The sequence below is a fragment of the bacterium genome (assembly GCA_035559435.1).
Taxonomy (GTDB): Bacteria; Zixibacteria; MSB-5A5; order WJJR01; family WJJR01; genus JACQFV01.
The window spans coordinates 57,672-115,342 of the sequence record DATMBC010000017.1 but is presented as its reverse complement, the minus strand read 5'-3'; the positions used below and the strand labels follow the sequence as shown (position 1 = coordinate 115,342).

The window sequence follows — 57,671 nt, the reverse complement described above, 5'->3', positions numbered from 1 at the left end:
GGACTGAACGTGCAAGTTGGCTTGCGCGTCGCCGCCACTTATTAGCAGGGCTGTACCTACGAAGAGGGCACCAACGAGAGAGCCGCAAGGCATGGACCACCTCCGGACGCGCAATCCATCAAGGCAGGCAAGGTTGAGTCGGCGAAAAATTTCCTGGTAACACGGGCCGTGTCTCCCAGACAGAGCATACAGCGATGTTCATTGGCAAATATGGCGGCCAGTGAGCGTCCTGTCAAGGTGTCAACAGTAGCAGGTGATCCAGTCAAAACCTTATCACGTGGGAGGTAGTGACATGAGTCTGTCGCGGTGCTTCTATGTGGCCCTCGTGGTCTTGCTGTGCTCCGGACCAGCATTAGCCCAATCATCGACTCCGTCCCCATCGAACGCCAGTGCGCTCGAAAGCGAGATCGCATCGCTCGAAAAACAACGACGTACGGGCATTTACATGGCGGCAGGAGGCACGGCGCTGAGCTTCCTGTCCCTGGCGTTGGTTCCTTCCAGTGACATAGACTACAATACTGGAAAAGTGTCGGAAGACAGCTGGGTCCCCTTCTACTTGGTGTTGGGAACCGGGTCCGTATTGTCGATCGTCGGAGTATATAAGTGGTTTAACGCATCCCAGGATCTCGGCCCGCTGAAGGCCAAGAAATACGGTTTGGAGTTCACCCCGACCTTTGACCTCCCGCACCGCAGTGCAGGTATGATGCTGTCGATGCGATTTTAATTCATTGCGGTTCGCCCACGCACTTCACACCCGACCCAAATCAAGGAGAACTCGCCCGGAAGCTCCGGGTGAGTTCTCTCTTGGGCAGGGGATCTTGGCATGAGCGGCTAATTCCCGCCATCCGAGTTTCGTCTAAGTCAGTGTTCAAGTTGCTTGATCACATCTCCCCCTCCGACGTGCGGCCGAACACCCGGTACAGCACCGGCAACACCAAAAGCGTCAGCGCGGTCGATGTCAGGATGCCGCCGATCACCACCGTGGCCAGCGGACGCTGTACCTCGGCGCCGACCTCATGCGAGAGCGCCATCGGGATGAAACCGAAGGCCGCCACCAGCGCCGTCATCAGCACAGGGCGCAGGCGCGTGACCGCGCTCTCGCGGATCGCCGGTTCGAGATCCATGCCCTCCGCGCGCATTCGCTTGATGGTCGAAACCAGCACCAGCCCGTTGAGCACCGCGACCCCGGAGAGCGCGATGAATCCCACCCCGGCCGAAATGGAGAAGGGCATCCCGCGCACCGCGAGGGTGACAATCCCGCCCAGTACCGCCAGCGGCACGCCGGTGAAGATGAGGATGGCATCGCGCACCGAGCGATAAGTCCAGTAGAGAAGCCCAAAGATCAAAAGCAGCGCGATCGGCACCACGATCGCCAGGCGTGTGCGCGCCCGTTCGAGGTTTTCAAACTGTCCGCCAAAGCGGACAAAATACCCCGGCGGGAAGGCGATCTCCGCGCCGATGCGCCGACGCAATTCGTCGACAAACGAGCCGACATCGCGGCCGCGCACATTGCATTGCACCACCGCGCGCCGCTTGCCCCATTCGCGGGTGATGGTCGAAGGCCCGGTTGAGACCTTCGGGATGGTTACCTGGTCCATGGTGACCAGGGCGCCGGACGGCGACACGATCGGAATGCGTTCGATGTCCTCGGGCGCGGTCCGCCAGGCGGGCGCCATCTTGACGGCCAGATCGAACCGCCGCTGGCCCTCGTAGACTTCGCCGACTTCGATCCCCCCGAAACTCTCCGTGTAGTTGAGCACATCGCGCGCCGAAAGCCCATAGCGCGAAATCCGATGCCGGTCGACCGCCACGTCAAACTGCGGCTGTCCGGTCAACTGCTCGACGGTCACATCGGCGCTCCCCTTGATCGTTTCGGCCAGCGCCGCGATCTCATCGGCTTTCTGTTCGAGAATGTCGAGATCGTCGCCGAAGATCTTGATCCCAACATCGGCGCGGATGCCGGCGATCAGCTCGTTGACGCGCATCTCGATCGGCTGGGTGAAGACCCGGTTCATGCCGGGCAGATCGGCCAGTTCCTGATCCATCAACGCGACCAGTTCGGCCTGATTGCCGGCGCGCGTCCACTGGTCGCGCGGCGTGAGCGTTATGAACACATCGGTCAGTTCCAGCCCCATCGGGTCGGTGGCCAGTTCGGCGGTGCCGGTGCGCGACCAGATGTGCGCGATCTCATCGGGAAACTTTGCCAGCAGGGCGCGCTCAATGCGGGTGCTGTAATCGATCGACTGCTCCAGCGAGACCCCCGCCAGACGCACCAGATTGATCGCGATGGTTCCCTCGGACAGACGCGGGATGAACTCCGATCCCAACCGTGTGAACAATCCGATGCCCACAAGCAACATCACGAGCGCCGTGACCAGCACCGCCCGTCCGTGCCGCAACGCCCAGTCGAGCGCCGGACGGTAGACCCGCTGCAACCACAGCACCAGCCGCGGCTCGCGTTCCTTCGCGCCCGGTTTCATGAAGATCGCGATCATCGCCGGGATCACCGAAAACGACATGATGAGCGATCCGATCAGCACCAGCACCACGGTGAGCGCCATCGGACGAAACATCTTGCCTTCGATGCCCTCGAGTGTCAGGATGGGCAGGTAGACCAGCATCACGATCAATTCGCCGAAGAGCGTGGGCTTGCGCACCTCGAGGATGGCGTCACGGACCACCTGCAGGCGCGAGCGGCCCGCTTCCATCACCGCCAACCGGCGCGCGGCGTTTTCCACCTGGATCACCGCGTTGTCGACCGCCAGCCCGAAGTCGATCGCCCCCAGACTCATCAGACTGCCGGCGATCCCCAGCCGCGTCATCATGTCGAAGGCAAACAGCATCGACAGCGGGATCGCCGAGGCGACAATCAGCCCGGCGCGCAGGTGTCCGAGGAAGACAAACAGCACGGCAATGACCAGGATGGCGCCGAAAAACAGGTTGTGCTGCACCGTGCCCAGAATCTGCCCAACCAGGTCGGTGCGCTGATAGACCACCCGCGCCTCGATGCCCGGCGGCAGCGATTTCCTGGCCTCCTCCAACTGCCGCGCCAGCCGTTCGGTGACATCGCGCGAGTTCTCGCCGGTGAGCATGAAGCCCAACCCGAGGATCGCCTCGCCGCGGCCGTCGTAGGTGGTCGCGCCGCGACGGATTTCGTGCCCGATCACGACATCGGCGATGTCGTGGATGTGCACCGGCGTGCCATCGCGTTCGGCGATCACCAGTTCCTCGATCTGGCGGCGGTCGTTCACGACCCCGACGCCGCGCACCAGCGTCTGCTCGCCGCCGCGAATCATCTCGCCGCCGGGGACGTTGCCGATGTTGGCGCGCAGGCGCTCGACCACGTCAGTCAAGGCGAGGCCGTACTGGACCAGACGGTTCGGATCGAACAGCACCTGGTACTGCTTTTCGAATCCCCCCCAACTGTTGACCTCGGCCACCCCGGGGACCGCCTGCAATTGCGGCTTAATGATCCAATCCTGGATCGTGCGCGCCTCGGTGGGGTCTTCGAGATCGCCCACGAGGATGTAATGGAACACTTCGCCCAGTCCGGTCGAGATCGGTCCCAACTTGGGAGCCGGGACGCCGTCGGGGAGTTCGACCCCGACCAATCGTTCGGTGGTCTGCTGACGGGCGAGGTAGATGTCGATCTCATCGCGAAAGACCAGATTGACCTGCGAAAGGCCATACTTGGAGATCGAACGGACCTCGGTCAGTCCGGCCAGGCCGGACAACTCCCGCTCGATCGGATAGGTGATCTGCCGTTCCACTTCCTCCGGCGCCCAGCCGGGGGCGGACACGTTGACCTGAACCATTACCGGCGACGTGTCGGGGAAAGCGTCGAACGGCAGCCGCGTCAGCGCGACCAGTCCGGCGATCACCAGCAACCCGGCCAAACAGATCATGAGCCAGCGCTGCTGGATCGTGAAGTCGATCAGTTTTGTCAGCACGCGGCGTCCTCAGGATTTGGCATCCAGGCCGCAGCAACCGGCGCCGATGCTGGATTTTTTCAACTCGGTCTTCAGCAGGAAACTTCCGTGCACCACCACCCACTCGTCGGGTTGCAGCCCGTCGAGGACGCGATAGTGCTCCGTGTCGCCCTTGGCCAGCGTGACCTTGCGCGGGCGGTAGCGGTCGGGTGCCTCGCGCACAAACACGACATGGCAGCATCCTTCCCACTGCACCGCATCCTTCGGCACCAGCACCGCGGGACGATCGCCGGCTTCGATAAAGTCCAGGTGTCCAAATTGGTGGGCGCGCAGCCAGCGGGCCTCTCCCACCGGTTTGGCGCGCACGACGCCAGTGCGCGAATGTGGATCGAGGAACTGCGAGACCCAGATCACGCGCGCCTCGGTTCGTTCGAGACTGCCGCCATCGGACGTGAACACCGTCGGCTGTCCGGTCCGGAGGCGCGGCAGATCGGTGTCGCGCACCCGCGCCTCGATCCAGAGATCCGAGGGGTCGGCGACGGTCGCCAGCTGCGTGCCTTCCTCCAGCGCGATCCCCAGAGGCGCGAGGCGCTCGACCAAGGTCCCGGATGCCGGCGCCCGCAGGGCAAAACGAGCGGTCAACTTGCCCTCGCGCACTTCGGCCAGGTCATCGTCGTTGAGGCCGAGAGAGCGCAGTTCGTGCTCGGCGCCTTCGCGGCGCGCCGCGGCCGACCGCGTCTCCGCCTGCGCCTGCTCATAGGTGGCTGCGTCGATCAGATTCCGCTGGAACATCGCCTCCTGACGCGCCTGGGCTTTCTCAAGACGCTCGGCATCGGCGCAGGCCTCGAGATACTCGCCCTTCAAACGCGCCGCCTCGGGGGACTCGCAGAGCGCGAGCATCTGGCCCTCGCGCACCGGATCGCCCGGTTCGGCGAGCCAGTGGATGACCGAAGCGCGTACCGGCAGAGTAAGGATGGCCGCCTGCTCCTGGTCGAAGACCACTTCGGCCGGCGCCTCAATGGCGGCGATCTCCGCCGAGGCGCGCACCGGCTCGATGGTCAGCCCCGCGCGGGTAAAGGTCTCCTGCGAGGCGAATTGAATGATGGCCTGATCGGTGGCGCACAACGGCTGGTTGGCCGGGAAAAAGATCGACACGCCCAATTCCGGCGGCGGCTGGCTGGCGCGCAACGCCGCCTCCTGCGGAAACTCGATCCCCGGATTGCACAACCGGCAGTGCGACTCGGGGAGATCATGCTCGACGCACCAATCGCCGCGTTCCTTGAAGGCGGCGACCAGCGACGGATGGCAGCGAGTGCAGGCCGACTCCGGTACCCGATGCTCCGCGCACCAATCCAGGGTCGCGGCTTCGGACCCATGCAACTCATGGCCGGGGTGTTCGGGGTGGTCGGATGGGGTGGTCGCCGGTTCGGGCGCCGACGTCGAAGTCGGCGGTTGCTCATGACGGTTCAGGTCGAAGGCGGTGCCGATCAGCGCCCCGGCGACCAACGCCGCCAACACAGGAATGTATCGTTTCATCTTGCCTCAATGCCTCCATGATGCCGCCACGGCGGGCGACACGTACGCCCGCACGGACACCGTGCCAAACAGAAGGGTGTGGAATGACGTCGCGGCCCGTTGCCGCGACCGGAGGATCAGGCAGACTTCGGGGGACGGTACAAATCGACGGCCACGTCGAAGGGCAGGGTAAGCGACGGTTCCACCGTCAGCTCGGCGGTCTGGGTGAAGACCGGCGCCAGCTGCGTGCGCGTCGGCAGAATGCAGGACAGGCCGCAGGCGCAATGGCAGGTCATACCCTCACCGCAGATCGGATCGCCGCACTCGTGATCATCCTCGCAGCAGTTCGCTCCCGCCGTGACCAGACAGGTCGCATAACTGGTCCCAATCAGACCAATGAGAAGGAGGCCGATGGCGGCCAGAATCAATGTGTGGCGGAAAAAGCGCATAGTTTCAATCTCTATAATACCTCAGATCGGCGCCGGTGTGCCGAACTAAATTGCCGCCTTTGACCGTGCCAGTTCAACCGATTGCCGGAATTGAATTTACCCGCAATTTGCCGTGGGAACATCGGCAATTGCCTCAAGGGCCATATCGTGTCGCTTCATCCGCCACGTCTGCCACGCGACTCCCCCGCCTGCCGCATCGACCCCGGACCGATCGCTCCCCGCGATCGGTCCGGGCACTTTTGACCTTGCGGACGGAGCGACGCGCCGGAATCGCGTTGACAACCCGCCCCATTCACGGGAAATTTAACAAGGTAGGCGCCCCGCTTGACCTTTGACGTTCCGGCGCGGACTTGGTCCGCGAAGGCGTGCTTCATGTTGGCCATCTGTCCGCGTCCGAGCCCGACTCCCGAGGTTTCATTGTGACATCCGCCCAATCGCGGCATGCCGGCCAGCCGGTCGAGTGGTTGCAGCTGTTGGTGGAGCGCACCAACCAGGTGTATCAGGTGCTGGCGCTGGATCCGCCGCGGGTTCTCTATATGAGTCCGGCCTTCGAGCGCGTCTGGCGGATGCCCGTCGAGGCCGCGCTCGGGGATCCCGAAATCCTGATCGACACAATTCTGCCGGATGACCGCGACCGCGTGCGCACCTACTACAATCAGATCCTGGCCGGCACGTTGGATCACTATGACATCAGCTATCGCATCAAGGATGGCATGGGCGCGGTGCGCTGGATCCGCGACACCGGAACGGTCGTCGATTCGCCGGCGGGCGACGGCCGCCTGGTCATCGGCATCGCCGAAGACTGCACCGAACTCCATCGCTCGGAGCACACGCTGCGCCAGCGGATCGAATGGTTCGAGCTGCTTTCCACCCAATCGCCTGTCGTCTTCTGGACCACGGATCACAAACTGCGTTTCACGTCCTCGCTTGGTCTGGGATTGGAGCATCTGGGCCTGAAGCCCAACGAGGCGGTCGGGATGTCGCTGTTTGAGTATTTTCAGACTCAGGACCATGAGTTTCTGCCCATCCGGCAGCACTTCGAGGCGCTCCGCGGATGCGAGGTTGAGTACGAGCTATCCTGGATGGAGCGCCACTTCCGCACGCGCCTTCGTCCGCTGCGGGGGTCGTCGGGGTCGATCATCGGCGTGGTCGGCGCCGCCTTCGACATCACTTCAACCAAGCAGGCCGAGGCGGCCATTCGCGAAAGCGAGAGAACCTTTCGCACACTGATCGAGTTCAACCCGGACTTCATATTCATTCTCGTCGACGGCAAAACCGCCTATGTCAATGACTCTTTCCTCAAGGCCACGGGCTACGCGATGGAGGAGGTTCTCGGGCGTCCGGCCCTGGAGCTGATTACCGACGAGGACCGAAAGCGGGCGGCCTCCCGGATCCGTGAAGTCCTCGGCGGCGACACACCGCGGCTGAGCGAGTATGTCCTGCGCCGTCGCGACGGCAGCACCATGCCGGTCGAGGTGCTCGGGCAAGTGATCACCTACCAGGGTCGCCAGGCCATCTTCGGGCTCATGCGCGACATCACCCGCCACAAGCAGATTGAGGACGAGTACCGCCGTCACGGCGAGGAACTGGAACGATTGGTGCAGGAGCGCACCTCGCGCATCCGCGAACTGGAACATCAGCGTGCAGAGCAGGAAAAGCTGGCGGCCACCGGACGGATGGCGGCGCGCATCGCCCACGAGATCAACAACCCGCTGGCCGGGATCAAGAGCGCCTTCCGGCTCATCCGCGACGCGGTGCCCGCGACCCACCCGCATCACGAATATGTCGACCTCATCAACCGCGAAATCGACCGCATCGCCCGGGTCGTTCAGTTGATGTTCCGGCTCCACCGTCCCGGGCGCTCCCAGCATCAACGGGTGGTCGTGGCGGACTGCATCCGCGATGTCGTCTCGCTTTTGCGGCTGACCGCCGAAAAGAGGGGTGTCAGCATCGAAACGGGTCCTCTCGACGGGTCTGCGGTCGACTTGCCGGCGGGATACCTGGAGCAAATCCTCTTTAATCTGATTCAGAACGCGGTGGAGGCCTCGCACACCGGCCAGGTCGTCCACATCGACCTCCAGGCCGATCCCTCCGGCCTCGCCATCCGTGTGAGCGACCGCGGTGCGGGCATCGCCCCCGAACTGCACGATCAGATCTTCGAGCCGTTCTTTACCACCAGGACGCACGGTGACGGCGCCGGATTGGGTCTCGGACTCTCGGTCACGCGCAGTCTGGTGGAGTCGGTGGGTGGAAAAGTGGACCACACAGGCCGGCCCGGCGGCGGAACGGTTTTCACCGTCATCCTGCCGGTCGCATCCTCGTGAGCAAGGAGACGATATGGAAGACGCCCCCCGTTTGCTGCTGGCGGATGATGAGAAGACCTTTCTGAACGCCACCGCGGAGCTGTTGCGGCAGGAGGGGTACTATTGCGACACCGCCCTCGACGGCGCCACCGCCGCCGCGCTGCTGCGCAGCAACCACTACGACGTGCTGATCGCCGACATCAAGATGCCCGGCAATCCCAACCTCGAGCTCATCCGCCAGGTGGCGCGGTCCATCGACGGTCTCCCGGTGATCATCGTCACCGCGCACCCGTCCTTTGAGACCGCCGTCGACGCGCTCGAACTGCCCGTGTGGGGTTATCTGGAAAAGCCGCTGGATTTCGATCTGCTGTTGCAGCGCATCCGCGTGGCGCTGCAATTCCGCCACCAGTTCAGCGTCGTGCACAGCCAACGCCGCCGTGTGGAGGAATGGCTCGATTCGGTCGATCTGGTCGAGTCGCTCATGGTGCGCGCGACCACGCCCGACACGCAGGCCTCGGTCGAGACCTTCCTGGCGCTGACCATACGCAACATCTACGGGGCGCTGGATGACATGCAGCGTCTGGTCTTCAACCAGCGCCACCGTGTCCAGGGCGACGCCTGCCATCTGATGGATTGTCCGCGCCCGAAGGTTCTGTTGGAGGCGCTGCAGGAGACGATCGCCGTCCTCGAGAAAACCAAAAGCGCGTTCAAGTCGAAGGAACTGGGGGCCCTGCGCGAAAAGCTGGAAAAACTCGTGGCCGAGGCGCAGACCCCGGCCACGTTTCGTCCGAACCCGCCGCCGGACACTCCGGCGGTTTGAGGCGCGCCTACGACGCGGGCTGACGGCGCGCAAAGACCGTCTTCTTCAGAATATCTTCCATCAGGCACCACTTCGTGAACGCCGACTGCAACAGATTGGCGCCCACAAACGCGGTGAACAGAAACCAGTAGGGACTGACGAACCAGCCCAGGGCCACGCTGGCCAGAACGAACGTCCCGGCGATGGCGCGGATAGTGCGTTCGAGTGACATGTCTTCCTCCTCTGTCCTTTGCTTATACGTTACCGAAACGCTCTTGTTCGCGCTCAAACCGCCTGCACCGGGGCGGCGTGTCTGTGCTTGTGACCGACATAGTACAGGACCGGCACCGCGATGCGGCTGATCAGCAGCGAGGCCACCTCGCCGGCCATCAGCGCGATCGCCAGTCCCTGGAAGATCGGATCGAAGAGAATCACCCCGGCGCCGACGATCACCGCGCCGGCGGTCAAAAGCATCGGCCGGAACCGCACCGCGCCGGCGTCGATCACCGCCTCATCCAGCGGCATGCCCTCATGAACGCGAAGTTCGATGAAATCGACAAGGATGATTGAGTTGCGAATCACGATCCCCGCCCCGGCCATGAACCCGATCATCGAGGTGGCGGTGAAAAACGCCCCCATCAAGCCGTGCGCCGGCATGATGCCGATGAGGGAGAAGGGAATCGCGGCCATGACGACGAGCGGCGTCAGCAGCGACTGGAACCAGCCCACCATCAGGATGTAGATCAAAATCAGCACGGCGGCAAAGGCCATGCCCAGATCGCGGAAGACTTCGATGGTGATGTGCCACTCGCCATCCCACTTCAGCGACGGTTCCATGGTCGAAAAGGGCTGCGACGCGTTGTAGACCTGCAATCCGGAGGCGCGCCCGCCGAAGGCCGTCATGTCCAATTGCGCCAGCTGCTTATTCATATCCATGATCGCATAGACCGGACTTTCGCGCTCGCCGGCAACGTCGCCAATTACGTAGGTGACCGGCATCAGGTTCTTGCGATAACGCGTCTTGTCGACGATTCGTTCCTCGACCCGCACCAACTCCGACATCGGCACCAAAGCCCCCGTGCGCGGCGAACGCAGTGCGAGACCGAGGAGGTCCTGCGGACCGGTCTTGTGCGCCCGCGGCAGTTCGACAACCACCTGGATGTCCTCGCGCTCGCGCGGCTCGTGGCCGATGTCGACCGGCACACCGTCGACCGCGACACGCAGCGTATGCGCGATCATGTCGGCGGAGATGCCGTGCATTGCCGCCTTCTCGTGATCGACGACAAACGTCAGCTTGCGCTGATCCTCCTCCTGATAGGTGTCGATGTCGACGACACCCGGCGTGCTGGCGAAGACGCGCCGGACTTCGCGCGCCAGTTGCGTGCGGCTGGAATCGGTGGGGCCGTAGATTTCCGCCACCAGCGTCTGTAGCACCGGCGGCCCCGGCGGCACTTCGGCCACCGCCACGCGGGCATTGAATCGCCGGGCGATCTCGGCCACCTTCGGCCGCACCCGTTTGGCGATTTCGTGGCTCTGCGCCGAGCGCTCTCCCTTCGGCAGCAGATTGACCTGGATGTCGGCGACATTGGCGCCGCGCCGCAGGAAGTAGTGCCGGACCAGGCCGTTGAAGTTGAAGGGCGCCGACGTGCCGGCGTAGACCTGGTAGTTGGTCACTTCCGGCTCGTGGGACAGCGACAGCGCGATCTCGCGCGAGGCGCGCACCGTCTGCTCCAGCGAACTGCCCTCCGGCATGTTGATCACGATCTGGAATTCGTTCTTGTTGTCAAACGGGAGCATCTTGACCTGCACCCAGCCAATCGCGACCAGCCCCATGGCGCCCAGGAGCGCCAGCGACACCACCAGCATGAAAATCCGCCGCGCCGTGGGGTTGTGAATCAATTCGCCCATGTAGCGCCGGTACAGTCGGGTGGTCCACTCCTCGGTCTCGCCGTGGCCGGACTTCTCATCCTTGTCCCGTTTCCAGTGCAGCACGCGCACCGCCGCCCACGGGGTGACCGCAAACGCCACCACCAGCGAGAAGAGCATGGCCGCGGTCGCGCCGATCGGGATCGGCCGCATGTAGGGCCCCATCAGCCCGCCCACAAACGCCATCGGGAACACCGCGGCGATGACCGCCCACGTGGCGAGAATCGTCGGATTCCCCACCTCCGACACCGCCTCGATGGCGACCTGCCCCCAGGGACGTCCCTGATTCTGCGGCAGGCGCAGGTGGCGGGTGATGTTTTCCACCACCACGATCGCGTCGTCGACCAGAATGCCGATGGAGAATATCAGCGCGAACAGCGTGATCCGGTTGAGGGTAAACCCGGTCATGTAGAAGACCAACAGCGTGAGCGCCAGCGTCGACGGAATCGCCAGCGCCACAATGATCGACTCGCGCCAGCCGAGACTGAGCAGAATCAGGATCGAGACGCTCACCACGGCGATCATCATGTGCAGCAACAGCTCGTTCGATTTTTCCTCGGCCGTCTCGCCGTAGTGGCGGGTCACGGTCATCTGCACGTCGGCGGGGAGGAACTGCCCTTTGAGGTGGTCGATCTTCTCGAGCACGTGGTTGGCGACCACGATCGCGTTGGTGCCCGGGCGCTTGGCGATCGACAGCGTCACCGCCGCCTCGTCCTGATGCCTGTCGCTGGCGGCGGCGCCGGAACCAAAGAAGACCACCTGGTTGAGTTCCTCCGGTCCGTCGAGCACCGTGGCAACGTCGCGCAGATAGACCGGCGCGCCGTCATAGACACCCAGCACCACCTGTTCGATGTCGCGGGCCGACTGCAGGAAGCCGTCGGTCTCGACCACCAGCTCGCGGTTGTCGCGCGTGATCGCCCCCGACCGCATCTGGCGGTTGGCCTGCTGCAGGATCGGAATGACCGACAGCGGATCGAGGCCGCGCGCCGCCAGCGCGTGCGGATCCAACTGGACCCGGTATTGACGGCGCAGACCGCCGATCAGCACGGTCTCCGAGACATCCTTCACTTGTTTGACATGCTCTTCCAGTTCGGCGACCAACTGCCGCAGTTCGAAGTGGTCCTTCAGCGGGCTGTGGAAGGTCAGCGCCAGAATCGGCACATCATCGATCGAGCGGGGTTTCAGAATCGGGAACGACACCCCCGAAGGGATCCGGTCGAAGTTGGACTGCAGCTTCTGGTTGAGTTTGACCAGACTGCGCTCGACATCCTCGCCGACCAGGAAACGCACGATTACCAGCGCCTGCTCGGGACGGGTGATTGAGTAGACATACTCGACGCCTGGGATCTCCCAGATCAGCTTCTCCATCGGCGCGGTGACGCGGTTTTCGACTTCCTGGGCGCTGAAGCCCGGCACCGCGACCATCACATCGACCATCGGCACCTTGATCTGCGGCTCCTCCTCGCGCGGCAGCAGCGTGACCGCCAACACGCCGAGCAGGACCGACGCGATGATCAGAAGCGGCGTCAGTTGCGAGTTGACAAACGACCGCGCAAATGTCCCCGCCAGCCCCTGCGAAGACGGCGGATGTGGAGGCGTGGCGCTCATGACTGCTCCTCGACCGGGTCGCCATCGGTCAGTTTGTCGGCCTCGCTGGCCACGACGCGCTCGCCTTCGCTGATGCCGGAGAGGATTTCAATCCGGTCCTCCAGCGTCCGTCCGGTGCGCACCAGCCGCAACAACGCCCGGTTGTCGGGGCTGACCACATAGACCAGTTCCAATTGGCCGCGGCGCACGAGCGCGGATGTGGGAATGAAGATGCCGGTGTAGTCGTCCAGTGTCGGCACCAACAGGCGGCCGAACAGACCGGGACGGAGACCGGAGTGATCGGGCAGACCCAACTTGGTGATAAAGGTGCGGCTGTTCGGATCGGCGCTGGGCGAGAGTTCCTCGACCACCGCCGGAATCCGCACATGCTCCGCCTCCATCGCCACCCACATCGTGTCGCCGATGGCGAACCGTCCACGGCGCGACTCCGACACCGACACGACAAACTGCAGGGAGGCGGTGTCCTCCAACACAAACAGGGGACGTCCGGGCACCGCAAGGTCGCCCACCTCGATCGATTTGCGCGTCACGGTGCCGGCAAAGGGCGCGACGATGCGGGCGTAGGTGAGCATCGCTTCGGCCTCCTGCAGGCCGGCCGCCGCCACCGCCGCGCGCGCCTTGACGCCATCGTACTCCTGCTGCGTGGCGGCGTTCTGGCCCAACAGCGTCTCGAAGCGTTTCAGATCCTCCGCCGCCTGGTCGGCCAGCGCCTTGGCCTGCTGCACGCGGGCGCGGAATTCGCGCGTGTCCAGCTCGGCCAACAGGTCGCCCTGGCGGACCCGGTCGCCCAACGCGAGCGGAATGCGCTCGACCCGCGCCTGGACCTTGGTCTGGATGTCGGCGCGGTTGCGCGCGGTGACCGTCCCCATCTGCTCCTCATAGGAGAAGCTGGGCAACCGCTCGGCGCTGGCCAGACGCACCGTCTTGGGCGGGCCGTCGGGCAGACGCGAGTCGGATTCCTTGTGACCGCCGCACCCGGCCAGAGCGATCAGGCCGGCCAACGGCAGCGCGAGAGCAATGATGCGTTTCATGACTGGTTGCCTCCGATGATGGGCAGATTGTAGGCGCGGCGCAACGCGGCGATGGCCAGAAGACGGTCGGCCTTGGCCTGCGCCAAGCCGACCTCAGCTTTCACCAGCGCCTCTTCCGCGTCGATGACTTGCGAGGATATCGCCAGGCCCTGTGCGAGTCGCCGGCGGGTGAGGTTGGCGCTCTCGGTCGCCAGGGCGACCGCGCGCTCCATGACCGCAACCCGCTGCGTCGCCTCCGCCAGGTTGAATTCCGAGGACGCCCGCTCAACCGACAGTTGCAGGCGCGTTTGACGCGCCATCTCCTCGGCGGCCTTCAAACGCGCCCGTTTCTCGCTTACCGACGCGCCGGTCAGGAACCCGTCGAAGATCGACCACTCCAGCGCCAGCCCGGCCGTCCAACTGTCCTTGTCGCCGTCGAACTCCCAGCCCTGATAGCGGTCGATGGACGCGAAGGCGTTGATCGACGGGAGATATCCCGCCTTGGCCGCGCGTAACTCGGAGCGGGCGGCCTCGGCGAAGGCCTGACGCGATGCCGCCTCGGGACGCTCTCCGGGCGTGACGCCCTCCGGGACCGGGATGTCCAGTTCATCAAGGCCGCCGAATTGATTGTAGGGAAGACTGTCCAGGCCGATTGCCAGGCGCAGTCCTTCGCGCGCCAGCGACAGAGCGTTGCGCGCCTGGATCAATTGCTCTTCGGCTTGCGCCTGCTGCACCTGGATATTGAGCCACTCAGTCTTCAGCGCGGTGCCGGCATCGACCCGGCTTTTGACCACCGCCGCAGAACTGTCGTAGGCGCGCACCGACCCTTCCGCGGCGCGGACAAACTCGGCCGCGGTGAGCACGCCGAGATAGGCGCGGGTGACCTGCAAGGTGACATCGTTGCGGGTGGCTTGGTCGATGTGACGCATCCCGCGCTCGGCGGCCTGCGCGGCGCGCCGGTTGGCCCAGTCACGTCCGCCGCTGAACAGCCGCCACCCCGCCTGCCCCGACAGCAGCCAGTTGTCCGCCGCCTCGGGATTGTTCAGGTCGCCGCCCAGCGAGAATTGCCCCTGATTGAGCGCGTACATGAAGACATTGACCGGATTATCGCTCTGTGAGTAGGACGAATGGAGCGACAACCGCGGGAAGAAGGCCGCGCCGGCCTGACGGGTGCGCGCCCGGGCTTCTGCCACTCCCTCCGCCGCCGCGCGCACCAACGGCGATTGCTCCTGCGCCAACGCCACCGCGTCGGCCAAGGTCAGCCGCTGCGCCTGCGCCGGATGCGCGGGCAGAATCATGAACGCGAGCACAAGCAGCCCGGCCGCCGCCGTGAGTGTGAGAAATGGCCGATGCCTCATCGCCGCCTCCATCGAAACTGCCGTCTGGTGTTGTTCATCTGTCGTTCTCCTTTGAATGATCACGGTTGTCCTCCGCGCCGCTCCACCGGAAGCCCGGCGCCGCGCCACTCCGGGAAACCGTCTTCCAGACGGCGGGCGGCCAGTCCGGCGGCGCGCAACTGCTCGACCGCTTCGATCGACAACAGGCAATAAGGTCCGCGGCAATAGGCCACAATCTCCCGGTCGCGGGGCAACTCCCCGATCCGGTTCCGCAGCTGGTCCAGCGGAATCGAGATCGCATCGGGAATGTGGCCGGCATTGTACTCACGGGCCGGACGCACATCGAGGACCACCACCCGCCCCGCCCGCGCGCGTTCCAGCAGTTCCGCCTGCGGCACCGGCTCAAGTTGGTCGCGTTCGTCGACAAACCGCGCCACCAACTCGCGCAGATCGGACGACAAGACGACCGCCACACGGCGCAGCGATTGCCAGAGGGTCACCACATCGTCGCCGGACAGGGAGTAGTGCACATACAACCCCTCCTTGCGCGAGGTGACCAGGCCCGACTGACGCAGGACTTGCAGATGCTGGGAGATATTCGATACGGTCGTGCCGATTTCGTGCGCCAGATCCTCCACCGTTCGCTCGCCTTGTGAGAGGAGGTCGAGGATCTCCAACCGGTGCGGATTGGCCAGCGCCCGGCCCAAGCGCGCGAATTGCCCGTAGAGGCGGGTCTTATAGAGAAGCGTACTGGTTGGCTTCGGATTCATAAAGTATTCCAGCGAATACTAAAGTAGCTGCTTTGTGCTCATACGGCAAGCTGAATTCGCCGTTTGTGCCATCGAGCGAGATTTTTTCCCGCGCGCGGGGGTGATATATCTATCGCGCTGACAGACAATGTCTTATGGGCGGAATAAACGGGACAACGGACCGAGACGAATCTTTCCGTCCACGATTCTGCATTCGAGGACTATATTTATCCCACATCTCGCAGGGGGCGAGATTGGGTCGGCTGCCCTTCGCATATCCATGAACCGTCTGCGCGCATTCATCGCGTTCATTCGTTCCGCTGCACTGCTGGCGCTGTGTGTGTCGGGGGCTCTGCTGTCCGGCAGGTCGCCCGTACGCGCCGCCGACGATCTGCTGCCCGACATCATCGTCCGGCCCAACGACCTCTACAACAATGATGTGGTGACCAATATCGAACCGGGGCGTACCCATCTGCGGTTTTCGACCTCGACGGCCAACATCGGTCGCGGGAGGCTGCACCTGATCGGTGTTTTGCCGCCGCTGCCGGATGGGTCACAACTGGTGATGCAACGGATCTTCCGCAATGACGGCACCTACTGGGACGATTCCGCCGGCGCCTTTGTCTATCACCCGACCCACAGCCACACGCACTTTGAGAATTGGTGCGTCTATCGGCTGCGCCAGGTGCTGGCCGGCGACGGGGTTGGGCCGATTGTCGCCGCCAGCGGGAAGACCAGCTTCTGCGTCCTTGATCTGGCGGTGCACAACAGCTCACTGCCCAACTTCAACCCGACGCCCTACTATGTGAACTGCGCTTCCGGGGTGCAGGGGCTCTCGGTGGGCTGGCTGGATTTGTACTCCAAGTCTCTGCCGGGGCAGAACATCGACATCACCGATCTGCCCGACGGACTCTACTGGCTGGAGGCCGAAGTCGACCCCGACAACAACATTCTCGAGTCGGACAATGGCAACAACGTGACCCGGATCAAGGTGAGCATCGGCGAAGGATCGGGCGTTCCACTCGATGCCTTTGAGCCCAATGACTCGCTGTCGCATGTGCTGTCGCATCTGGAAGGCGCGCCCAACAGTCCCAATCTCGGGCCGTGCGGGCCGCGGCGGCAGATCGCCAACCTCACCATCCACGAGGCTGGCAACAACGACTACTTCCGCTTCTACTGCGCCGGCACCGGCGCCGCCGCCGACACCCTCCGGATCGATTTTGTGGATTCACAAGGCGACCTTGATTTGAAACTGCGCGACTCCGCCGGGGTGCAACTGGCGGTTTCCCAGGGAACCAGCAACACCGAGATCATCCTGCTGACCGGACGGCCGCCGGGGTGGTACTACGTCCACGTCTACGGTTATCAGGGCGCGATCAATCCGCTCTACACGCTCACCATCAATCCGCCGGCGGACAGCGCGCCGACCATCACCGTCCTCGATCCGGCGGGCGGCGTTACCAAGCGCGCGCACGGATTCGAGAACTACACCACCACCTGGGATGTCGACGATGTCGACGGCGACCCGACTTGGGTGACGATCTACCTCAATACGGCGCCGACATTCGATGGCAACGAATTGCTGCTGGAAGGATCGCTGCACACGCCGGGAGTGGACGGCTACCACATCGTTAACTCGGCGGCTGTGCCGCCGGGTGTTTACTGGGTGTATGCTCAAGTGACCGACGGCGGCTCCGTGGCCGGCGACTGGTCGGACGGGCAGATCGAATTCCTCACATCCTTCGACAGCGACTTCGACGGGATCTTCGATTACGCCGACAACTGCATTGGCTGGCCCAATCCCTCACAGGAGGCCGGGTGCCTGCGCCACGGCGACCCGGAGGCCGATGGTGTGATCAATGTCTTCGATGTCGTGCGCACGGTCGACATCGCCTTCCGTGGCCAGCCGTCGTTCGTCGATACCGACTGTCCGCACAGCCCCGCCGGACGCACCGATCTGAACTGTGACGGCAGCACGAATGTCATTGATGTGACCATGCTGATCGAAGCGGCTTTCCGCGCGGCGGTGCCGGAATTCTGCAACCCGTGCGCCTGCCAGTCCTACCCGTCCAATTGCCCTTAGGATTGCGGCTTTCTCGAACCGAACTCCCGAATCACGCGCGGCAGCTCATCCGGATCACTGACCGGCGGCGCGCAGACGTTGTCGGCGCACACGTAGGCACAAGCGGCATCGCCCCGGATCATCGCGCGCAGCGGCGCAGGCACCGCTTCTTTGTCCGCCGCAGTGGCGGCGACGAGCCGCCGGAGGGACTTCCGAGGGTGATACAGGCCGCGGGCGGTCTTCCACAAGTGTTGCGCACGATCATTGTCCGTCGCGCCGGTTACCACGATGGCCAATTCACCCAGGCGAAACCGCTCGGCGGCGTTGAAGTAAGCCCCGGCAAAGATGCCCATGCCATCGGCGGTCCCGGCGAAGGCCGCCAGTGTCTGCTCCGCCCATTCGCGATAGCGCCTCTGGTCGGTCATGTGCGCCAGGCGCATGAGCACTTCGGCGGCGATGGCGTTGGCCGATGGAGTCGGCGCATCCTGGATCGGTTTGCGCGGCTGTGCCAGAAGCCCCACACGTTCTCCCGATGGCGGCTGGTCGAAGAACCCGCCGCCGTTCGCATCCCAGAGGCGATTGTGCAGATCGTCCATGATGCGGCCGGCGGTCGCGATCCCGTCGATTCGTCCCCCGCGCTCGCCGGCATCCAGCAACGCGCGCGCCACGAATACACCGTCGTCCAGCAACCCCACGGGCACTTCCGCGCCGACCGCGTGCCGCACACGTCCATCCGCCAACACGCAGTCGCGCACGATCCGGTCCAGCGATTTCAGGGCGAAGCGCGCGGTCTCGGCGTCATCGAGGTAATCCGACGCAATCAGGCAGGCGGAGATCGCCATGCCGTTCCAGCCGGCGTACACACGCCGGTCGACGAAGGGCATCGGACGCCGGTCACGCGCCGCCTGCAACTTCGCGATGCCGGAGGCCAACAGCCGTTCCACCTCCGCCTCCGAACACTCCAGGCGCGCCGCGATTACGTCGATATCTTCGGCGACAAACAGGACGTTGCGCGCCGGGTTGTGATGCATCTCGCCTTTGTCCTGAATGTCGAAGCGGGCGGACAGCACCGGCAGCTCGTCCCGGGCGCAGATCGCGCGGACCTCATCAAGCGTCCAGGTGAAGTAATCGCCGTCATCGTGGAGACCGACATCGGCATCCTGCGATGTGAAAAAACCGCTCTCACTCCGGTCCGAGAGTGTCGCGCGCAGGAATCGAATGATTCCTTCGGCCGTGGCCCGGTAGAGCGGATCGCCGAACGCCGCATACGCCATCGCGTAGTTGCGCAACAGTTCGGTGTTGTCGTAAAGCATCTTTTCAAAATGCGGGACAATCCAGCGGGCATCGGTCGAATAGCGGTGGAATCCCCCGCCGATCTGGTCGCAGACGCCCCCCCGCGCCATGCGCGTTAATGTGCGCCGGATGACCTCCGCGCGCTGCGGCGTGGGATCATCGGCCTGACGTCCGAGCAGAAACTCGATGGTGGCGGAATGAGGGAATTTGGGCGCGTCGCCGAATCCGCCATGCGCCGGGTCGAATGTCGAGATCATCTGCGCTTCGGCGCGCGCGGTCAATCCCGCGGTCACGGCGCCGGCGGACGCGCGCGCGGCGTGCGCCGCCAGCGCCGCCGACAGCTCTTTCGCCGAGGTCTCGGCGCTGTCGCGCGACTGCGCGTAGTAGTCGGCCACCAACCGCAACACGTCGGGGAATCCCCGACGCCCAAAACGATCCTCCGGCGGGAAGTAGGTGCCGCCGGTGAACACGTCGCCGTCCGGTGTGAGGAAGGCGGTCAACGGCCAGCCGCCCTGCCCGGTGATCGCCGACACCGCCTCCTGATAGCGGCGGTCGACATCGGGGCGCTCGTCGCGATCGACCTTGATGGCGACAAAGCGCTCGTTGATGATCGCCGCGGTCGCGGGGTCCTCGTACGATTCCCCGTCCATCACATGACACCAGTGGCACCAGACCGCGCCGATGTCCAACAGGATCGGTCGGTTCAACTGGCGGGCGCGCGCGAACGCTTCCTCGCCCCATGGGTGCCAGTCCACCGGCTGATGCGCCGCCGATCGCAGGTAGGCGCTATGTTCCCGGGCGAGTCGATTGGGCATGGGCGCAGAGGCAGCGGCGCGTACGCGCCGTGTCCATTCCTGTTGTGCGGCGTTCCCCGCTATTGTTCGTGACTGTGCTGCCCCGGCCTGACATGGATGCCGTTGGGCAGCAGCCCGACCTGGATCGAATCGGTCACGGTCAGCGATCCGCCGTCGCGCCGCAGTTCATAGACCCATCCGGGCGTTCCCTGCAGCGTGCCGTTGTTGGCCGTCACGTAGAGGAATTTCTCGTCCGACGTGGCGGTAATCCCGAAGGTGCCGTTGTGCTGCACGACCGCTTCCGCGTGGGAGCCATCGGTCAGGTCGACGAGAAGCACGCTGTTGCCGTCCTGCGTCGTGACCGCCAAATAGCGATCATTGTCAAGCAGCATGCAAAGCCCGAGATGGTAATTGCTGATCGCGCCGGAGCGGTTGACAAACGGAACCAGAAGCGTGTCGATCGTTTGCCGCCGCACGATGTCGACGACAAAGATGGCCGACTGCCCTTCCCACTTCGATTTACGGCAACAGACATAGGCCAGCGAATCATCGTTGGCGATCGCGATGCAGTAGGGAGAGAACACCGGCTGGCCCAAGGGCGCCGGATCGTTGGGATCCAGCTTTACATTGAAGACGTTGTTCTCCGGGTCGCCGTCTGGATAATAGTAGGTTAGTTCGTCGGAGCCGGTGTTGACCACAACCACCGTTTCGCCATCGGAGGTCATGGCGACAAAGTGCGCCTGCGACCCGCAGGTGATCGAGTCCACCTCGGCCAGATCATTGAATCGCAGGATGTACATCTTGGTCCGCTGGCTGATCTCCTGGCCAAAGTCGGTCACGTAGACATGCTCGGCGTCGGGTGTGGCCAGAAGCCCCGTGTAGTAATGGGCCAGCGTACTGGAGGCCAGAAGCGCGTTGGTGGCGGCGTCGTACTTGTCCACCAACCCGCCCGGGGTGCGACCGACGACGAAGTAATACAGATGCGCATGGTCGAAGTGCAGATGGTGCGGCGCCGGATGCGCCATCGCAAGATCGTCGTCGTGACGCTCAAGCCCCGGCACCGACAGCACTGTCAGCGTGTTGGATTTTTCGTTGAGGACATAGAGCTCCTCCTGCAAGACATCCCGTGGCTCGTCGTCGGAACACGCCGCCAGGACCAGCGACAGTGTCAGGACGCCGACCAGGGCAGCCCATCGGCGGGACAGATGACGCGTGGATCGGATCACGGAAACCTCCCGGTGTCACTCGCTCAGACTCTGGTAAATCATCAGCGTGTTGCCGTCGGGGTCATGGAACGTCGCCAACCGGACCATGCCCTCGTAGGTCCGGGTCTCTCCGTCAAAACGGACCTGGCGCGCTTCCAGTTCCCGGCGGGCGCGATCGATGTCCAGGACGCCGAAGACGAGCGTGGCGTTGCCGCCGCCGGCCGGCATGCGGTCGACCCGGTTTAAGCCCACATTCACACGCGCCACCGGGCTTTCCAGCTCGCACCAGCCCATTTCATCGATCCTGTAGAGCAGCTTGAAGCCGAGCACATCCTCGTACCAGCGCACGGCGAGGTCGAGGTCGGCGACATCCAAACTGCAGGTCAATCCGCCGTCATATCCAAGTGTTGCGGCCATGTGGCTCTCCTCTCCGGCGGATGCACAGGCGCCGCCGGCAATATCATACTTCAGTGTTCAGTTGACGCGACAAGTAAGCGTCGACATCGGGGCCGCGGGGATTGGACAGGACGCAATCGATCCATGCCTGTCGTTCATGGCATTGCACCATCAGGTCCCACACACAGACCGAATTGTGATCTGCCGGCGCGTCGCGCAGCGACCCGGGCTTGTCGACCGGCGAGACCTGGTACCAGTGCAGCAGCTCATTCTCATTGATCCACAAATCGAGGAACACCTGGTTCTCGCCACGGCCATCATGGATGCCGACAAAGCCGACATTATAATGTTGCTGGCCTGTCGGTTCCCCGATCAGACGCCGTGTGACCGACTGCCGAGCGGCCTCGACCAGCGCCGGACGCGGTTGCGGACGCTTATAGCTGATGCCGTAGGCCTTCAGACGCCACCCCGCCACTGTCCAGAGATCGAGAAAGCGGATGGGGCGAGGCTGGTAGGAGGAACGATTCATGCAACCGGCTCGAAATGCGCGAAGGTGCGGGCGGTTTCAGAGAGCGACGCCAGCGGCACAAACTCGCCGTGACGGGCGAAAGCGCCCCAGATTTCCTGCACCGCCGGCTCCGCTTCAGCCCGCCGCGAGTGCTCCACCGATGTCCACTCGAATGACTCGATGAACACGCCGTCCGTGGCCGACCAGAGCAGCAGCGCCGGACGCTCGGTGACCAGCCCCAGCGAACGCAGAGTCGGGACATGGCGCTCGAACAGCCCGCGGACTTGTTCCTTCTGTCCCGGATGGGGACGCACGGCGTAAATGACGGCAATCGCGCTCATGACGTACGCTCCGTTCAACCAAACAACTCCGCCAGACGCTGCCCCGCCTCGCGGCAGTCATCCAATGAACAGGTGTAGGCAAAGCGGATATAGTCTGATGTGCAGGCGCCGAAGTGGTGGCCGGCGACGCTGCCGATCCCGTGCCGCAGGATGTGCTGCGACATCCACTCGCCGAGCGGCAGCGGGTCGGAGGCCGGCGGAACGGTGAATCGTCCGCGCGCCTGCTCGATCAACGCTTCGCGGTTGATGTGAGGATACCAGTAGAAGGCGCCCTTTGGCTTCAAGGTGAAATTGAACACGCCCGCCCGTACCAATCCCTCCTGCAACGCGTCGCCGCGCGCCTTGTAGCTGGCGGCCATGTCGCGCAAACGGCCATCGTGCCGGGCGTCGAGAGCCTCCACCGCGCCCCACTGCGCGACGGAGTTGACGCCGTTGGTGGTGTACAACAGCGCCTTGCGGTAGCGCTCGATCATCTGCGGGTCGATCAGGTGGGTGTAGCCGATGCGCAGTCCGGAAAAATTCTGCGACTTGCTCATCGAGAAGATCGGGATGAACCGCCGGTAGATGTCCGGATCGTTGGTGGCGTGCGCCTGCTGCGTGAGGATGACATAGTCGGGATCATAGACCAGATCCTCGTAGGCGAGATCCTCGATCACAAAGAAGCGATGACGGCGGACCAGTTCAAACAGCGCCGCGACATCCCCCTTGGGAAAGATGCCGCCGGTGGGGTTGCCGGGGTTGACGATGATCACCGCGCGCGGCCGATGGGTCTCGACCGCGGCGGCGAATTCGTCCATCCGCCAGTTGAATCCCAGTTCCTCGCGCGTCGGGACCTCGACCAGACGCGCGCCGGAGAGGCGCGCCACATGGATCATCGATTCCCAGACCGGCGACGGCAACAGCACGGTCTCGTCACGTCCCAGCGCCGAGGTGAGGACGCAATACAACACGCCCATCGCGCCCTGGCCGGTGAAGACCGTCTCCTCGTTCAGGTCGTGCACGATTCCGTTCTTGCGCGCCAGCTTCTCGCAGATTTTCGCGCGCAAGGGACGGATGCCGGTGGCCTCGGTGTAGTAGGTCTTGTTGTCGCGAATGGCGCGGATCATCGCTTCGGCGACCTCGGGGAAGATCGGGTAGGACGGCGTCCCCGATTCCATGCGGTAGACCTTCTCGCCGCGATTCTGCTTGTCGATCAGCGCGTCGCGAATCTCGACAATGCGCGAGAGCGTGACCGAATCGTAGACGTGCTCGTGGTCCGCCGCGCGCGTCTCCGCCGCCTTCGGCCGGGCACTGCCGGTCGTCAGGGAATCCATCGATTGCTCGCTTTCTAAAGAAGCCGCGCATCAAGGCGCGTGTCCAGACGCGCCTTGATCGCCGCGATATCGTTCAGATCGATCGGGAACGCATGCCAGGATAACGGATCGGGGACCGAGGGGCCCAGTTCAAAGGCCGTTTCGCCGCCGGGCCCGAAGGCGTAAGAGCCGCCGCCCTCCTCGTCGCGCGCGTTGATGCCGACGGTGAAGCACTGATTTTCGACCGCGCGCGCCCGCAAAAGCAGCTGCCAGGCATCATCCCGCACCCGCGGCCAGCGCGCCGGCACCACCAGGAGGTCCAGCCCGCTTTTGAACCATGGCCGAACGATTTCCGGAAAGCGCAGATCGTAGCAGACGATGATCCCGGTGCGAACGGTCTGCCCCTTGCAGGTCAACGCCAGCGGCGCGGCCGGCTCCCCCGGCGCGAAGAATTGGTCATCGGCCAGCGGACGGAACAGGTGGGTCTTGGCCACGGTCGCGATCCGCTCGCCGCGCGAGAAGATCATCGATGCGTTGAGCATTTTGCCGTTATGTCCCGGCATCGCGACCGTGCCCGCAATCAACGTCAGCCCATGCCGCTCCGACAGGCGCGCCAATTGCTCGGTCAATCCGGCCAGATCGTCCATCGGCCGGCGCTCGGTGGCCAGTCGTTTGTAGCCGCCGTCAAACAACTCCGGCAGCACGAGAATGTCGACCGTTCCCGGTTTGCTTTCGCGATCGAATGCCGCGAGTCCTTCGCGGTTGAACAAGCAGGCGATTCGCAGAATCATTGTATGCGCCATTGCCCCGACGGGGCAGATGGTCCCGCAGGCGGTGGTAGCCGGTGCCCGACGCGCCGCACCGTGTGGCGGGATAACAGGATACCATCGCGCGGCCCAGCAATCAAGACTGATCTCGTCGTCTCTTGCCGCGCAAAAAAAGACAACTTTACGCGATCTCGCCCGTTAGATTGAACGTCCCTTTTTTTCGGGACACCTGCGTACGGACTTATCCACATGCTTCGAGCGGAGGGTTACATGTTCCAGCGAATCGGATTCGTGCTGGGAGTGTTGTTGCTGCTCCCGGCGCTGGCCGCCGCCGAGGACGCGCGCTTGCTGCGCTTCCCCGACATTCATGGCGACCAGATTGCTTTTTCCCACGGGGGCGATCTCTGGATCGTTTCCGCCAACGGCGGCCAGGCGCGCCGTCTGACCACGCACGACGGTCTCGAATTGTTTCCGCGCTTTTCGCCCGACGGCAAGAAGATTGCCTTTATGGGCGAGTACGAAGGTGATCAGAATGTGTTCGTGATCGACGCCGGCGGCGGTGAGCCCAGGCGCCTCACCTACCATCCCGCGATCCGTTCCACGTCCGAGCGCATGGGCCCGGAGAGCATCGTGATGGACTGGACCCCCGACGGCAAGCGCATCCTCTATCGCTCGCGCGAAGAGACGCACAGCGTCTGGGAAGGCAAGCTGTATACGGTCAGCCCCGAGGGAGGGTTGCCAATCGAGCTTCCGCTGCCGCGCGGGGGCTTCGCCTCGTTCAACGGCGACGGCACCAAGATCGCCTATTGCCCGATCTTCCGCGACTTCCGCACCTGGAAGCGCTACAAAGGCGGCACCGCTCAGGATGTCTGGATCTACGATCTGGTCAACGCCCGCTCCGAGAAACTGACCGACTGGGAAGGCACCGACAACATGCCGATGTGGGACAACGCCTCGGGGAAGATCTACTTCAACTCCGACCGCACCGGCACGCTCAATCTGTTCGTCTTCGACCCCGCCGACAAATCGACCACCCAGGTGACGCAGTTCACCGAGTACGATGTCCGCTGGCCGGCGATGGGGCCCGGCGCGATTGTCTTTGAAAACGGCGGCTGGCTCTATGTCCTCGATCTGCCCAACGGAACGCCGCGCAAACTCTCGGTGCAGTTGGGCGACGACGCCCTCCCCGCCCGCGACCGCTGGATCAATGTCAAGGATCGCATCCAGGATTACACCGTCTCCTACGACGGCAAGCGCGCCATGTTCGGCGCCCGCGGCGAGATCTTCACTGTGCCCGCCAAGCACGGCAACACCCGCAATGTCACCAACACCCCCGGCGCCAATGAGAAGTTCTCAACCTTCTCGCCCAATGGCCAGTGGATCGCCTATGTCTCCGACGCCTCCGGCGAGGATGAGCTCTACCTGCTGAAGGTCAATTCGTCCGAACCGCCGGTGCGTCTGACCACCGATGGCGACCGTTACAAATACCAGCCGTCCTGGTCGCCGGACTCGAAGAAACTGGCCTGGTCGGACAAGAGCGGACGGGTGTTCTGGATCGACGTCACCACCAAGTCAAAGACGATGATCGTGCAGGGCCAACGCGGCGACATCCGCGATTATGTCTGGTCGCCCGACTCGAAGTTCATCGCCTACTCCGACAACAACGAGCACTTCATCTCGCAGATCTGGGTCTACTCGCTGGCCGAGAACAAGAATCGCGTCGTCACGCCCGGCGACTACGACGACGTCAACCCGGCTTGGGATCCGCAGGGGAAGTACCTGTACTACCTGTCCAACCGGCACTTCAACCCGATGCTGGGCAACTACGAGTTCAACTTCGTGCTCGAGAAGATGACCGAGATTCACGCGCTCATCCTCGCCGCGGGTTCGCCCTCGCCGTTTGCGCCGAAAAGTGACGAGGTCACCCCGAAGAAGGATGAGGCCGCCGGCGCGGGCAAAGAGGAGAAAAAGGACAAGGACGGCGCCGCCGCCAAGCCCGTGACGGTCACGATCGATTGGAACGGGCTTTACGACCGCGATGTGCGCCTGCCGGTGGACGCGGGGCAATACGGTGGGCTGGCCGCGGCCGAAGGGCGTGTCTTTTACATCTCCACCGGGCTGGGCGGTCTCGACGGTCCGGTCGAAGACGCCAAGACCACCCTCCATGTCTTCGTCATGGAAGACCAGAAGTCCCACGCCTTCCTCGAAGGTCTGGATGGCTACGATCTGACTCCCGACGGCAAGACGATGATCGTGCGGATGAACGGGAAATACGAGATCATCGATGCCGGCGGCGAGAAGGCCAAGACCGGCGACAATGTCCTCGATCTGTCCAACCTTGAGATGCGCCTCGATCCGCGCGCCGAGTGGAAGCAGATCTTTGAGGAAGGGTGGCGTCTCCAGCGCGACTTCTTCTACGATTCGCTGATGCACGGGGTCGACTGGAAGAAGATGCATGACCGCTACGCCCCGCTGGTCGACCATGTCACGCACCGCTTCGATCTCACCTATGTGCTCGGCGAGATGATCGGCGAGCTGGCCACGGGCCACACCTACGTCGGCGGCGGCGATTATTATCGTCCGAGCGCCAACGAAGTCGGACTTCTGGGCATCAACTTCGTCGTCGACTCGGCCGCGCGCCGCTGCAGGATCGGCCGCATCCTCGAAGGCGAGAACTGGCGCGATGACCGCCGCTCGCCCCTCACCGAGCCGGGCATCAAGGCCGCCGCCGGCGACTACATCATCGCCATCAACGGCAAGCCGCTCTACATCGACACGCATCCGTATGCGCTCACCGAAAAGTGCGCCGGGCAGACGGTCTCGGTGACGCTGTCCAAGTCGCCCGACGGCTCCGGCAGTTGGACGATCGAGCCGAAGACCATTGGCAGCGAGGAAGAGCTGCGCTACATCGACTGGGTTGCGCGCAAGGCGCGCTACACCGATTCGGTCTCGGGCGGACGGATCGGCTACGTGCACATCCCCGACATGGGCGCGCCGGGACTCAAGCAGTTTGCCAGCATGTTCTTCCCGCAGATCCGCAAGGAAGGGATGATCATCGACGTGCGCTGGAACGGCGGCGGGTTCGTCTCGCAGCTGATCATCGAGCGTCTGCGCCGTGTGCTGTCGGCGATGGGCAAATCGCGCAACTATGGCCCGACCACCTATCCCGGCACGGTCTTCCACGGCTACCTCGCCTGTCTGTGCAACGAGCACTCGGCCTCCGACGGCGACAACTTCCCATACCACTTCCGCAAGTACGGCCTCGGCCCGGTGATCGGCAAACGCACCTGGGGCGGCGTGGTCGGCATTCGCGGACATCGTCCTTTCACCGACGGCGGCTACATGAACACGCCCGAGTTCGCCAAGTACGACCTGGATCGCAATTGGATCATCGAGAACCGCGGTGTTGACCCCGACATTGAGGTCGAGTACCCGCCGGAGATCGTCTACAAGGGCGGCGACCCGCAGATTGACCGCGCGGTGCAGGAGATCATGAAACAGATCACCGAGGCGCCCAAGCAATTGCCGCCGCCGCCAGCGACCCCGCCCGAGAAGCGGTAAGTCTTACGTCTCGTTCCCACCGGCCCGGCCCTCAACGAGGGCCGGGCCATTTGTTTGGCAACGAGGGGAGGATTTCTTTACTTTGTGTCGCCCGGCGGCGGCCCCGGTGCCGGGGGAGGACCATTCATGCGACATGCCCTGCTGTCATTCCTCGCCACGTTGATCCTGTCGGCCGTGATTGCGTCTCCGACCGCCGCCGACGACTTCCTCACCGTCACCGAGCAGAACGATTTCCGCATCACCGCCACCTACGACGAGACCATCGACTTCCTGCGCCGCCTCGAGAAGGCCTCGCCCTATGCGAAACTGACGGTCTTCGGGCGGACGCCGCAGGGGCGTGACCTGCACTGTTTCATTGTCTCAAAGGACCGGGCCTTCACCCCGGCCGACGCGAAAAAGACCGGCAAGGTGATCTTGCTGGTGCAAAACGGCATCCATGCCGGCGAGATCGACGGCAAGGACGCCTCGATGATCCTCCTGCGCGAAATCCTCGTGACCCGTGAGCGCGAGCCGCTTCTGGACAACGTGATCCTGTTGATCATCCCAATGATCAACCCCGACGGCCATGAGAACAACAGCCGTTACACCCGCGCCAATCAGTACGGCCCGGAGAACGCAGGCTTTCGCGTCACCGCCCAGCGCTACAATCTCAACCGTGACTACATGAAGGCCGACGCGCTTGAAATGCGCGCTTGGTTGAGACTGTGGACGACGTGGATGCCCGACTTCTTCATCGACAATCATGTGACCGACGGGCACGACTGGCAGTATGTGATCAACTACACCATGCCGTGGCAGCCCAACGCCGCCGCCGCCATCCGCCAATGGACCAGGGAGCAGTTCGATCCCTATTTTCATTCCCGCTGCGCCGACCTGGGCTTCCCGCCCTTTCCCTACGCCTTCCCGATGCGGAACCGCACCGATGGCGCGGTCGGCACCTATGTCGATATTCCGCGCCTCTCAACCGGCTACACCGCGCTCTGGAACCGTCCCGGTCTGCTGATCGAAATGCACTCGCTCAAGGAGTATGAGCCGCGGGTGCGGGGCAATCACGCCGCGATGGTCGCGGTGCTCGAACTGCTCAACCGCGAGGCGGCCAGTCTGAAGGAGGCGATCGCGCGCGCCGACGCCGACTTGATCGGCGGCGTGCTGGATTCGGTGCCCATTGCCTTCCAACCGACGGGTGAATCGACCATGGTGGCCGTGCGGAACTACTCGTCGGCGCTGGATTCCGGCCACGTGACCGGCGGGAGGTTCACCCGATGGGATCGCAGCCGTCCGCAGATCGACACCGTTCCCTACTTTGCCAGTTTCCGCCCGCGCGCCCAGGTGGCGATTCCGCGCGCGTACCTGATCCCGCGTGAATGGACGGACGTGATCGAGCGCCTGCGCTGGCATGGCGTTGCGATGCGCACGCTCGCCGCGCCGGCAACGTTGCCGGTCGAACTGTACTACCTCGACAGCGCCGACTGGGCGGAGGAGGCCAACGAGGGGCATGTTCGTGTCGCCTGCAAGGCGCGCCGCGTCGACACGACGCTGAGCTATCCCGCCGGCACGGTGGTCATCGATCCCCGTCAACCCGCCGGCAAAGTCGCGGTGCACGCGCTGGAGCCCGAGGCCCCGGACTCCTTCCTCGGCTGGGGCTTTTTCAACACCGTGCTGGAGCAGAAGGAATACGCGGAGGGATATGTGATCGATCCCCTGGCCGATTCGCTCTACGCCGCCGATCCGCAGATCCGCGCCGCATTCGATGCCCGTGTCGCCGCCGACACGACCTTCGCCCGCAGCGTGCAGGCCAAGCGCGATTTTTTCTACAAGCGCTCGCGGTTCGCCGAGGGCGGACTCAACTGGTACCCCGTCGCGCGACTGCGCGGCGACATCCCGGCCACCAGCCCCTGGAAGGATGACGATGCCCGCTGAAGTTGTCTCGATTCATTATGTCCGGTCCGACGGCGCCCGCGCCGTCAAGGCCGATGCCGTCGAAGTGCGCGCCAATTACGGCATTCCCGAAGACTATCGCTCCGGCCAAAGTCCGCGGCGGCAACTGACGCTGATCGAAGAGGAGGCCTTGCAGGAAGCCGCGCGCCTCCTTGGGCGTCCGGTTCCAGAGGGCGCCTCGCGTCGCCAGGTGGTCGTGCGCGGCATCGACTTGAACAAGATGATCGGACACCACATCCGTCTCGGCGAGATCACGCTGTCGGTGGAGCGCTATTGCGCGCCCTGCGAGCGCATGAATCAGGAACTCGGACCCGGCGGACGCGACGCCCTGCGCTGGAAGGCCGGCGTCACGGCCCGTGTGGTCTCCGGCGGCACGCTCCGTGTCGGCGATCCGGTCACGCTGCTGCCGGATTCCGATTGACGGCCCGCGACGTTGCCTGTGGCGTCCGCCGTCGGACGTGGGCCTTTTCGCCGGGAATCTCCGATAGATTTTGCTCCGCTTCACTTGGTAGATTCCCGCCCGCCATGAGCCGGTCGTCGGCTTGGGCCATCAAGGAGACCATCCCATGCTCGACCAACAGCACCTGGCGTCCGATACTCACGTGTTCAACGGTCTCAAGGCGCTGGGCCTGCACAACATCGGCCGCATCTACGCCAACCTCGTCACGCCGGCCCTCTACGAGGAAGTCATCCGCCGCCGCGAGGGGATGATGGCGTTGTCCGGTCCGTTGGTTGTGCGCACCGGCCATCACACCGGCCGCTCCGCCAACGACAAATTTCTGGTCGATGACGCGACGACGCATCCCCATGTCTGGTGGGGGAAGGTCAATCGGCCCTTCGATCCCGGCCGCTTCGAATCGCTCTACCGCAAGGTGCTCGCCTATTTGCAGGGGCAGGATCTCTATGTGCAGGATCTCTACGCCGGCGCCGATCCCAAGCACCGTCTGCGCGTGCGCGTGATCTGCGAAAACGCCTGGCACAGTCTGTTCGCGCGCACGCTCTTTCTGCGCCCGCACGCCGACGAGCTGCCGACCTTCGCCCCCGACTTCACCATTGTGCACGCGCCGCATTTCCACGCCAACCCCGATGTCGACGGCACCAACTCCGAGACCTTTGTCATCCTCGACATGACCCGCCGTCTGGTCATCATCGGCGGCACCAGTTACGCCGGCGAGATCAAAAAGTCGGTGTTTACGGCGATGAACTACATCCTGCCGTTCAACAACGTCATGCCGATGCACTGCTCGGCCAACGTCGGCAAGGGCGGCGACGTTGCGCTCTTCTTCGGATTGTCCGGCACCGGCAAGACCAGTCTCTCCGCCGATCCCGAGCGGGCGCTGGTCGGCGATGACGAGCACGGGTGGTCCGACGACGGCATCTTCAACTTCGAAGGCGGCTGCTACGCCAAGGTGATCCGCCTGTCCGCCGATGCCGAGCCCGACATTTACGCCTGCACGCGCCGCTTCGGCACTATCCTGGAAAACGTCGTGATCGACGCCACGTCGCGCCGTCTCAACCTCGACGACGATGCCATCACCGAGAACACGCGCGCGGCCTACCCGCTGACGCACATCGCCAACGCGGTGCCCTCGGGATGCGCCGGCCATCCGGACAACATCATGTTCCTCTCCGCCGACGCGTTTGGCGTGCTGCCGCCGATTGCCAAGTTGACCCCGGCCCAGGCAATGTATTACTTCATCTCCGGGTACACCGCCAAACTGGGAGGCACGGAGAAGGGGTTGGGCAAGGAGCCGCAGGCGACGTTTTCAGTTTGTTTCGGCGCGCCATTCATGGCGCTGCATCCGACGGTGTACGCAAAACTGCTGGCCGAACGGATCCGGAAGCACAAGTCGCATGTCTGGCTGGTCAATACCGGCTGGAGCGGCGGGGCCTATGGCGTCGGGTCGCGCATCAAGATCGGCTATACGCGCGCGATGATCAAAGCGGCGCTGGGCGGCCGGCTGGCCTCGGTGCCGACCGTGAATCACCCGGTGTTTGACTTTGCCGTGCCGCAGTCCTGCCCCGGCGTGCCCGCGGAGATTCTCGATCCGCGGCGCACCTGGCCCGATCCGAACCGGTACGATGAGGCGGCAGCGGCGCTGGGCAGGCGCTTCCGCGACAACTTTGCTCAGTTCACCAGCGGCGTTTCCGATGAAATTGCCCAAGCCGGACCGAAAGCGTAGTTCATTCAGGCGGGCGCAAACCCTGCCGACACTTGGGATATAGGAGAGGGCGGCCGGGATGGCCGCCCGCTGCGTTTACGCCATGAAAGCCCTGCACACCATCGATGTCCAGCCCCGGGTTCCCGAGCGGTTGTCCGATCTGATCATGATCGCTTACAACCTTTGGTGGTCCTGGCACCCCGAAGCCATTCAATTGTTCCGTCGCATGGACGCCGATCTCTGGGAACAGGCCCATCACAACCCCGTTGCCATGCTCGGCGCCATGCAGCAGGAACGGCTCGATGAATTGCAGCACGACGAGGGTTTCCTCGCGCAATTGGACCGGCTCGCGGCTCAGTTCAAAGAGTACAGGTCCGCGGCGACCTGGTATGCGAAATCGCACGGCCCGGTCGATCAGCCGCGCATCGTCTACCTCTCGGCCGAATACGGCCTCACCGAGTGCATGCCGATCTACTCCGGCGGCCTCGGCCTGTTGGCCGGCGATCATATGAAGTCGGCCAGCGAACTGGGCATCCCGCTGATCGGGGTCGGACTGCTTTATCAACGCGGCTATTTCACGCAATATCTCAACGCTGACGGTTGGCAGCAGGAACGGTACAACGACAACGATTTCTACAACATGCCGATGCGGCACCTGATCGGTGCCGAGGGCCAGCCGCTGAAGATCCGCCTCGAATTCCCCCGCCGCGCCGTGGTCGCGCAGGTCTGGGATGTGCAGGTGGGGCGGGTGCGCGTGATCCTGTTGGATACCAACGTGCCGGAAAACTCCGTCGAGGACCGTCAGATCACCGCCGAACTGTACGGCGGCGACACCGAGCGGCGCATTCAGCAGGAGATTGTGCTGGGCGTCGGCGGCATCCGCGCCGTCCAGGCGCTCAGCTTCCGTTGCTCGGTCTGCCATCTCAACGAAGGCCACAGCGCCTTCTCCGTTCTGGAGCGGGTCCGCGCGCTGGTGACCGAGCACAACTTCGCGTTGCCGCACGCGCTGGAGGTAGTGCGCAAGACCACGGTCTTTACCACGCACACGCCCGTGCCCGCCGGAATCGATCAGTTCCCCGAACCGATGATGCAGAACTACTTCGGGGAGTTCGTCAAGCAGATGGGCATGGCCTGGAATGATTTCATGGCGCTGGGGCATCTGGATCCCAACGACCGCCATGCGCCGTTCAACATGATGTCGCTGGCCCTGAACATGTCCTACCGCGCCAATGCGGTGTCGCGCCTGCACGCCAAAGTCTCGCGTCGCATGGTCGAACGCGGCTGGCCGGAAGTCCCGGTCGAGGAAGTGCCCGTGGTCCCGATCACCAACGGCGTGCACACCCGCTCGTGGATTTCACAGGAAATGTCGGAGTTGTTCGACCGCTATCTGGGACCCGCGTGGAGTTCGCAGCCGGCCGATCAGACCATCTGGGAGCGCATCGAGCAGATTCCCGATGAGGAGCTTTGGCGCACGCACGAGCGTCGCCGCGAGAAACTGGTGGCGGCCGCGCGCCGCCGGCTGGTGAACCAATACGAACAGCGCGGAGCGCTCGATCACGAAATCCATGCCGCCCGCGAAGCGCTCAACCCGCAGGCGCTCACCATCGGTTTCGCGCGCCGCTTCGCGCCCTACAAGCGCGCAACCCTCCTCTTACGCGACCGGGAACGGCTCAAACGGATCCTGATGTCGGAGACCCGTCCCGTCCAACTGTTGATCGCCGGCAAGGCGCATCCGCACGACCAAACCGGTAAGGACCTGATTCGGGAGATCATCCACTTCGCCCACCAGCCCGAGCTGCGCCGCCGCGTGGTCTTTCTGGAAGACTACGAGATTTCGTTGGCCCGCAGTCTGGTGCAGGGCGTGGATCTGTGGCTGAACACGCCGCGCCGTCCGATGGAAGCCTGTGGCACCAGCGGCATGAAGGTGGTCTTCAACGGGGGTCTCAATGCCAGCGTCCTCGACGGGTGGTGGGACGAGGCCTACGCGCGCGACCGCGGCTGGGCGATCGGCTCCGGCGAGGAATACACCGATTGGAACCTGCAGGATCAGATCGAAGCCGACGCCCTCTATGATTTGCTCGAAGAGGAGATTGTGCCGCTGTTCTATGACCGTGGCACCGACAATCTGCCGCGCGGCTGGATTGCCCGGATGAAATCGTCGATGCGCGCCCTCTGCCCGCGTTACAACGCCAACCGGATGATCCGCGAGTACACCGAGCGCTTCTACGTGCCGGCCATCTCCGATTGCGACCGTCTGAGCGGCAACCGTGAATCGCTGACCGCCTACAGCGACTGGAAGGAGCACGTCCGCCGTCACTGGGGCCAGGTGGCGATCCTCAAGGTGGCGGCGCACGACGGCGGCCGGGTCAGCGTCGGCCAGGCGGTCGGCGTCACCGCCACCGTCTTCCTCGGCGCGCTCACCCCGCGCGATGTCCGTGTCGAGCTGTATTTCGGCAAACTGGACGCCAGCGATCAGATCAAAGACGCCACTCCGATCCCGTTGCCGGAAGTCCACGATCTCGGCAACGGGACATTCGCCTTCAGCGGCACGACCTCCCGCAAGCGCAGCGGGCGCTATGGCTACTCCGTGCGCGTGTTGCCCGCCCACCACGCCATGACCAACCCATGGGAGATGCGGCTGGTGCGCTGGCCATCCGACCAGACAATCCGCTGACGCGATCCGTGCGCGTCGTCGGGATTTCCCGCCGTTCCAACTCGGTGTCGCAACCGTCGTCGATGAAGCATACACCGGAGACTCGGTGCGCACGCTTGGTCCGGTCCCTGCGATTCATGCGGGCCGATACGTCATTATGCGACGGGCAAAGCATCCGAGACGCGCGCCGGCAGGTTTGGCGGCTCCGAGTGGACGCGCTGGACATACATCTTGGCCATCATCCCAAAATAGAACGAGACCACCATCCCGCCGATTGAGTAGAACAGGTAGGCCGAATAGAAGTAGTGGCAGATGATCGCTCCGACCGGTCCGGCCAGGATCAGCAGCGCGCGCAATTGTTGTTCGTCGCGCGCTCGCCCCAACAGTTCCCACCCCATCTTCACCAGTCGCCAGAACATCCAAAGGATAAGAAAAGTCCCGATGATTCCCGTCTCGGCCAGGTAGGTAATGGCATCGTTGTGGACGCCCAGCCCGCCGGCGCGCGGCGAGGCGGGATCGAGGTGAAAGAAGTCGAACCGGTCGCTCCAGCGGCTGGCCTGCCCGAGGCCCACGCCGAAGATCGGCGAGTCAGTGAACACCGCCCATCCCATCTTCCACAACAACAGACGGATGAAAATGGTGTTCGAACGGCCTTCGATCGCCTGCTCCACCCGTTGTGAGGCCGTCTCAAACAACACGATCTGTCCGAACAGAAAGATCAGGATCATGGCCGTGGTCACCGCGACCAGAACGACGATGCGGCGACGGAGCTTCGGCACATGCCGGCGGCGCGACCAGATCCAGGTCGACACCACGACCACGATGATCCCCAGCAGCGCCTGCAACATCGCCGAGCGCGTCTGAGTGGCGATCAGCCCCAGAAAACTGATGCCGGCCGCCGCGATCCACCACAGTCGCGCGGACCGACGGGCCGACACGATCGCGCCGACACTGGCGTGGATCATCGCCATCGACAGGAAGGTGTTGAAAAACCAGCCGGCGGGCCCGAAGACACGCTCCCGTCCGCCGCTGGCGACGAACTCCGCGATGGTGGATAACGAGATCACGATCGTCGCGGCGAGCATGAGCAACAGGATCCGTCCGATGTCCTCTTCCGCCACCTGGTCGAGGATGATCAATGTGAGGGCGATCAACTGCAGGTGGCGGGCCCAGTTGATGAGGGCCGGTATGGTGTATGGCGCCCAGACGACTGTCAGGCCAAAGTACACCGCCAGCGCCGCTAACGGCGCGAACAGCGGGTTGCGCCTCCAGGCTCCCGGCGTCGTTGAGGCGAGCCGATTCATGATCGCGCCGGCCATCAGCGGCACGGACAACACGTCTGAGACATAGATTCCATCCGTGCCGGGGAGCGGGTGCTTGGAGAACATCGCGGCCATGAGCAGAAAGAGCCCAAGGCGCGGATATAATAGCGGGAGCAGGAGGGCCAGCGCGGCCAACGGCGCCAGTCCCAGCGGCCAGCCGTAACGAGCCGCGGCGACTCCCGCGACGAATTGCAGCGCGCCGATCGCGGCCAACCACCGCCACCACGCGCGTGTCCGGATGGACAGCGTTGCCTCAAGCGCCATCATCGAATGCCCCGGCCGCGCACACCCGCGGACGACCGAAGCGAAGATATCCTCCGATTGACCGCAAAGACAGCCCGAACCCGCTACGCCTGGACGCGCGCTACGACACCAGCGAGCGGATCCGCTCGAAGTCGGACTCGGCGAGACGGCCGATCCAGCGCTCCACTTCCTCCCCCTTGGGGTTGTAAAGAATGGACGCCGGAATCGTGCCGGAGAGCTGGAAGCGCGCCGTCAGGTCATCGGTCGAGCCGGAGAAGATAATATTGGGGTAAGCCATGCGGTGCATCTCGGCGAAGGAGCGCACCTTCTTGACCGCTTCCGCCTCAGTCGGCGAGGTCATGAAATCGGCGGAGATGCCCACCAACGCGAACGGCTTATCGCGCAGGGATTGATGCAATGCCACCAGATCGGGCGTTTCGACCACACAGGGGCGGCACCAGGTCGCCCAGACGTTCACCAAGACCCATTTGCCTTTGACGGCCTCCAGAACCGAATCGACCCGTGGCACCGCTCCGACCACCACCGTGGGCGTGGTGGCCGTCGGGTTGGCCGTGGCGGTGGCGTTCGACCGCGGCGCGGGTGTTGGTGTCGAGGGTGTCCCGCAACCGACCAGGACGATCACGCCCAGGACGCCGAGGGCGCGCAGAAGTGGGCTCCGTACGCTCATGACGAAGACTTCTTCCCCGTCGCGAGGACGTCCGCGCGCCACTTGATCGAGCAACCGAAGGCCGTGGTGGTCGCGGTCGGGATTCCCCGCCCGGCGACGAGCGCGTCAAGCGCATCGGTCAACTCCCGCTTCTTGACTTCATTCTCCTTGGCCGAATCGTCGATCCGCCCGCGGTAGACCAGCGTCCCCTTGGCGTCGAACAGGAAGATGTGCGGCGTGACCTTCGGGCCGTATTGAAGCGCTACCGCCTGCGATTCGTCGTAGAGGTAGGGGAAGTTGTATTTCATCGAGTCGGCGCGTTCCTTCATCTTGGCGAAGGAGTCATCCGGATAGGCCTTGGCATCGTTGCTGGAGATGGCCACCACGCCGATCCCCTGCGGCTTGTACCTGGCGGTCAGATCGATGATCCGCTTCTGGTAGGCGACCGCATAGGGGCAATGATTGCAGGTGAAGATGACCAGTGTGCCCTTCTCGCCGGCAATGTCCTTGTAGCTGTAAGTCTTCCCATCGGTGCCCGGCAGCGAGAATTCGGGCGCCGTCTTGCCGATTTCCAGTTCGGACAGACCGGGTGGCTCTTTCTTCTGTTGCGCGAGGGCGGTGACGGCAGTCAGCAGCGCGAGCGGGGCCAGCCATTGGAGTCGCATCATCGGGGGTCTCCTATCGGATTCGGGCACAGTGTACGGACCGAGTGTCGGATCGGATCGGGCAAATGCCGCATCTTGGCTACTGATACCGAAGTCCCACGGGGTTTGTTCTCGAAATTATCGCGACGGGCGCCCCTCGACACAAGCGCCCCGGCGGCTTTATCTTACCAACCGGAGTCCATGTGGTCCAAACAGGTGCCATCAAAGGAGTGGTTCTCGCCGGCGGTCTGGGGCGTCGTCTCGGACCGCTGACGGAAATCACCAACAAACATCTGCTGCCCATCTGGGACCGTCCGATGATCTTTTATCCGTTGCGGACGCTCCTGGAGGCGGGCATCAGGGATGTGCTGATAGTCACCGGCGGCCAGAATCCCGGCGACTTCCTGCGCCTTCTCGGCGATGGCCGTGAATTCGGCTTCCGGCATTTGTCTTTCACCTACCAGAAGGGGCAGGGTGGGATCGCCGCGGCCCTGGCCTGCGCCGAGGAATTCGCCGCCGCCAGCCCGCTCTGTGTCATCCTCGGCGACAACATTCTCCAGGAGAGTCTGCGCCCGGAGCTGGAGCGATACCGCAAGCAGGGGATCGGCGCGCGCATCCTGTTAAAGAAGGTGGCCAACCCGCAGCGCTTCGGCGTGGCGCGGTTCGAAGGGAAGAAGTTGACGGCCATTGTCGAGAAGCCCCAGCGGCCGCCCTCCTCCTTTGCGGTCACCGGGGTCTATTGCTTCGATGCGTCGGTGTTTGATCGCATCCGCCGGCTGCGTCCTTCCCGGCGTGGTGAACTTGAGATCGCCGATGTGAACAACTCGTACCTGCGGGACGACGCCCTTACCTATGGCACACTGCCCGGCTGGTGGACCGATGCCGGCACCGTCGAATCGCTGCACCATGCCTCGCTTCTGGCGGCACGCACCTGGTTTGGGCCGACGGCGCGCGAGGTCTTCTGGCCCCCGTTCGATCGCTGGGTGAACAAACGTCTGAGGAACTCGGCATGACGACCCCGACGCCGTCGCGCATCCATGGCAGCGCGGTGCGCCCGCTGGCGGTCCATCCCGATGACCGCGGACGCCTCTTCGAGATTCTTCGCCACGATGACCGTGAGTTCATTCGCTTCGGGCAGGTCTATGTCACCACCGCCTTTCCCGGCGTGGTCAAGGCCTGGCATTTCCACCGCAAGCAGACCGACTTCTTCTGTATAATCCAGGGGAAGGCGCGCTTTGCCCTCTATGACCCGCGCCCCGATTCGCCGACCCGCGGACAAGTTGACGAAGTGCTCTGCGACGGCGACCGGCCGCAGCTGATCGTCATTCCGAATCTGGTCTATCACGGATTCAAGAACATCGGCGACATCGACGTGATCTGCATCAACTGCCCGACCGAGTCCTACGACGCGGCGGATCCCGACGAGGAACGCCTCGACCCGTACGCCAACGACATCCCCTACGATTGGCGGCGCTGACCGCGCCTGATCCGAGTCCGACGATGCATCTTCTGGTGACCGGTGGTTGTGGATTCCTTGGCTCGCACTTTGTGCGCGACTGGCTGCGCGGCCATCCGGAGGACCGGATCACCAATGTCGACTGCCTGACCTACGCCGGCTCACTGGACAATCTGGAAGAGGCGAAGTCGCATCCGCGTCATCGTCATGTCCCAGTCGACATCGCCGACCGCGAAGGGATGCGCGCCATCTGGTCGGAGCGGTATGATCTCGTCGTCCACTTTGCCGCGGAAACGCACGTCGACCGGTCGCTGGAGGATGCCGCGCGGTTTGTGCGCACCAATGTCCTGGGCACCCAGACGCTGCTGGATGGCGCGCGGCAGCAGGATGACGTTTCGGTCATCATCGTGTCATCGGATGAGGTCTATGGCCCCGCGCCGAAGGGCGCGACCTTCGGCACCGGCGATCCGTTGCGTCCCACCAGCCCCTACGCCGCCAGCAAGGCGGCCGCCGACTGGCTGGCGCTCGCCAGCCGCCACACCGACAATCTCGACGTGACCATCGTGCGTTCGGTCAACGTCTATGGCCCGCGGCAGTATCCCGAGAAGTTCATCCCGCTGTTTGTCACCAACGCCCTGGCGGGGGAGCCCTTGCCGCTTTATGGGCATGGCCGTCATCGCCGCGTCTGGCTGCATGTCGATGACTTTGTGGCGGGGCTGCGGGCCATCGCCACCGACCGCGAACGCCGGCGGGAACGCCCGGTCTGGCATTTGGGCTCGCGCGAGGAGCGCGAAAACCGCGCCATCGCTCAGCGTATCTGCGAACTTTGTGGCGCCGATCCGTCGTTGATCGCCACCGTGGCCGACCGTCCCGGCCACGATGCCCGCTACGCGCTCGATTTCTCGCAAACCGAGCGCGTCTTCGGTTGGACGCCGCGCATCGGCTTCGACGAGGGCTTGCGCGACACTGTCGACTGGATCCGCGACCATCTGGATTGGTGCCGGGCGCGCCGCTCCTGGACCCCCGGATTTCTGCGGTCGCGCTGACACAGGAGCATTGCTATGCGAATCGCCATCACCGGCGCCTCCGGCCTGTTGGGACGGGCCCTTCTGATCGCCGGGCGACAGCGCGGTCATGATCTGGTGGCCGGCGCGCACTCCACACCGGTGGCGACGGCGGCATCGGTCCTGCCGTTGGACTTGCAGGAGGAAGATTCGATCCGTCGGTTTGTTGCCGACGCCCGTGCCGAGCTCATCGTGCATTCCGGCGCCATCACCGATGTCGATCTTTGCGAACAGCATCCGGACCTGGCGCAACGCATCAACGCCGATGCGACACGCGCCTTGGTGTCGGCGGCGGACCGTGCGGGCGCGCGCGTGATTTTTGTGTCGACCGACTATGTTTTCGATGGACTTACCGGGCCCTATGACGAGAACGCCGTGCCGCGACCCATCAATGCCTATGGCCGCGCCAAACGCGCCGGGGAGGAGGCGGCGTTGGCCGGTGCTGCCGCCCACGCCGTCGTGCGCTCGGCCAGTTTTCTCGATGTCGACGAACTGGAGCCCCCCAGCTTCGCCGCGCGCATGCTGGAAGCGATCCGCGATCACCCGCCGTTTCTGGCTCCCACCGATCAGCGCTCCAACGTCACGCCCGTGGATGAACTGGCCCGCGGCATCCTGCTGCTCGCCGAGAGCGGCGAGGGCGGCCTCTGGCACATCGTGCATCCGACCGTGCTCTCACGCTACGAGTTCGCCCTCCTTCTTGCCCGTGCCGCCGGACTTGAGGAATCACGGGTCAAGCCGACCAATTACATTTCGCTGGGCCGCCCGGCATTGCGTCCGCTCAACGGTGGACTGATCGGCGAGAAAGCCATCGCCCGCTTTGGCCTGCAATTTCCGCCTCTGGAGATTGCCTTGGAACGGATCCTGACTCGCACCACCGACTGAAACCCCCGCGGAAATTCCTTCCGCGCATAGGGAGGCAATTTCCGGTCGCTTCTGCCGTCCTCTCGAACCGAGTCCTCAATCCAGCCAGGTCGCGCTCTCGTATTACATTGTCGGGCAATGCGTTACTTCTTTTCTGTGGGGTTGTCCCCATACTGGCACCCGATTTGACATGGGCATAGGCCTGGCGCCACGGAAGGCGCCCGCCATGACGGACTGGCAGAGTCCGTCACATCAAAGCCCCAGGGAGGGGATCATGCCCGCGAAGTCACGTCAAGTCGAAGAATCCAACTCCGGCGTCTGGTTTTTCATCCTGCTCATCGTCGCCATCTTCGTGCTCTACTGCCTGTCGATGCAGCGCCCGTATTGCTAAGCCGTGCCGGGACCGATAAAGAACCAGGGAGCCCATTTCAACACGTCGAGAGGCAATCACATCGTGACCACACACACCCACGAAACCCGTACGGCCGTCATTCTGGCGGGAGGCAAGGGCACGCGCCTGCGCCCTTACACGACATCTTTTCCCAAGCCGCTCATGCCGATCGGGGATCGCCCGGTGCTGGAGATTTTGATCGATCAACTCGTCCGCGATGGTTTCACCGACTTTCGGTTCGCTGTTGGTCACCTGGCCGAATTGATCGAGGCCTATTTCGGCGATGGGTCGCGTTGGGGCGATCATGTCCGAATTGCCTACTCCCGCGAGAGCGCGCCGATGGGCACCGCGGGTCCGTTGTCGATTCTTGCGCCGCAATTGCCCGAGCATTTCCTCGTGCTTAACGGCGATGTCATGACCGATTTGGATTACGGCGCCTTCCTCGCGACGCACCAGCGCAACACGCCGGCGCGATTGCTCACCATCTCCACCCACCGCCGCGTGCTGTGTTCCGAGTATGGCGTGCTCAACGCCACCAGCGAGGGGCTGGTGCGCGAATACAGCGAGAAGCCATCGTATCACCTCTCGGTTTCAGAGGGGGTCTACGCCTTTTCGCGCGAGGCGCTCTCCTGGATTCCGAAGAATCAACGCTTCGACTTTCCCGATCTGGTCGCGCGCCTGTTGCGCGAGCACCTGCCGGTGGTCGCCTGCGAGCACACCGGGCTCTGGCTCGACATCGGGCGTCCCGACGATTACGAAGAAGCCCAGCGGCTGGTCGCCGATCATCCGGAGCGGTTTGTCGCGCTCCGGAGGATTCCGGCCGCCGCGCGCTCCGGCCTCGAGGCGCCGCCGCCCCTGGCCGAGACGCAACGACGCTCGTGACCATCGCCACAGGGGGGATCGATGAGCACGTCCGACACACTCACCACCGGCCAAAGCCGCCTGTCACGTTTCACCTTCGCGCCCGAACCCCACGACAATCCCCGCGTAGCCGTCGCGTCCGCCGCGTCCCTGCGGGGACGTGTCGCCATTGTGTCCGGCGGCGCGTCCGGCATTGCGCGCGCCATCGCCACCGAACTGGCCCAGCATGGCGCCGATGTCGCCATCATCCATCATGGCCAGCCGCATCCGGCCGAAACTCTCTGCAGCGTCATTCAGTCGTTCGGCTCCAAGTCGCTGGCCATCGATACCGACATCACCAATGAAATCGCATGCGCCCACATGGTCGCCGATGTCTTCGATCACCTGGGCGTGGTCGATATCCTCGTGCACTTCGCCGACTTCCGCACCGAAACGCCAATCCATCTGCTGCACCGCAAGGATTGGGACCTGGTCGTCCATGAAGGGCTCGGCGGGGCCTACAATCTCACCCGCGCCCTGATCAACCCGATGCGCCAGCACGGCGGCGGACGGGTCATCTTTGTGGTCGAGACCCCTTGGCGGCAGAACCGCCGTCAGTATGGCCAGGTCATGACCGGCGAATCGGCGATCACCGGTCTGGCGCGCGCGCTGGCGGTCGAAAACGCCGCCCGCGGCATCACCGTCAACTGCGTCGCCACGGGCATCTTCGAAACGCCGCGCACCGTCGAACTGACGTCGAAGGAGCGCGAACGGATCAGCGGCATGGTCCCGGCGGCGCGCATGGGACGTCCCGAGGAGGCGGCGCGCCTGGTGGCTTTCCTCGCCTCCGATGATGCGTCCTACATCACCGGCCAGTTGATCGCCATCGATGGCGGTCTTTCGATCTGACAGGGTCGCTGAATCGGTGATCCATCAATCAAGGGGTTGAAAGCCCCTTGTCTCCGCAGTAGCCAAATCACGCCCCCTCATTACATTTTAGGAGGGCGAGGCCCGAAGGTGCCGAGCCGCCGCTGACGGTCACGCACTAATACTGCATCCCATCGGCATCAGGCGACCCGAGCGGCGGGCCATAGGGCGCGCGATCGAGCCATTTCCCCGTGGCTGAAATCATCGGCGCCAGCGCGGCGGCGCCGCGGCGCGCCAGGCGGCGCCAGGGGGTCGGTGCGGTCAAGTGGCGGAGGGCAACATTGGATGATGCGCGATTGCGCAGTGCCGCGGCGCGGCGCGACCGCGCGAAGTGCTCGATGGCGGCGGCGGCCTCGCCGGGCGAACTGGCGGACAGCGCTTTATGGATGGCACGCGCCGCCAGACAGGCATCGGGAATCCCCGAATTCAACCCCCGCGCCCCGAAGGGGGCGAACACATGCGCCGCCTCTCCGGTCAATAGGATGCGCCGCCTCGCATCGGCGAAGGAGTCGGCCACCGCCTGGCGGAAGATATACGTCGACACCCAGGTGATCCGATCAGCGTAATCGGGACGAATTACGTGGGGCAACCAGCGACGCGCGCCCTCGGCGCCGCTGAAGCTGTCGGGATCATCCCCCGGATGGCACTGCAGGTCGATCCGCCAATGTCCGGCGAATGGCACATAGAGGACGTTGCGCCCGTCGACCGCCGGATGCTCGTAGTGGAACACACGTTCCACCGGCAGCGGCCGGGTCGGATCTTCGGCGGCATCCACGATCACGAACGCGTTGGTGGTCTGCGGTCCCTCGAGACGCAACCCGGCGGTTTCACGCACCGCCGAACGCGCGCCGTCGGCGGCGATTACATAGCGCGCGGCGAAGGCCTCACCCATCGATGTCGCCAGGGCGACGGCATCGGGCTCCGCCGACGCGGCGGTGACCGGCGTGTCCCAGATGAATTCCACACCGGCGGCGACACAGGCGCGATAGAGCACCTGTTCGGTGACAATCTGCGGCAGACTGGTCGCGGTGGGAATCACGTTCGTCGGCGGCGGCGGATAAGTCCGTCGGAAGACCTCGCGTCCGCGATAGAGCGTGCGCTTGGTCTGCCAGGTCAGGCCATGGCGGTTCAGTTCAATGCCCAACCCGGACTGGATCTGTTCCAGGAGCAGAAGCGAAGCGCGGTGAATGAAGATGGCGCGGCTGCCGGGACGGACCCGATCGGGGGCGCCCGCCTCGATGATCGTCGCCGGCAGGCCGAGACTCCGCAACGCCAGCGCCGCGGTCATCCCGACCGGTCCGGCGCCGACCACGATGACGTCACGCCGGGTCAACGCGCCACCACCAGCGCATCGAGCGCGATCAATCCCTGGTCAGTGACCCGCAACGGATTGATCTCGATCTCGTTGATATCACTGCGCATTGCCAGCAGATTTCCCAAGGCCGCCAGCGCCTCTGCCAAGACCTGCTCATCGACCCGCGGATCGCCGCGGAATCCCCGGTACCGCGCCGCCGATTTCAGTTCATCGAGCATCGTCGCCGCTTCGGCGGTCGAAAGCGGCGCCAGACGGATCACCGCATCGTCATCGACCTCCGTGCCAATCCCGCCGCTGCCCAGCGCGACAATCGGCCCGAAGGATGGGTCGCGACGCGCCCCGATGAGCAACTCCGGACCGGGCGCCGCCATGCGTTCGATAAGATAACGACCCCCCGCGATTCGGCTCATCGCCTCCAATGCGCCGCGCAATCCATCGACCGTGCGCACATTCAAATGCACTCCTCCGGCTTCGGTCTTGTGCGCGATATCGACGTGCAAAATCTTGGCGACCACCGGTGGGCCGAGACGGGCAAAAGCCGCCTCCGCCTCGGCGACTGTTGCGCAGACAACACGCGGCGGCACCGCGATGCCAAGTTGCGCGACCAATTCCTTGGCGGAATCCTCGTTCCACACGCCATCGGCGGGCCGGAACTGCGGCGCATTTGATGGGGAGCGACCGGGCCTCTGCTGCGACTTTCGCCATTGCCGGCGGGCATCGTCAATCAAGGCCGCCACACCCGCCGCGGCCCGTTCGGGCGACGGCAGAACCGGTATACGTGCCGACCTCAGATGGTCGCGGACTTCGGCGGTCGATTCCGCCGGCCCTAGACTGCAGAGCACACACGGTGCGGCATCGGCCAACGCGCTCACGGGATCGACCGCGCCGGGTTCGTGCAGAAGCGAAACCGCCAACAGGTCGATGCCTTCGGCCTGACGCACCGTTTGGATGACTTGCGTAAAGGTCGGTCCCGGACGGCCGGTATCGACGGGGTTTTCCTGATAAGTGAGCGGGGGAAGCAATTCGGTCAGCCGCGCGCGCGACGTCTTCGGCAACGGCGGCAGCGAAATCCCACGCGCGCGCAATTCATCGGTGAGAATCAGGCCCGGCCCGGCCTGGCCGGTGACAACGCCGACGCCGTAATCGCGGCGGGGCATCAGACGCGTCGCGCCCAACGCTTGCGCCGCATCGATCAACTCCGTCAGCGAGTCGACCACCACCGCGCCCGCCTGCGCCAGCGCCGCGCGTTTGACCCGATGGCTTCCGGTCAGCACGCCGGTGTGCGACTTGGCGAATCCGCCGACATCGCTGCGTCCCACGGTGTATGCCACCACCGGATGCTTGGCCGTGAGCCGCTCCAGCGACTCATAGAGCGCGCGCCCATTCACCACGCCTTCCAGCGCCAGCGCGACCACGGCGGTCTCACGGTCCGCCGCCAGCCAGTCGAGAGCGTCGGACCAGCCGATATCACAGGCATTGCCGAGGCCGATCCCCAGACGAACTCCCAGTCCTTCATTCTGCGCCAGGAAACAGAGACTGACATTGACCCCACCGCTCTGCGACACGATGGCCAGCGTACCACCCTGCAGCTTGGACGGCAAATCGGGGACGAAGGTGGCATACAGTCCCGCCGCCGGCAGCACAAACCCCGAAGTGTTCGGTCCCAGCAGGCGCAGCCCCGCGGCGCGCGCGATTTGCAAGGCCTGGGCCTGCGCGGTGATGCCTTCGCCGCCTGCCTCGGCCCATCCCCCTGAGTAGATGATCGCCGCGCCGACTCCGGCCGCGGCGCAATCTTCCAGCGCCGTCGGCGTCGCCTGTGGCGGGATCGCCACCAATGCCAGATCGATCGTTTCCGGTATCGCGCGCACCGAGGGATAGGCGCGGCATCCCAGCACCTCGTCCGCGGACGGATGCACCGGATAGACCCGTCCGGCAAACCCGGCCAGGTTGCGCATCAGCACATGGCCGATCTTGTCCGGATGGGGCGAAGCGCCGATGACGGCGACGGTCTGGGGCGCGAGGAGTCGGTTCACGGGAAACGCAGCAGGCGGATCATTGGCCCTCGTCCAGCTCCCGCCGCACCGCCGCAGGGTCGGCGCTGGCCGGACGCATCAGATGGAAAGTGTCGGTGGTGCGGCACCACTCGGTCCCGCCCATGCGCGCCACCAGACGCAACGCCGCCGAACGCGGACGCATCCCATCCATGGCCGCATCGTCGACATGAATGCGCACAACCCGTCCGATGACCAGCGAGTTGGTCGGCAGCTCCGGCGCGCCGAGGTCGACAATCTGCAGCAACTTGCATTCAAACGCCGCCGGCGAGGCGGCGACTCGTTGCGGGCGGATCTCCACGCAATCGGCGCCCTCGATCCCCAGCGCCTCCCACTCGTTGACCTCGGGGGGAAACTCGGCGCCGGTGGCGTTGGCCAGACGCGCCAACGCCTCGCTCACCAGCGAGATGGCAAACTCCCCGGTCGCGCGGATATTGCGCAGGGTGTCCTTGTTGACGCCTTGACGGCTCCCCGGGCCGATGGCCACGGTGGGCGGAAAGAAGGAGAAGGCGTTGAAAAACGAGAACGGCGCCAGGTTCGGCTGCCCCTGCGCGCTCAGGGTCGAGACCCAGGCGATTGGGCGCGGAATCACCAGCCCGTTGATGAGCCCGTTCAGCGCGGCCCGGTCCAGTGTGCGTGGATCGATGATCATCGGACCCGGTCGAACCGATTGCGCAGGGTGCCGATCCCGTCGATGGTGATCTCCACGGTGTCCCCCGGTTGCAGATACGATGGCGGCGTCATCGCGTCACCGACACCGCCCGGCGTGCCGGTGGCGATCAAATCGCCGGGGTGCAGGGTGATGATGCGCGATAAGTCGGCCACCAGCGTCGGGACATCGAAGATGAGATCCGACAACGGCGAGCGCTGGCGCTCCTGCCCGTTGACCCGCGTGACAATCTCCCGTTCCCCGAACCCGGGCAGGTCATCGGGGGTCACCACCGCCGGCCCGACCGGTGTGCAGCGTTCCCAGTTTTTGCCGGCAAACCACTGCAACGACCGCTTCTGGAAATCACGGGCGGTGACGTCATTCAACAGCGTGAGCCCCGCGACCGCCTCCCAAGCGCGTTCCGACGGGATATTTCGTCCGCCGCGTCCGATGACGATCGTCAGTTCGCCCTCGTAATCGACCATCTCCGACGCTGCGGGCAGCATGATGGTGGTCTCGGGGTCGGTCAGCGCCCGCGGAATCTTGGCAAACAGAGTGGGGACAGTCGGCATCTGACGCCCCATCTCTTGAATGTGGCGACGATAATTCAGTCCGACGCAGACCGTGGCGCCGGGCTCGTGGATCGGTCGCAGGACCGGCCAGTCCATCGCCGCCGGCCGGCTGGCCCGTTCGGCGATCGCGCGCCAATCGCTTTCGCGCAATAGCGCGCCGATGTCGGGATAGGTCTGTCCCTGCTGATTCTGAATGAGGCGGCGTCCCTCAGGACGCTCCACCGCGGCCACCGGCCCGGCGGGGCTTTTCAAAGTGAGCAAGCGCACGGTTGTCAGCCCTGTCGTTGTTCGGAGCGTTCGTGGTAAAACCCCAGCGCCCGCAGCGTCGGATCGTCGGTAAACGAGAACAGCAGCGCGGGCTCCGTGCATGAATTGATGTGTTCATGGACTGCCCACCCCGGCAGGGCGAAGGTGTCCTTCTCCTGCCAATGGATCGGCTCCCCGTCGATGATCGTCGTGCCGCCGCCGCGCACCACATGGTAAACCGCGCTGGCGGTGTGACGGTGCGCCGCGGTGTGCGACTGCGGCGGCAACAGTTGCGCAAAGCAGGACATCGTCGGCAAAACCGGCCCGCCGGTGATGGGATTGGTGTATTCAAAGCGAATCGCATCGGCGGGCGTGCCGGCGGCGCCATCTTTCCACGCGTCCAGCAGAATCCGCTCCGTCGCCGTCCAGGGATACTTCATCAGGGGCGAATGGTTCTTCGACCAGGCGACCCAATCGGGACGCATCGCCCCCTGCGCGTAGGTGCGCTCCGAAACGTCATCCGGCAGCGTCAGTTTCTGGGTGCGCGTCTCAATCTCGCTGAAAAAGGAGCACTCCAGGCCATTGACCAGCGGCAGGTCCAGTCCATCCAGCCAGATCATCGGGACATCAGTCTCGTTGCCGTGGTCATGCACCGCCCAGGCGGCGGTGAGGACCAGATCGCCCGGCGCCATGATCGCGCGCTCGCCGTCGACGGCCGTGTAGGCTCCCGCTCCCTCGACGACAAACCGGATCGCGCTGGCCGAGTGGTAATGAGCCGGCGCGATTTCATGCGGCAGGACCAGCTGCATGCCGGCATACAACCGCGCGGTTGCGGCCGGCTTTCCCTCCAGTCCGGGGTTGCGCAGAATCAGCACGCGGCGCTCGGCCTCCTCGGCGGTGATCAATTCGCCGGCGCGCAGCAGCCGTTCGCGGATCGGCGCATAAGGCCACAGGTAGGGAATCGCCCGGGTGGTCGGCTTGCGGATCAAAAGTCCCTGCTGGCGCCAGAGCGGATACAGGTGCAGCGGAGCCAGCGTGCCGACAAACTCATCCATCAATTGGCTTCTTGCCGCCTCGTTCATGAATCACACCCTCGAGTTCACATGGAAACCACAATCGTGAATCCCTAAATCGCACAAAAACAGTCTGCCGATCAAGCGGTTTCCGTGCCCTCGGCCCGGGTGTCTCATGCCGCAGCGGCGGCACGGGTGGCCGCGGCGCGCAGGAATTCGGATGTGGGACGCAGCAGGCGAAAGTGGACCAGCCCGATCAATCCAAAGACGGCAACCCAGCTTTCGGGCGCGCCGAGCGCATACAGGACAATCCCGTAAACCATCGAGGCCGCTCCCAGCGCCGCGAGCACGATGCCGGCGCCCATCACCATCTTCGCGAACAGATCGGCGTCGGCCAGAATCAGCCGCAGTTTCGCCGGCGCAAACAGCGCCTTGCGCACGATGAAACCCACGGCCACTTCCGAGACCGCCACCAGCGCCATCACGATGAACAAAAGTCGCTGCGTTGAGGTGGGGATGGACACGGACGACGGGATGATCGCGGCGCTTTTGAGCAGGTAGATGGCCACAAAGAGCAGGAGCGGGATGACGACATTGACCGCCAGCGCGATGCGCAAAGCCCGCGCCGCCAAGTCATCGAAATCGTGCGCCGCCGACCGAAACGGCGTCGGCGATCCGTTGGATTGATCCATCATGGGCCTCGGCGTCCGGGGTTCTGTTCACGGCGTTTGGCGAAAAAAAGCCGCATCAGCTCCGCGGCCTCTTCCGCCATCACACCCCCCACCACATCCACCCGGTGATTGAGGCGTGCGTCGGTCGGGATCTTGAAGATCGAGACACAGCCGCCGAACTTCGGATCGGGCGCGCCATAGACCACCCGCTTGACCCGCGCCATCACCAGCGCCCCCGCGCACATGACGCAGGGTTCAATGGTCGAGTAGACCGTCGCGTCCAGCAGCCGCCACGAGTCGAAGTGTTCCGAGGCCGCGCCCAACGCCAGGATTTCCGCGTGGGCGGTGGGATCGTTGAGACGCTCCGTCTGGTTGTGGCCGCGTCCCACGACCATCCCCTCCTTGACCACCACCGCCCCGATCGGCACTTCCCCCTCGTCGAAGGCCCGCTGCGCCTCGCGCAGCGCCTGCTTCATGAAAAACAGCGCGCGCTCGTAATCAAAGGTCGGATCGAAGTTGAACATCGTCTCCCCCCGGCCAAGGTAGGGGAGAGCGCGATCCGGGGAAAGTCCGTTGACATGCGTCCTCAGGCCGCCGGCTTGCGCGCCGCCAGGGTCAGCGACATCAGCGCGAAGTCGGCCGATCTCTGGTAGTCGTATTCGACCTCGGCGCGGATGTCCAGCTCGGTGAAGCCCACCGCCTGGACGATCGCCAGGTAGGCCTCCTTCGGCAGGGCGCCGGCGATGCAGCCGGCCCACGCTTCCATGTCGCGGCGCCGGGCGTCGGGAATCTGTCCGCGGGTGACGATGTCGGAGACGATGAAACGCCCCCCGGGCTTGAGCACACGGAACATCTCGCGGAAGACCTGCTCCTTGTCCGGCGCGAGGTTGATCACACAATTGGAAATGATGACGTCGGCGGTGTTGTCCGCCACCGGCATGGCCTCAATCTGCCCGTGACGAAACTCGACATTCTGGAAGTTGCCGCGCCGGCCGTTCGCGCGCGCCTGGGCGATCATTTCTTCGGTCATGTCGATGCCAATCACCCGCCCCTCGGGGCCGACCCGTTCGGCCGCCAGGAAACAGTCGATCCCGGCGCCCGAGCCAAGATCGATCACCACTTCGCCCGGCCGCAGATCGGCGAGGGCGGTGGGGTTTCCACAGCCCAGGTTGAGATTGGCTCCCTCCGGAATCTTTCCCAGTTCCTCCGGCCGGTAACCGGTGGTCATATCGGTCACGGCGCCGTCGCCGCAGCAGGTGTCGGGTCCGCAGCAGGAGGCACGTTTGCTGGCAATGGCGGCGTAATGCGCCCGCACCGCATCGGTAATGGATTGCTTGTGGCTCATCATCGGTATCTTTCTTGTGCGTTGACTTTCGTGGATGTCCGGAAATAGACTGATTCGATAAAGGCCCGTTGCGACGCGCGCCTCCGGGAGACCCCTTGCGGGGTCCCCGGAGAATGTCCAATGGGCCTTTTACCGTCCTGCCGAGGACGGTCCTCGGGCGCCGCCGCAACAATGCGCGACGCGCGGCACCTGATAGCGGGTCATCGCTTTCCTCCTTTCCGCGGGTGGGCCTCCGACGAAGCTGCCGCCTCCCGTTGCGGAACCACCGTCACGCAGCAGCAGGGGAAGCTCGTCGCCAGGCCGATGCAGATCTGGCTTAAGACATCGCCGTTGATCGAGTAATAGACTTTCTGCGCCGATTTCTCGCGTTTGACCAGCCCCGCCTCGGCCAGTGTCCGCAGATGGCGGGAGATGGTCGGCTGCGAGAGTTCGAAGAACGCGACAATCTCGCCGACCGTGCGACGCCGCCCCTCGAGCATGAGCATGATCTTCATGCGCGTGGGGTCGGCCAAAGCGCGCAGCGCCTCGGGCGGCACTTGGGGTGATGGGTCCGGTTTTTTCATATGCATTCATGCGTATATACGCATTGATCGATGCAGTGGTTGCGCAAAAATTTACTCCCGCCGAGCGTTTTTGTGGCCCCGGTTCGCCAGCCCCTTGGCGTCCAGCGCCTTAACCTGTCAGATTCCCGCTAAACGGATTGAGACTTTCAGCCGATGTAGTCAAAAGGCGGGCCGCTCTCCGGGTCTGGCGGCGGCCATCGTCCACCGAGGATTTCGTATGCTGGCAAAACCCACACGCAGCGCCGCGCGCGACTACCTGGAAGCAATTCTGGTCGCGCTGATCATTGGCGTCGTCCTGCGCGCCTTCGTGGTGCAGGCCTACCGCATTCCGTCGGAATCGATGCAGAACACCCTGCTGCCCGGAGATTATCTCCTGGTCAGCAAGTTCGCCTACCATTTTTCCGAGCCGAAGCCGGGCGACATCGTGGTGTTCCAGTATCCGCTCAATCCGGCCAAGGATTATGTCAAGCGCTGCGTCGCCGTCGAAGGCCAGACCGTCGAAGTGCGCGACAAGGTGCTCTATGTCAACGGGCAGCCGGCGCCGGTTCCCGACGAAGTCATGTACACCGACACACGCATCCTCCCGGCGCAGTTGTCCAACCGCGACAACTTCGGCCCGGCGGTGGTCCCGCCCGGACATCTGTTCGTCATGGGTGACAATCGCGACAACTCCCGCGATTCGCGTGATTGGGGCTTCCTCGACAAGGACCTCATCCGCGGCAAGGCGATGTTCATCTATTGGTCCTGGGAACCCGATCCCGACGCCCCCAAATGGGAGAGCCCCTACATTCTGCCGCTATTGACCATTCCGTTTTACAATCTGGCGCATTTCCCCACCAGCACCCGGTGGGAGCGCATCGGCAAATCACTGTAGCCGCCGCACCCGCAAGTCTGTCACACGGGCCGAGTTTGGGGTTGTCCCCAACCCGGTCCGTTTTGTTTATTCAGGTCGCTGTAACCAATCACGTGCTTTCCGCGGTCGCTGTGCCATGCGTGATCCGCAACCGATTGCCGAACTTCTCCGCCGATTCCTCAGGTCCGCGTCGGACCCTGTGCTGGTCGAGGCGGTCTTCATGCTGGCCACCAATGAGGCCCGAGCCTATCTGAGTGTCCTCCGAAACCGGCGCCCCCTGCCGCTGTCCGAATTCGGCGGCGAGGATGCGCTCGGCGACCTGGCGATCGATTGCGTGGCCGAAATGCTCGCGCCCGACCCCCGCACGGGTGTTCCCAAATTGGCGAGTTACTTGTCACCCTACCGCGACGTCCCCGACAAGGAACTCAGCGACCGATTCAGCGCCATCATCTGCGGGCAGGTGCGTCAGCGGATCCCGCGCATCGACGTGACATGCGACCCTTCGTGGACACAGATCCTGCGCGGCGTGCGCCGCGCGCTGATCAGCGCGCCGGATGAATTCGCAATGCTCAACGGCCACAGCCAGCCGGAGTGGCGCTGGCGGCCGGCGAAGGATGGCCCGCGCGACCATGCGCCCTGCGCCGATCGCACCGCGCTTCGGCAGTGGGCGTACGAAGCCGTCCGCGACAAGCGCAACATCCCCGAGTACTGCCGTGTGATCTTCGCCTGTCTGGACCAGAGCCGGAACTGGCGCAATTCGCTGACCGTGTATGCGCTGGCCCACGGACTGGACGATGTGCTGGCAGAGCCGGAATACCGACCGGACCCGCCGCAGCTTGACGCCCAGACCGAGTATCTGCGCCGCCGTTTCCGCGTCATCGTGGCGGCGGTTGCCGCGGATCTGCTGGAGGCGGAATTGCCCCGTCTGGCCCAGCGTCAGGGCCTGACCGACGCCGAGCACGCGGCCTTCGTTCAGGCCATGCACAACCTGACCGCCGACTGGGTCGAGCATGGCAGCCACGACCTGTTGCCGGTCTATTTGCGGGAAGAACTGGGGGATGTTTCTAACGAATTGTACGCCAGCCGCTTCAAGTATATCTGGGACACGCTGGTGAAGAAATGCAAGCAGCAGGTGAGCGAGCGCATGGAATCCGGTCGGCGCGATGACTGATCCAGTGGAACACGCCGGACGGCCACAGGAGGGCCGTTTGGCGGCTATTTTTATCGCGGGGACAGTGGATAGATGACGCATCCAAGCGACTACGATCTGGTTCGATATGCCCGTCTGACTCCGGATGGCCGCGCGGGAGTGCCCGAATTGACCGCGCATCTGGCCGCCTGCCCGCATTGCGCCGACGAGCTGGCGATCATCGAAGAATGGCTCGCCGCGCCGGTGGCCGCGCCAGTCCCGTTGCCGCCGTTTGCGCGCTTGCTTTTGCAAACCCTGAGGTCTGTGCCGCGGCATGTCGCGCTGGCGCCCCTGGCCATCGCGACGACACCGGCGACGCCCATGGCGCTGGCCGCCGACGGCAACGCGGCCGTGGGACCCGGCTGGACCCATCGCGCCACGCTCTACTCCGAACATCCCGAATTGGTCCTGCGCGTCATGCATGACCCGCACGGCCACCGCGACATCCTCCATCTGTCCGGCGCCGACACTGCGCATGCGCGCCATGTGTACATTCATCTGGACAATCCGGACCGGGATTTCCTCACCGATGAGCGCGGCATCGCCGAAGTCAGCGGCGGGCTGGAGGGCGACCCCGTCGGGATCCATTGGCAGGTCCGTCTCCCCGATGCGACCTTCACGCTCTCGCCGCTGGACTGGTGGAACCGATCCGCCGAGGGTGCAGGGCAAGTGCTGGAAAGCCCCGACGGCAACCGTGTGGAGGCGATCCTGCGCGATGCGGGCGATGGCGTCACCTTGCAGATCCGGCCGCTTGAGATCGGCGGCCAGACCGAATTTGCGCACGTGCGCATTGTGGTCAGTCAGATGGGCGGCCACTGGCGTGTCGGCGAGTCCTCCTCCCGGCACGAACCGGTCTCGACTCAGGTCGTCGGCGACGAACCCATCGAAATTCGCCTGTTTGTGATTTGACCGCGAATCCAGCGTATCTTTCCCGCATGCCGCAATCGTCGTCATCGCACTCCCCGCTGGCGTTTGCCCGCGACTACCAGGCCTATCGCCAACTGGCCATGACGACGCCGTTTGCCGACGCCCGGCTTCTGGCCGCCGCCCGTTTCTGGTTGCCGCGCCATGCCGCCCTCGGCGATCCTTCGTACGAGAGTTACTGGCGCGAAGACCTGCCCACTCTGCTGGCGGTCGCGCCCGATCTCCAGGACCTGCTGCCTGCCGAATTGGAAGAGATCGCCGCATTCCTCGAGGCAGTGTCCCGCCATCTGGTGCCCGCAATGACCGCGGACACGGTCTGGGAAATGGCGGCGCGTGGCTGGATGTATGTCGGCGAGGCGGGACGGGCCTGGGCGGCGCTTCGCCGCACCCCCTACGGTGCCGACATGGGCGAGGAACCGCCCACGGTCATCTGCGATGACGCGCTCGAACTGCCCCAGGGGCTGATCGACGCGCTGGCGATCGCCCACTCAGAGGAGCCGCGCGCGTCGGTCGGGAGCGCGGAGGCGCGCCATACGCTGATGGACTGGCTGGTGCGGTTTGATGCCCGGTGGCAGGCCGATCGCGAAAGCGCCGTGGCCAACGAAGCGCTCTGCGCGCTGATCGAATACGATGGCCTGATGCGCCCGGTGCGCGGACGGCTCCGGCGCCTGCGCGGAGCCATCGAGTCGATCGCCGGGGACAACGGCGCCGATCAGGTGGTGTTCGCCCATCAGTTGCGCGGCGCCGACGACACCCAGATTTCCGGGGCCTACGCGGCCCTGACGGCGTTGCGCGAACTCACCCGCCGGAGCTCATCGAAAGCCGGACCGGCCGCAGCCGCTGCCGACAGCGCGGGGGGCGCGGGTCGATCGACGCCGTCCCGATCTACTCGTGCCGGCCAAGCACCCCTCAACGGGACATCCGGGCCCGAGTCGCGTGTCCGATCGTCGGCCCATGGCTCCCCGCTGCGCGGTCATTTCGAATTCCTGGACCATGGACGCGAACTCTACGGCGGCGATTCGCTGGGCTTTGCCTGTCTGGCCACCGCCTTTGGCGATCACTGGTCGCGGACGCTGCACCGTGAGCGACGCCTGATATCCGCCGATGTCGCGCTCAGCGGCGCGCTCGAGCCGGATGGACGCGCCGCGGCCATCAGCGAGGCCTCGCTGGCCCGCAAGGTCGAGCGCGTCTTCTTCTCGCCGATCAGCGCGCTGGCGCTGCCGGAGGCCAATCGCGCGGCCGCCGAAGCGTTGGTCGAGACGCTACGTCTACAGCACCCCGCCCGGCGGCTGCGGATCATCGGCATCGAGCGCGCCGCCGATCTGATCGCGGATCACTACATCTTTCTCCCCGAACGCGTCTGTCTGGGCGAGTACGCCGTCCTTGCCGCGGCAAAGTATGGCCGAAGTGTGAAAGTGCAGGCGCCGGCGTTCGCGGTTCTTTGCCTGATCCTCGGCTGGCTTGTCTGGCCCTGGCTGCGGTCAGTGATCGATGATCACATTGTCAATCTCGAGCAACGCCGCAACGGCATCGTCGCCCTGAACCGCTACGGGCGCGTGGTGTGGGACCACGTATACCTTCCGGACACACTTGAGAATGACTGTCCGAAAGTGGTTTACGACCTGGATCGGGACGGGAAAAACGAGGCGGGTTTCTATGTTTCCACGGGCCGCGAATCGCAGGATCAGGCGCGCATCGACATCTTCAATCACGATGGCACGCTGCGTTTCCGATTGGACGCCCGGATTCTTGGCCAATACCCCGGTGATTACGAGGGCCAGGAAGTCTACACGCCCGGCTTGTTGCAGATCGTGGAAGTTCAGGGCGCGCCGCTCATCATCACCGGCGCCAACGGACAGAACCCGTCGCGATTCCATGTGAAGATCTGGTCGGCGCAGGGGGAATTGCTGGGATGGTATGTCAACGCCGGTGTCGTATCCCAGGGACTGGCACGGGATTTCGACGGCGACGGCACCGATGACCTGGTCTTTCCGGGATACAACATCCGCATGCGTTCGGTCGCTCTATTCGTCCTGAAAGCGCGTGGCAGTGAGGGCGTGTCGCCGCCCTACCAGGACGAGCAGTACGACATGTCGCGGGTAATCCCTGGGAATCAGATGCGCTACATGCTGTTTCCCCCTTCCGATCTGACGCTGGTCTACGGCTACCGTATCTACAACTCATACGGAGGCATCTATGACGTTTCGAGCGTCGGGATGCGTCTGAACACGCGGGAAGGGGGAGTTCCCGGCGAGGACGGGCGTGAAATGTCATGGCAAATCTACTACTACTTGGACGATTCGCTGAGAGTGAACCGAGTCGATGTAGAAGATGCCTATAAGGCCCGGCGGGAGATGCTCGTCCGCGAAGGGAAACTCCCGGACGTGCTCTGGCCAGAGTACTTCCGTGACCTTCAGGCCGCCGTGCGTGGGTGGGACGGCACCGGCTGGGTGCCCGATAGTCTGCCGAAGGGGCTGTAATCGTTTAGAAGGACGGAATTGGGGGCACCGATTCCAGCGTGACGCTGCCGAAAATGCGCCTCTTGCCGAATCGAAGCCTCTTGCGCAGGCGAGTTGAAGTCGTGATACCCAAAATAAAACCCCCGTCCCAGTCGGGACGGGGGTTCGAAGATTACGGGAACGCGGAATCCGTACGGCGCGAAGCTATCCCACATTCTGCCAGGCGGGGAGATACGACATCTGACGGTCGACTTCCTGCTCGGCTTTCTCGCGGGTCCAGCTTTCCAGCTTCATCGTGTACTGGATCATTCCCTCCCGAATCTCACTACGGGGCTTCAGGTTGCCCGCCGGATCGGTGCAGTAGATGCAGAGACGGCCGCCGGAATTGCCGTTGCCGTGCTGTGACGGCCGTGACATCGGCATGCCGCACGCCTCGCACCGCGGGGCGGTGGTCATGGCTCCCTCCTTTGAGGGGAGATCTATAGTGAAAGTCCCGCCCAGGCCAACAACGGCCCAAGCGGGATGTGTCGAAAGTATGGTGGGCGTTCTCACCACCACAGGTTGCCTCAAAAGACTAAACGAAACAAGACCAATTCAGTTTGCGATCAATTTGCCGCCCCACCGATCTCTTGGCGTAAGCAATTATGCCACATCGACTTGTCGGCATGCGGTCCGGCGCAAACGTCGACGGACACGTCACACCATACTTATCGGCAGACGTGCCCGCAACTCCAATTATACAGTTGTCTGAATCGTTACGAGCGGTGTTCCTCGGTGAGTCGCTCAGAAAAATCACGGCGAAAGAACTG

At 64.2% G+C, this 57,671-nt stretch carries 47 protein-coding genes; 19 read left to right on the top strand and 28 right to left on the bottom strand.

The features are described 5' to 3' along the window. Nucleotides 1–292: 292 nt before the first annotated feature. A complete protein-coding gene (locus VNN55_01710; protein ID HWO56260.1) occupies nt 293–724 on the top strand; it encodes a hypothetical protein in 432 nt (143 codons plus the stop codon). Nucleotides 725–881: 157 nt separating this feature from the next. Here VNN55_01710 and VNN55_01705 read toward each other — a convergent pair whose 3' ends face one another. The 3 genes from VNN55_01705 to VNN55_01695 all read right to left on the bottom strand — a co-directional run bounded on the left by VNN55_01705 (nt 882) and on the right by VNN55_01695 (nt 5,893). Further along, entirely contained in the window at nt 882–3,950 is a 3,069-nt protein-coding gene (locus VNN55_01705) for a CusA/CzcA family heavy metal efflux RND transporter (protein ID HWO56259.1), read from the bottom strand. 9 nt (nt 3,951–3,959) lie between these two features. Then, complete coding sequence (locus VNN55_01700) at nt 3,960–5,465, bottom strand: efflux RND transporter periplasmic adaptor subunit (GenBank protein ID HWO56258.1); 1,506 nt, start codon at nt 5,463–5,465, stop codon at nt 3,960–3,962. A gap of 116 nt (nt 5,466–5,581) precedes the next feature. Beyond that, the gene (locus VNN55_01695) at nt 5,582–5,893 is read right to left on the bottom strand and encodes a hypothetical protein (GenBank protein HWO56257.1); all 312 of its coding nucleotides are present in this window, start codon (nt 5,891–5,893) and stop codon (nt 5,582–5,584) included. Between the two features lie 419 nt (nt 5,894–6,312). Here VNN55_01695 and VNN55_01690 point away from each other — a divergent pair, with 419 nt between their 5' ends. Together VNN55_01690 and VNN55_01685 are read left to right on the top strand one after the other, a co-directional pair. After that, on the top strand, nt 6,313–8,217 hold the full coding sequence (locus tag VNN55_01690) for a PAS domain S-box protein (protein ID HWO56256.1): 1,905 nt from the start codon (nt 6,313–6,315) through the stop codon (nt 8,215–8,217). A gap of 13 nt (nt 8,218–8,230) precedes the next feature. Continuing rightward, entirely contained in the window at nt 8,231–9,016 is a 786-nt protein-coding gene (locus tag VNN55_01685) for a response regulator (GenBank protein HWO56255.1), read from the top strand. A 7-nt stretch (nt 9,017–9,023) separates the two neighbouring features. Here VNN55_01685 and VNN55_01680 read toward each other — a convergent pair whose 3' ends face one another. Genes VNN55_01680 through VNN55_01660 form a run of 5 tightly spaced genes read right to left on the bottom strand, consistent with a single transcriptional unit; the run spans nt 9,024 to nt 15,646 of the window. Beyond that, nucleotides 9,024–9,227, bottom strand: a complete 204-nt coding sequence (locus tag VNN55_01680; GenBank protein HWO56254.1) for a DUF2892 domain-containing protein — start codon at nt 9,225–9,227, stop codon at nt 9,024–9,026. Between the two features lie 53 nt (nt 9,228–9,280). Next, nucleotides 9,281–12,529, bottom strand: coding sequence for an efflux RND transporter permease subunit (locus VNN55_01675; GenBank protein HWO56253.1), 3,249 nt, complete (start codon nt 12,527–12,529; stop codon nt 9,281–9,283). Next, nucleotides 12,526–13,560, bottom strand: coding sequence for an efflux RND transporter periplasmic adaptor subunit (locus VNN55_01670; protein HWO56252.1), 1,035 nt, complete (start codon nt 13,558–13,560; stop codon nt 12,526–12,528). Before VNN55_01670 ends, VNN55_01675 begins: the two co-directional genes overlap by 4 nt. After that, nucleotides 13,557–14,897, bottom strand: coding sequence for a TolC family protein (locus VNN55_01665; protein ID HWO56251.1), 1,341 nt, complete (start codon nt 14,895–14,897; stop codon nt 13,557–13,559). Before VNN55_01665 ends, VNN55_01670 begins: the two co-directional genes overlap by 4 nt. Before the next feature lie 59 nt (nt 14,898–14,956). Beyond that, nucleotides 14,957–15,646: a metalloregulator ArsR/SmtB family transcription factor gene (locus VNN55_01660; protein HWO56250.1), complete on the bottom strand. Its 690-nt coding sequence runs from the start codon at nt 15,644–15,646 to the stop codon at nt 14,957–14,959. Between the two features lie 259 nt (nt 15,647–15,905). Here VNN55_01660 and VNN55_01655 point away from each other — a divergent pair, with 259 nt between their 5' ends. Next, complete coding sequence (locus tag VNN55_01655) at nt 15,906–17,708, top strand: lysyl oxidase family protein (protein ID HWO56249.1); 1,803 nt, start codon at nt 15,906–15,908, stop codon at nt 17,706–17,708. Here the strand turns inward: VNN55_01655 and VNN55_01650 are convergent. Genes VNN55_01650 through VNN55_01620 form a run of 7 tightly spaced genes read right to left on the bottom strand, consistent with a single transcriptional unit; the run spans nt 17,705 to nt 24,307 of the window. After that, nucleotides 17,705–19,795 (bottom strand): thioredoxin domain-containing protein, encoded by a 2,091-nt coding sequence (locus tag VNN55_01650; GenBank protein HWO56248.1) that lies wholly within the window; start codon nt 19,793–19,795, stop codon nt 17,705–17,707. The genes VNN55_01655 and VNN55_01650 overlap by 4 nt on opposite strands. Nucleotides 19,796–19,854: 59 nt before the next feature. After that, entirely contained in the window at nt 19,855–21,000 is a 1,146-nt protein-coding gene (locus VNN55_01645; protein ID HWO56247.1) for a hypothetical protein, read from the bottom strand. A gap of 15 nt (nt 21,001–21,015) precedes the next feature. Further along, complete coding sequence (locus VNN55_01640) at nt 21,016–21,396, bottom strand: VOC family protein (GenBank protein HWO56246.1); 381 nt, start codon at nt 21,394–21,396, stop codon at nt 21,016–21,018. Between the two features lie 43 nt (nt 21,397–21,439). After that, nucleotides 21,440–21,904 (bottom strand): isochorismatase, encoded by a 465-nt coding sequence (locus tag VNN55_01635; protein HWO56245.1) that lies wholly within the window; start codon nt 21,902–21,904, stop codon nt 21,440–21,442. After that, a complete protein-coding gene (locus tag VNN55_01630; GenBank protein HWO56244.1) occupies nt 21,901–22,224 on the bottom strand; it encodes a hypothetical protein in 324 nt (107 codons plus the stop codon). The genes VNN55_01635 and VNN55_01630 overlap by 4 nt, the downstream gene beginning before the upstream one ends. A gap of 14 nt (nt 22,225–22,238) precedes the next feature. Next, nucleotides 22,239–23,537, bottom strand: coding sequence for a pyridoxal phosphate-dependent aminotransferase (locus VNN55_01625; protein HWO56243.1), 1,299 nt, complete (start codon nt 23,535–23,537; stop codon nt 22,239–22,241). A 14-nt stretch (nt 23,538–23,551) separates the two neighbouring features. Next, the gene (locus tag VNN55_01620) at nt 23,552–24,307 is read right to left on the bottom strand and encodes a nitrilase-related carbon-nitrogen hydrolase (protein ID HWO56242.1); all 756 of its coding nucleotides are present in this window, start codon (nt 24,305–24,307) and stop codon (nt 23,552–23,554) included. Between the two features lie 246 nt (nt 24,308–24,553). On the opposite strand from VNN55_01620, the gene VNN55_01615 reads away from it, so the two are divergent. The 5 genes from VNN55_01615 to glgP all read left to right on the top strand — a co-directional run bounded on the left by VNN55_01615 (nt 24,554) and on the right by glgP (nt 34,618). Beyond that, nucleotides 24,554–27,844, top strand: a complete 3,291-nt coding sequence (locus VNN55_01615; GenBank protein HWO56241.1) for a S41 family peptidase — start codon at nt 24,554–24,556, stop codon at nt 27,842–27,844. A gap of 126 nt (nt 27,845–27,970) precedes the next feature. Beyond that, nucleotides 27,971–29,764 carry a M14 family metallopeptidase gene (locus VNN55_01610; GenBank protein ID HWO56240.1) on the top strand — a complete coding sequence of 598 codons (1,794 nt, stop codon included), beginning with the start codon at nt 27,971–27,973 and terminating at the stop codon, nt 29,762–29,764. Continuing rightward, the gene (locus VNN55_01605) at nt 29,754–30,203 is read left to right on the top strand and encodes an MOSC domain-containing protein (GenBank protein HWO56239.1); all 450 of its coding nucleotides are present in this window, start codon (nt 29,754–29,756) and stop codon (nt 30,201–30,203) included. Before VNN55_01610 ends, VNN55_01605 begins: the two co-directional genes overlap by 11 nt. A 145-nt stretch (nt 30,204–30,348) precedes the next feature. Next, on the top strand, nt 30,349–31,965 hold the full coding sequence (pckA, locus tag VNN55_01600) for a phosphoenolpyruvate carboxykinase (ATP) (protein HWO56238.1): 1,617 nt from the start codon (nt 30,349–30,351) through the stop codon (nt 31,963–31,965). A 58-nt stretch (nt 31,966–32,023) separates the two neighbouring features. Beyond that, entirely contained in the window at nt 32,024–34,618 is a 2,595-nt protein-coding gene (glgP, locus tag VNN55_01595) for an alpha-glucan family phosphorylase (GenBank protein HWO56237.1), read from the top strand. 134 nt (nt 34,619–34,752) lie between these two features. On the opposite strand, the gene VNN55_01590 is transcribed toward glgP, so the two are convergent. From VNN55_01590 to VNN55_01580, 3 genes are all read right to left on the bottom strand, one after another. Further along, complete coding sequence (locus VNN55_01590) at nt 34,753–36,183, bottom strand: O-antigen ligase family protein (GenBank protein HWO56236.1); 1,431 nt, start codon at nt 36,181–36,183, stop codon at nt 34,753–34,755. Nucleotides 36,184–36,283: 100 nt separating this feature from the next. Then, a complete protein-coding gene (locus VNN55_01585) occupies nt 36,284–36,850 on the bottom strand; it encodes a TlpA disulfide reductase family protein (protein HWO56235.1) in 567 nt (188 codons plus the stop codon). Continuing rightward, entirely contained in the window at nt 36,847–37,497 is a 651-nt protein-coding gene (locus tag VNN55_01580) for a thioredoxin family protein (GenBank protein ID HWO56234.1), read from the bottom strand. Before VNN55_01580 ends, VNN55_01585 begins: the two co-directional genes overlap by 4 nt. A 179-nt stretch (nt 37,498–37,676) precedes the next feature. On the opposite strand from VNN55_01580, the gene VNN55_01575 reads away from it, so the two are divergent. From VNN55_01575 to VNN55_01550, 6 genes are all read left to right on the top strand, one after another. After that, the gene (locus VNN55_01575; protein HWO56233.1) at nt 37,677–38,486 is read left to right on the top strand and encodes a sugar phosphate nucleotidyltransferase; all 810 of its coding nucleotides are present in this window, start codon (nt 37,677–37,679) and stop codon (nt 38,484–38,486) included. Further along, nucleotides 38,483–38,950 (top strand): dTDP-4-dehydrorhamnose 3,5-epimerase family protein, encoded by a 468-nt coding sequence (locus tag VNN55_01570; GenBank protein ID HWO56232.1) that lies wholly within the window; start codon nt 38,483–38,485, stop codon nt 38,948–38,950. Before VNN55_01575 ends, VNN55_01570 begins: the two co-directional genes overlap by 4 nt. 23 nt (nt 38,951–38,973) lie before the next feature. After that, nucleotides 38,974–39,975, top strand: coding sequence for a dTDP-glucose 4,6-dehydratase (locus VNN55_01565; GenBank protein ID HWO56231.1), 1,002 nt, complete (start codon nt 38,974–38,976; stop codon nt 39,973–39,975). 15 nt (nt 39,976–39,990) lie between these two features. Continuing rightward, entirely contained in the window at nt 39,991–40,875 is an 885-nt protein-coding gene (locus tag VNN55_01560) for an SDR family oxidoreductase (GenBank protein HWO56230.1), read from the top strand. A gap of 433 nt (nt 40,876–41,308) precedes the next feature. Next, nucleotides 41,309–42,127: a sugar phosphate nucleotidyltransferase gene (locus VNN55_01555; protein HWO56229.1), complete on the top strand. Its 819-nt coding sequence runs from the start codon at nt 41,309–41,311 to the stop codon at nt 42,125–42,127. Nucleotides 42,128–42,148: 21 nt separating this feature from the next. Further along, nucleotides 42,149–42,994 carry an SDR family NAD(P)-dependent oxidoreductase gene (locus VNN55_01550; protein ID HWO56228.1) on the top strand — a complete coding sequence of 282 codons (846 nt, stop codon included), beginning with the start codon at nt 42,149–42,151 and terminating at the stop codon, nt 42,992–42,994. Between the two features lie 136 nt (nt 42,995–43,130). Here VNN55_01550 and VNN55_01545 read toward each other — a convergent pair whose 3' ends face one another. The 9 genes from VNN55_01545 to VNN55_01505 all read right to left on the bottom strand — a co-directional run bounded on the left by VNN55_01545 (nt 43,131) and on the right by VNN55_01505 (nt 51,437). Next, nucleotides 43,131–44,345 carry an FAD-dependent monooxygenase gene (locus VNN55_01545; protein ID HWO56227.1) on the bottom strand — a complete coding sequence of 405 codons (1,215 nt, stop codon included), beginning with the start codon at nt 44,343–44,345 and terminating at the stop codon, nt 43,131–43,133. Then, complete coding sequence (locus VNN55_01540; GenBank protein HWO56226.1) at nt 44,342–46,360, bottom strand: acetate--CoA ligase family protein; 2,019 nt, start codon at nt 46,358–46,360, stop codon at nt 44,342–44,344. The genes VNN55_01545 and VNN55_01540 overlap by 4 nt, the downstream gene beginning before the upstream one ends. Before the next feature lie 19 nt (nt 46,361–46,379). Further along, complete coding sequence (locus VNN55_01535) at nt 46,380–47,030, bottom strand: flavin reductase family protein (protein ID HWO56225.1); 651 nt, start codon at nt 47,028–47,030, stop codon at nt 46,380–46,382. Further along, nucleotides 47,027–47,866: a fumarylacetoacetate hydrolase family protein gene (locus VNN55_01530; protein ID HWO56224.1), complete on the bottom strand. Its 840-nt coding sequence runs from the start codon at nt 47,864–47,866 to the stop codon at nt 47,027–47,029. Before VNN55_01530 ends, VNN55_01535 begins: the two co-directional genes overlap by 4 nt. Nucleotides 47,867–47,871: 5 nt before the next feature. Continuing rightward, nucleotides 47,872–48,927 carry a cupin domain-containing protein gene (locus VNN55_01525; protein ID HWO56223.1) on the bottom strand — a complete coding sequence of 352 codons (1,056 nt, stop codon included), beginning with the start codon at nt 48,925–48,927 and terminating at the stop codon, nt 47,872–47,874. A gap of 104 nt (nt 48,928–49,031) precedes the next feature. After that, nucleotides 49,032–49,553, bottom strand: coding sequence for a hypothetical protein (locus VNN55_01520; GenBank protein ID HWO56222.1), 522 nt, complete (start codon nt 49,551–49,553; stop codon nt 49,032–49,034). Beyond that, on the bottom strand, nt 49,550–50,053 hold the full coding sequence (tadA, locus tag VNN55_01515) for a tRNA adenosine(34) deaminase TadA (protein ID HWO56221.1): 504 nt from the start codon (nt 50,051–50,053) through the stop codon (nt 49,550–49,552). The genes VNN55_01520 and tadA overlap by 4 nt, the downstream gene beginning before the upstream one ends. A 62-nt stretch (nt 50,054–50,115) precedes the next feature. Beyond that, nucleotides 50,116–50,874, bottom strand: coding sequence for an arsenite methyltransferase (locus tag VNN55_01510; GenBank protein HWO56220.1), 759 nt, complete (start codon nt 50,872–50,874; stop codon nt 50,116–50,118). Nucleotides 50,875–51,074: 200 nt separating this feature from the next. Beyond that, a complete protein-coding gene (locus VNN55_01505; GenBank protein HWO56219.1) occupies nt 51,075–51,437 on the bottom strand; it encodes a metalloregulator ArsR/SmtB family transcription factor in 363 nt (120 codons plus the stop codon). A 217-nt stretch (nt 51,438–51,654) separates the two neighbouring features. Here VNN55_01505 and lepB point away from each other — a divergent pair, with 217 nt between their 5' ends. The 4 genes from lepB to VNN55_01485 all read left to right on the top strand — a co-directional run bounded on the left by lepB (nt 51,655) and on the right by VNN55_01485 (nt 56,883). Beyond that, complete coding sequence (gene lepB, locus VNN55_01500; GenBank protein HWO56218.1) at nt 51,655–52,311, top strand: signal peptidase I; 657 nt, start codon at nt 51,655–51,657, stop codon at nt 52,309–52,311. A 115-nt stretch (nt 52,312–52,426) separates the two neighbouring features. Continuing rightward, on the top strand, nt 52,427–53,461 hold the full coding sequence (locus VNN55_01495; protein HWO56217.1) for a hypothetical protein: 1,035 nt from the start codon (nt 52,427–52,429) through the stop codon (nt 53,459–53,461). Nucleotides 53,462–53,533: 72 nt separating this feature from the next. Continuing rightward, nucleotides 53,534–54,388, top strand: coding sequence for a hypothetical protein (locus VNN55_01490; GenBank protein HWO56216.1), 855 nt, complete (start codon nt 53,534–53,536; stop codon nt 54,386–54,388). A gap of 26 nt (nt 54,389–54,414) precedes the next feature. Continuing rightward, a complete protein-coding gene (locus VNN55_01485) occupies nt 54,415–56,883 on the top strand; it encodes a hypothetical protein (protein ID HWO56215.1) in 2,469 nt (822 codons plus the stop codon). 183 nt (nt 56,884–57,066) lie between these two features. Here the strand turns inward: VNN55_01485 and VNN55_01480 are convergent, their stop codons facing one another. Beyond that, nucleotides 57,067–57,318, bottom strand: a complete 252-nt coding sequence (locus VNN55_01480) for a zinc ribbon domain-containing protein (protein ID HWO56214.1) — start codon at nt 57,316–57,318, stop codon at nt 57,067–57,069. Nucleotides 57,319–57,671 lie beyond the last annotated feature (353 nt).

Bases quoted from the DNA above. Each gene is read 5' to 3' on its own strand.
- VNN55_01620 (HWO56242.1), bottom strand. From the start codon at position 24,307: ATGATTCTGCGAATCGCCTGCTTGTTCAACCGCGAAGGACTCGCGGCA.
- VNN55_01535 (HWO56225.1), bottom strand. From the start codon at position 47,030: ATGATCATCGATCCACGCACACTGGACCGGGCCGCGCTGAACGGGCTC.
- VNN55_01485 (HWO56215.1), top strand. From the start codon at position 54,415: ATGCCGCAATCGTCGTCATCGCACTCCCCGCTGGCGTTTGCCCGCGAC.
- VNN55_01610 (HWO56240.1), top strand. From the start codon at position 27,971: ATGCGACATGCCCTGCTGTCATTCCTCGCCACGTTGATCCTGTCGGCC.
- VNN55_01605 (HWO56239.1), top strand. From the start codon at position 29,754: ATGCCCGCTGAAGTTGTCTCGATTCATTATGTCCGGTCCGACGGCGCC.
- VNN55_01570 (HWO56232.1), top strand. From the start codon at position 38,483: ATGACGACCCCGACGCCGTCGCGCATCCATGGCAGCGCGGTGCGCCCG.
- VNN55_01480 (HWO56214.1), bottom strand. From the start codon at position 57,318: ATGACCACCGCCCCGCGGTGCGAGGCGTGCGGCATGCCGATGTCACGG.
- VNN55_01505 (HWO56219.1), bottom strand. From the start codon at position 51,437: ATGAAAAAACCGGACCCATCACCCCAAGTGCCGCCCGAGGCGCTGCGC.
- VNN55_01680 (HWO56254.1), bottom strand. From the start codon at position 9,227: ATGTCACTCGAACGCACTATCCGCGCCATCGCCGGGACGTTCGTTCTG.
- pckA (HWO56238.1), top strand. From the start codon at position 30,349: ATGCTCGACCAACAGCACCTGGCGTCCGATACTCACGTGTTCAACGGT.
- VNN55_01635 (HWO56245.1), bottom strand. From the start codon at position 21,904: ATGAATCGTTCCTCCTACCAGCCTCGCCCCATCCGCTTTCTCGATCTC.
- VNN55_01615 (HWO56241.1), top strand. From the start codon at position 24,554: ATGTTCCAGCGAATCGGATTCGTGCTGGGAGTGTTGTTGCTGCTCCCG.
- VNN55_01700 (HWO56258.1), bottom strand. From the start codon at position 5,465: ATGAAACGATACATTCCTGTGTTGGCGGCGTTGGTCGCCGGGGCGCTG.
- VNN55_01560 (HWO56230.1), top strand. From the start codon at position 39,991: ATGCGAATCGCCATCACCGGCGCCTCCGGCCTGTTGGGACGGGCCCTT.
- VNN55_01685 (HWO56255.1), top strand. From the start codon at position 8,231: ATGGAAGACGCCCCCCGTTTGCTGCTGGCGGATGATGAGAAGACCTTT.
- lepB (HWO56218.1), top strand. From the start codon at position 51,655: ATGCTGGCAAAACCCACACGCAGCGCCGCGCGCGACTACCTGGAAGCA.
- VNN55_01510 (HWO56220.1), bottom strand. From the start codon at position 50,874: ATGAGCCACAAGCAATCCATTACCGATGCGGTGCGGGCGCATTACGCC.
- VNN55_01590 (HWO56236.1), bottom strand. From the start codon at position 36,183: ATGGCGCTTGAGGCAACGCTGTCCATCCGGACACGCGCGTGGTGGCGG.
- VNN55_01660 (HWO56250.1), bottom strand. From the start codon at position 15,646: ATGAATCCGAAGCCAACCAGTACGCTTCTCTATAAGACCCGCCTCTAC.
- glgP (HWO56237.1), top strand. From the start codon at position 32,024: ATGGCCGCCCGCTGCGTTTACGCCATGAAAGCCCTGCACACCATCGAT.
- VNN55_01580 (HWO56234.1), bottom strand. From the start codon at position 37,497: ATGATGCGACTCCAATGGCTGGCCCCGCTCGCGCTGCTGACTGCCGTC.
- VNN55_01630 (HWO56244.1), bottom strand. From the start codon at position 22,224: ATGAGCGCGATTGCCGTCATTTACGCCGTGCGTCCCCATCCGGGACAG.
- VNN55_01495 (HWO56217.1), top strand. From the start codon at position 52,427: ATGCGTGATCCGCAACCGATTGCCGAACTTCTCCGCCGATTCCTCAGG.
- VNN55_01670 (HWO56252.1), bottom strand. From the start codon at position 13,560: ATGAAACGCATCATTGCTCTCGCGCTGCCGTTGGCCGGCCTGATCGCT.
- VNN55_01655 (HWO56249.1), top strand. From the start codon at position 15,906: ATGAACCGTCTGCGCGCATTCATCGCGTTCATTCGTTCCGCTGCACTG.
- VNN55_01520 (HWO56222.1), bottom strand. From the start codon at position 49,553: ATGATGGATCAATCCAACGGATCGCCGACGCCGTTTCGGTCGGCGGCG.
- VNN55_01490 (HWO56216.1), top strand. From the start codon at position 53,534: ATGACGCATCCAAGCGACTACGATCTGGTTCGATATGCCCGTCTGACT.
- VNN55_01695 (HWO56257.1), bottom strand. From the start codon at position 5,893: ATGCGCTTTTTCCGCCACACATTGATTCTGGCCGCCATCGGCCTCCTT.
- VNN55_01710 (HWO56260.1), top strand. From the start codon at position 293: ATGAGTCTGTCGCGGTGCTTCTATGTGGCCCTCGTGGTCTTGCTGTGC.
- VNN55_01525 (HWO56223.1), bottom strand. From the start codon at position 48,927: ATGAACGAGGCGGCAAGAAGCCAATTGATGGATGAGTTTGTCGGCACG.
- VNN55_01550 (HWO56228.1), top strand. From the start codon at position 42,149: ATGAGCACGTCCGACACACTCACCACCGGCCAAAGCCGCCTGTCACGT.
- tadA (HWO56221.1), bottom strand. From the start codon at position 50,053: ATGTTCAACTTCGATCCGACCTTTGATTACGAGCGCGCGCTGTTTTTC.
- VNN55_01625 (HWO56243.1), bottom strand. From the start codon at position 23,537: ATGGATTCCCTGACGACCGGCAGTGCCCGGCCGAAGGCGGCGGAGACG.
- VNN55_01585 (HWO56235.1), bottom strand. From the start codon at position 36,850: ATGAGCGTACGGAGCCCACTTCTGCGCGCCCTCGGCGTCCTGGGCGTG.
- VNN55_01640 (HWO56246.1), bottom strand. From the start codon at position 21,396: ATGGCCGCAACACTTGGATATGACGGCGGATTGACCTGCAGTTTGGAT.
- VNN55_01665 (HWO56251.1), bottom strand. From the start codon at position 14,897: ATGAGGCATCGGCCATTTCTCACACTCACGGCGGCGGCCGGGCTGCTT.
- VNN55_01565 (HWO56231.1), top strand. From the start codon at position 38,974: ATGCATCTTCTGGTGACCGGTGGTTGTGGATTCCTTGGCTCGCACTTT.
- VNN55_01650 (HWO56248.1), bottom strand. From the start codon at position 19,795: ATGCCCAATCGACTCGCCCGGGAACATAGCGCCTACCTGCGATCGGCG.
- VNN55_01675 (HWO56253.1), bottom strand. From the start codon at position 12,529: ATGAGCGCCACGCCTCCACATCCGCCGTCTTCGCAGGGGCTGGCGGGG.